The following is a 45,040-nucleotide window of genomic DNA, read 5'->3' on the forward strand; positions in this document are numbered from 1 at the left end:
GGAGCAACTCACAAGAATGCCGTTTGGTGACAACAGCTGCATCGCTATGCGGTTGATATCTTTGTAGCCTCTGCACGCCTTCACTATAGCTGTCTTGCTCTTGCAGAATGCGGGAGGATCGAGGATAATCATATCGAATCGTTCCCCGGCGTCCGCCATCTCGCGCAGTATCTCAAACGCATCGCCGGTCATCACATTCACTTGCTCCGAGCCGCGACGGTTAAGTGCTACATTGATCTCGAACTGCGCAACAGCCGCCTCTGAGATTTCGACCGCAGTCAGCGAATCACACCCGCCATCGAGCGCCGTCAGGAGTCCTTCCTGACGGCTCTATTCATAACGGAAAAGAAGGGATTCCTTCCCGCGCGTTGCGCTGTACAAGATCCCAACAGCCCGAAGAGCTGTCATTCCGATGCAAATCGGAATCCAGTCAGGACATTCTCTGGATACCGACTTTCGTCGGCATGACAACGCCTCCGGCGTTGCAAGTCAAGATGTCAAAACCACAGAGGGGTTGACCACATTTCCTCGCTTAGGCAACAGCGCGTTGCGGTGTGCAAGATCCCAACAGCCCGAAGAGCTGTCATTCCGATGCAAATCGGAATCCAGTCTTGGCACCTTCTTGATACCGACTTTCGGGCCTGTTGAAAAACCCTGAATGACGTCATCATTGCGAGCGAAGCATGGCAATCTCCGCGTTCCACAATAGCCTTGATTGACATAAAGATCGCCACGCCGCTTCGCTCCTCGCGATGACGACGTGCCTCGGTCCGTGACTTTTTCATCAGGCTCTTTCGTCGGCATGACAACGCCTGCGGCGTTGTGAGTGGTGACTGAATATGCAGACGACGTAGGGAAGAATCATCAGGATCGCCGTCGTACGAAAGATGTCAAAACCTCAGGGGTCTTGATCTACATTGCTTTGCGCAACTATGTGAATCGTGCAGGAAGGGATTCCTGCCCGCGCGTCAAAGGGGTTCCGTCCCGCGCACCAACGCAAGATAGGAGATCCTGTCAATGGTACCGTAAACCGCGATCAGAGATCGCGGCCACATATCGAGCTTAATATCAATCTGCTTCGCTACCGACAATCCAGAAATCGCGCGGGTAGAGTCGGTAGACATCGGTCTTACCTTCGGTACCGCTCAAATACTCCTCGAATGACTGGAATTGCGTCTCAGGGCCAATGATGAAGTAGACCGCGTCGGTTGCCGTGCGACCCGGAGGATCGAGACCCGGAACAACTTCACCATAAGTAGCCAACATCCGCGACTGTATCCTGTCATACAAATCGGGTGCCTTGCTGAGTTCGAGGACGCTCTCTCTGAATCTCTTCACAACCTCAGGTGTCAAGCCATCTGCAAGATCGGTCGCCATCGCCGTTCCGCGATCTTCATAATTGGATGCTGCCCGTGAACTTCTAAAGACCTGTGCGACCGCATAATTCGCAAGACTCGGATCGTTCGGCGCATTCTTCAATTCATCGGCGACAAACTGAATTGTCTGTGCGAGGTCGGGACACCGCTCGGCATAGTAGCTCATAAGTCCACTTGCTGAATTTGTTCCGATCCCATTCGAATAGGCAAGTCCGGCTCCCCATGTCTTCATGAACATACTGTGCGCGCCACCGCCGGCATAGAGCTGAGCTGCAAGGAAATCGAGCAGCGACTCATCGTCGAAATCGAGATAACCCGCGCTCCTTGCACTGTTCAGGAATACACCGTTCTGAGTGTTCTCATTGATGAGTCCAACATATACCGGATCCAGAGCTTTGGGATTGCGCTCAGCCAGACGCGACTTCACGAGCGGCTCATCGCTGTAATGCACTACGGCAGACGCTGCATTCGACAGACCCGATACGGTCTCCTCAATTTTCGGCAAGAGAGTTTGAGCAATACTGCTGTTGAGAATCGCATACGAACGGACGTTATCCTGCCTGCGGATGAATTCCATCATGTTCTTTAGGTCGGTCAGCGCCTTCTCCGGAGGAACACTCAAGTCTGCATCGATCTGCCTGCATATATAGTCAAGGTCAGCACCGAGAGTGGCATCCGGCACTTCATGCAAATTCTGCGTCAGATCTTTGACTGCTTCTGATGCTAGTATCCTCGCATCCGGCGTCAAGGCGTCGAACTTCTCACGCAGAGCGTTGTCCGCTTTTGGAGTTTCTGCAGTCACATCCGACAGCAATACTTCAGCGCCCGCACGATCGGAGACGACAAGCACTGCCCCGAGATCAGACAGAAAACCGGAGACTTCGTTATTCACCGATGCACTTCCAGCCTCTTTCAGCATCCAGCGCACTCGCTGCAAAGCGTGATTCTGTGTTAGAAAACACCCTGCACTCATCAGTAGCGGGTTCGATTGCTTGCGATATGCGGCTGCAGGACCGCTGACCCATCTCTCCTCGCTTCCTTTCATGGTATTGCGGGAATTGCTGAGACGAAGGTCTATCGCATCTCTAATGCGTGGCAGATTCTCTATGCGCCAATCCGGATTGAGTAGCACGAGTTTCATCCATTCGATTGCTCTCTCAGATTCCTTCATATCAGATCCGGCAGCAGCGATCACTAGCTCCGCGCGATCAAATGCATATCTTGTAGAATAACTTGCATTGACCCACAGTATCTCCTGACGTATTCTTTCGCTCATTTCGTCGTATGCAATTGGGACACCATTCTCGATCACGCCAACTTCATTTAAGAACGTCGGCAGAGCCGGCACATAGACAAGATACTCTTCCGGAACGACCTCCATCCCAAACACAAGGCCTGCATTAGTGCCGGTCATCGTCTCGAATGTAGATACAACCATCTGACCACCGCCAGGCATTTTGCTGACTGTGTAATTCAACTGCCCGTCCAGCGCCATCGGTGGCTGCTCGACAAATGTAGGCATGTCAATCTTCTTCGCATCTTCTTCGATTTCAGCAGTCTTCGCGTCATAATCGGCTTTGCACAGACTGATTGCCTCCTGATCCGAGCTGACGCCATACTTCGTCTTCAGGCCATCGACATACTCGGCTATGCGTGCTTGCTTCGTCTGCTTGTCCTTCTCGAGAAGCTCAGGATTTGCGACTGCCGCTATAGCATACGGCTCAAACTCCAGCAGCTTGCACTTGTCGATATACTCTTTCCAGAAGTTCCTTCCCGATTTGATGAGATTCTCGGCGAATTCGGTTTCCTGCTTCTGCATCAAGTCCTTCCTGAAGCCGTCGGTGGTCTGAAGACGCTTGAGAAGGTCGGCCCATTCATTGCCGATACTCCGATATCCGAATCTCGGCGGAGTCGAAACGAATTTCCTCGTGTAGCGTTTGCTCTCGGCGATTCTATTGAGCACGCGATCATTGAAGCTCTTCAATTCCTCGGAACCGTCGGCGAAATTCGCAATCTTTTCGAGCTCTGCCCGAACAACCGACCTCACGGAATCTATCGTATTTTCATTTAGCGATTCACGGCTTACATTCGAGAACCAGAGATAAATGGGCAGTCCGAAATCAAACGCAAATCCGACATAGATACCGTTCGTGCCGATATCCATCACGCGCGTCTGTGAATCAATAAACTTCTTGTGCAGATTAGAGGTCTGTCCCGATGCGAGGTTATCGAGAAGGAGGTCAGCAACACGCTTTTCATTGTTGTCGAACTTTTGAGTCGGAGGCCATGCGAATGTGAGTATTCCCGGCTCATTCTCATTGAGATGCGGAAATTCGATGAACTTCGTAGTCCCTGCCGGGGCAGGTTTAGGTGCGGGAAGATTATCCTCGGCTAAGCCTGGGTTTGGTCCCGGCTCTGCATTGGGGTCAAGCTTTTCGAGAATATCCGACGTTTTCCGGAGGAAGTCCTCGAGACCATATTCATCCGGCAGACATACGATCATGCCCATGTTCGAAAGCAAATATGATTCACCGTGGAATTTGCGAAGATCTTCGGGAATCTGACTGCGTATCCCCTCCGGAGTCCCGCCAGATTCGTTGGAGCAGGGATGCCCTTTTCCGTACATAAGAATGGCAAGATCATACCACAATATCGTTCCTGCACGCTCGAATGTGCTGACCATCTCGGTGTAGACAGTGCCCTTCTCCTCGAGGCTGAGGGTACTAGTCTCCGGATCATCTACGACACCCATGTTGCAGACTTCACGCCTGATTTCCTCGTCGGAGAAGTTCGGATACAGCATTGCGTCGAGCTTGGCCTCGAGCAGTTCGTAGAACACATCACCACCGGCAGTCGTGTTGAAATGATAGTCCGTGTGGAGCGTGTATGTCCCGGCGGAACTGCTGCCGAGCGACATGTTCTCCAGCGAGGAAACATAACGTCCCTTGTTGCCCTTGCCGAGAAGGAGATGCTCGCAGGTGTGCGGCTCTCCTTTATCGGAGTCCGGAAAGCTGTTGAACCACATGTATGCCTGCGGGACCGATTGAATCCGCAGGACATCAAGGATCATCCCGGAGGGGACGTGATGGAATCTCGCGCCAATGGCGATAGCGGCGTCGTTGTCATACAGATTATCAACTGCGAAAGCAGCGATTTCCTGATTCGGCTGCAGTGCCTCAAGAGCTTCGTCGGCGAAAACAGCAGTGCAGGTCAGGAGCACGATTGTGATGGCGAGCACCATCGAGATTGTGCGCTTTGTCATTTGTTCACCTCATTGAATTTTGATTATCTCAGAAATGGGTGAGCTCCAAGTCATCCCATATCCTGGATGGTGGCTCATAGGATGCAGAAAGAATCCTCGAATGTTACTTCATCTATACAAGTTGATACGATACACAGAATTGCGTTGTTTCACAACAGGAAAGTGATCCGGGAGTGCAATGAGAGAATCCACACCTGGGCATGATGGATTAAAGAAATTAATGATAATTTGGCATACGAAAACGGTTGCCTGGAGGGCATCCTGATTGTATTTTGGTCATGAACGGTGAGAGAGGCGATCGTTTGAAATTCTAACAATTTTCTGATGAAGGTCGCCCCTAGCAGGTTGAACCAGACGCCGTGACCTCCTTTTGGAGTAGCGTCTCCTAAACACCGCGGAGGCTGTAAAAACCCTTTACCGTGACTGTAAGGTGTTATTCCAAACGGCCACAAGCCTCTCTCCCTTCTGATTATATCTGGCAGGCAATTCTCTCATTTCGCAGGGCGGCTATATTAATGACTCCTTCCGCGGTAGCTATTCCACAACAACTGCCCGCGGGAACTTGAGATTATTGATCGACGCAGAGGCGTTGGCTTCAAGTAAAGCCTCTGCAATCTGAAAACTGTATTGCTAATCAATCACAACGGGCGAGACTTACGGGGTAAAATGTGGAGGTGTAATCATGGGAAAGACCGCAATTGTTATGTCTGGAGGCGGTGCGAAGGGTGCTTTTGAACTGGGCGCTGCACATTATCTCATCAAAGACAAGGAGATCGATCCGGAAGTCATTGTCGGAGTGTCGACCGGCAATCTCAATGCCGCAATGCTGGCGCAGGGCAAAGGATATGTGGGTCTCGTCGGCCAATTGTATGAGCTCGAAAACATCTGGTTCTCTATCGATGAGAATGAAGATGTGTACTATGAACGCTTCGGCGGTATGGTCGGACTCTTGTTAAAAGCCGACAGCATCTACTCGAACAAACCGCTCTGGAAACTCATCAAGGAAAATGTCGACCCGTTCAAGCTCAAAGACTCTGGTCGGATTCTCCGCATCGGTGTCGTAGGGCTGATGGGGGGTGAGTACTATGCGGTGAGTGGCAGGTATGAGAGAATCCTGGACATGATCAGGGCTTCGGCCGCAATCCCGGTCTATTTCAATCCGGTCGATATTGACACGGAGCGCTGGGTGGACGGAGGGGTTAGAAACATAACTCCGTTGGCTTCGGCATTTGCGGCTCTGGCAGAAACGGGTGAGAGCGCAGATTCTACTGTGGATGATCCGGACACGATCTACGTCATTCTCGCCAGCCCCCTCGAGACAAAAAAGATCACTGACGAAAGTAAACTCGACAGCGGAATTGAAATACTATCAAGATCCATTGAATTGCTGACAGACGAGATATACCGCAACGATCTGGAAACTGCGATAAGTATCAACGAAGCGGTGAAGTACTATCACAAGCTGAAGAGCATGCACCAAAACCTCCCGCCTGGTTTCCCGTTCGCCGACCATCGAAACGCCAATATCGTTCTCATAGCGCCCGAAATTCTCCACATGGGATCGCTCGAGTTCGATCGTGTTAAAATCAAGAAGGCGTTCGAGGCAGGCAAGAAGAGGGCTGAGGAGGCATTGACGGCAGCAGAGCAGGCGGACGGATCAAACGTCACCCCGAAAATGTTGCAGAGGACGATTAAGGTCATCAAGTAATCCGAAGTATCTTCATAGTGCGTCGCTGCTTTGATTGGAGTAGAATGGCTCCGGATCGACACGAGCGGAACCATTGTGGCCGGTGAACGACCCAACACACCAGCGAATAGCGATTATTGTCGGAACACATGACCCACCACCGACCCCTGTCATCGAGTTCTGCTGATAGGTGAGTATCGCGGTTCAGGAGAGCGCTCAGCTGCCTTCAGGCACGCCTGGACCCAATTCCTTGGCGAACTGCTCAAGAAAATGCGCATCAAATACGTGCTTATTCTCAAACATCCATTTCAGTACAGGGTAGGTTTCCTCGGCGGCCCGATATACCCGCTGCGTGGTCATCGCATCAAAGACATCGGCAATCGATACGATCTTACTGTACCGATGAATGTATGAGGAACCAATACTGTTCGGATAGCCGGACCCGTCTTCCCGTTCGTGATGCTGGATTATGGGGGCGCATGATTCTTCAGATATAATGTCTGTTTTCTTGATGATATCAAATCCGTACTGGGGGTGTTTTCGGATCATTTCCATCTCAAGAGGCGTCAGTATTCCTCTTTTATTCAGGACTGAATCGGGTATTCTGCTCTTGCCAATATCATGCAGCATAGCACCTGTGCCGAGCTGGTGAAGTTCATCGGCACTTGTAATCCCGACTGCCTGGGCGAGCGCAATCGAGTAAGTGCAGACATTGACACAGTGTGTGTAAGTGCAGTAATCTGTAGACATGACCTTCAGCAGACTGCGAAACGCATCCCGTCTGGAGAGTACGAATGAGACTGTCGATTCCACCATAGCCTGACTGCGCTTGATGTTTTCCCCCCGAGTCGGGTTGTTCAGAACCTCTTCGACCAGGTATTTTGCGCTATCGTAAAAGATTCCTGCCCTGGTCGTTTCCTCAATTGAGGCATCGCTCAAAATCGTTGTCAGGTTGGATTCCACATATTTCTGATAGACGTGACGGTCAGAGTTGGGGACATATAATCTGGGAACGCCATTCTCGATCAGTGTCTTACGAACGTTCTCAGTGAATGGCAATCTTTTCGATCTATACAGCACATAGGTTCCGTCGTGGAGCGTGTACAGATCAAAATCGAGAACGCTGTCAATCCTGAGCGATTCTAGGTAGATTGTCAGATAACCGCCGTGCTGCATCTTCATTCGCTGTGCTCTGGTTGTTCGTTAGACTTAGGATCTTTGCTCTGACTATATACAAGGCGAGAACAATCGTCAATATAAAAAGTAAATGCTCCGACTTCACTACTCTGCTGAGTCGGGGAGGTCGGGGTAATACAGATATTTCTTACACCTGACTCTGATCACGGTAAGCTGACCAAAAGAGCCGACATCAAAGCGCGCAGGGCGTGGGGCCGCTTGAGAATATGTAGGCAATCAGATAGACAGCGTCGTCGATGTCGATCGCACCTGAGCAGTCTGCATCACCCGATTCGAGCGGATCGGGGGCGGGACCGCTGGCGAAAATATACTGTATAAGAAACACAACATCGTCGATATCAACAGCTCCATTACCGTCGGCATCTCCCGCCACATATGTCTGCAGATCGACATAAACCGAATCGATATCTGTCGTCACCGTTGCCGCACCATCAGAGAATTCGAAATAGTAGTCGTACCATCCGCCTGATGTGACCGTGACTTCAGTTTCGAACAGTGTGCCGGATGCGTAATCTTTCACACATGCGCTCATAGGGTGGAGATCAAGTTCGACATGAAAGTCTCTTATGACTGCGAGATGATTGTCGGTGTCAGTGTACGTAACCGATGCTGAGATCAACCTTCCCTCTCCCGCAACGGCTGACGCACCTGACAGTGTCGGAGCGTTATTGGACGAATAGTCGGAGAGATTCGATTGAGGCTGAAAGATAGCGATCTTCCCCCAGTCATTAGTCGCCATACCCGACAGGCTCTGTGTGGCTGTCACCGGTGCAAGGACTATGAGATTCGAAGGAGGCGGCCAGTCGGACCATCCCGGCTGCGCTGTCAGGTCGGAGATATTACACGACATCGAAAGAGCGTTTCCGGAAATATTCGTTGTGATGTTTCCAATTTGAGAGAATGAGCTGTCGGCGGGATCGATCTTATAGAGTCCTGGGCCGATCAACAACGGCACGCTGGCGTAAACAAATGCGTACGCGATAGAATCGGTGGCATCGGGATCGATTATTCCGACGGAGTACACAAAGAAGGTGAATCCGGAGCTGGTCGGGAATCCTCCACCATTGTTCTCGAACCTTACGTAGAGCTTAGTGTCGGAATAACTGCCGTAGCAGTGTGTTATATCGAGATAGCTCGCTGATGTACCCTCGGCGTCACCGGTGGGATCAGCGCCGAGATCGGCGAGCAGATATGACGGCACCGGAAATGTACCACCAATGTTTTTCGGAGACTGTGTCACCACCACCGTATCCAGCTCCGATCTGTTGTACCATTCGAACTGCGAGGTGGTCGTGACATATTCGGCGGTAGCTGAATATGTGTAGACAGAACATACCTGATACAGCTCAGTCATTTCTGCTAGATTCCATGCGTTCACAGCCGGATCGCGATAGATTATCTGGTGCACAATCGAGAACTCATCTGCGAGTGAATCGGCAACATCGAAGTCGAACTGGACATTGTCACCGGCCGCGCTGGAAAATGTCGGCGCGAATGGATCTGAGAAAGTCTGAGAGAAAGCGTTTCCACCCGTGAATATGCAAAGCAGAATAAATGAGAATATCAGAGCTCGTTTCATGGTAATATCTCCTCGGCATTCGAAATAGTGAGACCGTATAGTTTCAATATATCCCGAATCGGTGATCATGCAAGCCGAAGCTCGGTATCATGCAAAAAAAGAGCCAGCTCGGGTTGCACGAATTCCACTTCATTACTTCCTGCTTCGACTTCTAAGGCGCCTCAAGCATCTTACACCAAACCAAACGAAGTTCAATATAACGGCCACAGCTAACGGGAACTTCAAGTCACTAAACTCCAAGTCACCAAGACTATCGACCTTAAGGACACAAGTCACAAAAGCGAGAAACGTCAAGGCTGTTGCCATAAACTCAGGCTGATTAACAAATGCCACTACCAAATCCCAAGGAGTTCGGCCCGTCACCTCCGGCACAGGGCCACCCTGATCCTTTTCTGATGCCCCCTGCTCTCTATAGTCTTCTTGTTGATCCGGTGTACCGGTGCTCGCAACTTCTGCTGTACTATCTTTTTTAGCAATGAGAGAAGCTGGCGGGTCAGTGTGGTCCCTTAGATCTGGCGCATCGTCCAACTCAATTACTAAGCGTTTTATCGCCATGGTTATAGCCCGACTCCGGAAGCAATCTGTTCCGCCTTGCACCATGAGAGCTCAATCGCTTTCTTCAGCAATTGAGGAATGTCGGATGCCGCTAAGCCGTCACTCTTGAAATAGTCGATGTCAAGATACAGACCGCACTGATTGAAGCGATCAGATTCAAATTGGAAGTACCGCCCGGCTTCATCCTTGTGTATCGGTCCCCCTGAAACCCGGACGTCAAAAACATCTTCTCTTAACTCGATTGTAAACTGAAAATCTGTTTCCTCCCCAATCAGCGATCTAGCTTTGTCAGAAAAAAGAGTCTCAAATGAGGCTTTATTGATCGCTTCAAAGGAGTGCTCCGACGGCACGAAGATCTTTGTTCTTGCCCCGAAGCGAGTTGGCGTCGGAATTTTGAATTGATCGTATTCTTGCAGCGATTTCCAGAAGCGTGATGCGCGATCTGCGAAATAGTTGCGTGTTGCCGGATCCAAAGTGACGTAGCCGGCGCTCTTATAGCCGACGAAAGCTCCCTCCCGCTTAACACCTTCTGAATCGTCACGGAAATTGACAACGTTCGAATCGATCTTCCAGTGGGGGAAAAGGTTCCTGCGTCTGACATAGTCGGCGATGCGTCCCCGTACGTCTAAGAAACTGCCTAAGGCGGCATAACGAACCTCCAAGACGTGTTCAGCTAACATCTTTCCGTCTGCTTTGGCTTTTGTCATGATTCATCTCCTTGGAGAGCAGGACCAGTTCTAATCTTGCAGGCGTTTCCCCTGCGCCCTATGCTGCGGCTTCAAGACTCGCATGAACCTCGTGCGAATCGAGACAGCATCAATATTAGCTTGCCGCCCTCACCTTCTAACAAGTCTGACATTTTATATGCTGGGCTAATTCTAATATAGCGTGATGCAACTCTTTTGCAAGGCTAAGCTGGGCTAGCACAATAAAAAAACGACTATGACTTTGGATTTCGGACTGCTGATCTAATCACCGTGCTTAAAGAGCGGATTGAGGCGTTGAAGACTTCTATACTTGATGAAGGCTCGTACGCGATAGCCTGCACCGCAGACATCAACGCCGGATCGCGGCAGCTCACCAAGGAATCAAGAGACGTCATCCGGAATCCTGGACCCAAGATTAGGCAGAATCATCGCAGCAAGTAATCAAGTAGCTTGCCAGCCACAACAGCGACAGCTGCTCCACCGATTGCCCCAACAAAGATCGCCAATGCTTTAAGTATACCATCAGAAGTAGGTTTTGCAAGACCCATTTCTCACCTCCACCATATAATTCGGCAGAGGCTGTTCAAAACATGAACAGTTTCATGAAGCTGCTCAATATCTGAACAATCTTATAATGAAATTGGGAAAAGAAAGTCAACAAAACGGTACATCCCCGATGTGGGATTGTTCTATGCAATAGTTCCCACAAAAAAGGAGCCAGCTCGGGTTGCACGAGCTGACTCCAGATCCAGTCCTAATCGCCCTGGGGATAGGGCATTGGTAAGGCAAGTGCAGAGGAATGTGCACTGTGATTATATTATACTTAATTACTCTTATTTGTCAAGCCAAAACATCCAATTGTCCACATGAATTGAGAATTCTTGTGCAGCCTCAATCGATGACTGCGGCTGGTTGAATTGCCTCTTCAGGAAGAGTCGATTAAGTCCACATGAACCGCGCTGTCAGGAACCCTCCCTGACAGCTAAGTGAATCGTGCAGGAAGGGATTCCTGCCCGCGCGGAAATCCTTGTGAAGCCTCAAATTCCAGTGGTTGGTGTACGTCCGCGTGAACCAACTTCTGAACGAAAGAAATAGGCAGGATCACTCCGTCACGCACTGCGTGACTACGGATCGCTGCCCTACAAAAGACCGGAGGGATATCAGCTTCTTAGTTGTTGAGACAGATGATGGAGGAAAAGGCCGACATCGGTGACGACACCGACTGCCTGTGATGAGCCTCTATCGCTCAGCTTCGTGACAACCGAGGGGTTAATGTCTACGATGATGGTTTTCGCCTTCGATGGCAGCATGTTGCCGACGGCTATCGAATGCAGCATGGTTGAGAGCATCAGTACAACATCGATGTCCTGCAGCGCCTCGGCGTACTTCTCCTGTGCCAGGTTCATGTCAGTGATTACTTCAGGCAGCGGACCATCATCGCGAATCGATCCGGCCAGAACAAATGGGACATTATGCTTGACGCATGAGTACATGATCCCCGATTTGAGCACCCCCGATTCCACAGCCGCTGCAATCGATCCGGCGCGATAGATTGTGTTGATGGCTCTAATGTGATTTCTGTGGCCGTCGCTGACCGGAAGGCCGTTGTCGAGGTGGATTCCGAGCGATGTGCCGTAGAGCGACTGTTCGATGTCATGAACCGCTAGCGCATTGCCCGACAATACGAGATCGATATGACCATTTTCTATCAAGCTGCAGAGAGCATGTGACGAGCCGGTGTGAACGACGACCGGGCCGGCAACTATGGCGGTCTTGACATCGGGCGGTGATATGATCTGCGCTACACGCCTGACAGCCAGCTCGACCCGCCTTTCGGATGATATCTCGCTGGTCATGAATGCGAAATCGGATCTGTCTCTATCGCGAAATTGCGGGAGAACGCGGACTCCTTCGACACCACAGACGATCATGTCTCCCCGCTTCACATCGCGAAGTTTGCGGCAGACCGGGCCATTATCGCTGATGACAATCACAGCATCCATTCTCTGATTCCGGACATTAACCCAGGCATCATTGGAGAATACCTTCGTTACATGGTTTGTGGTCGAGTAGAAGTCATTAGGAACGACACTGTCCGCCTCAGCCGGCAGTACGCTGATTTCGTGTGGTGAGTCGAGGAAACAGCCGAGAGAGCTTAGCCGCGGGAGCAGCGAGCCGATTTTCTCAGCTTCTCCGGTTATCTCGATTTTTGCCAGCGATGGGTCGAGATTCGTCTTACCCATGTCAAAGGAGACAATCTTGAACTGAGCCTCAGATTTTATGACCGTATCGAGGATTTCGGACATGATGCCGGAATCAATTATATGCCCTTCAACGACAACAACTTCTCGACGCATGCATCTCTCCCATGGTGACTATGTATCTATCGGATGCCCTTCCTATAGTGTATCGGCAAATTAACCGCATGTATGAGAGGATGCAGGGTAGTCACTTGCGACCACTGCGCCACCGCATTTGCACCCTTCATTGGTCGAAGATACTTCTTGACAGAACTTGAATCAGGCCATAATATTAAAGTAGTAACTGACGTTACCCCCTCTTTACTCGCCGTCGAGCAGACAGCATTAAACGAGTTATGTCCAGATGCGTCTTATTATTCGGTTAGATAATAGTGTGCTTTTCCATATCAAGGAGTGTGTGTTATGAAAGCCAGCAAAGTGATGGTTCTGGTTGTGTGTCTGGCGTTCCTTCTTGGAGCAGTCCCGTCGTCGATTGCCTGGGATGGACGCGTAGTTCCTCTGATCTCGACTCCTGATGTCGATGATCCGGAGCCGATCACCGAGGGTGATCCGTGGGATGACAACGATGACGGCGGTCCTGATGGTGCAAACATCGGACCGAATATCATCATCGTCAATCAGCTCGGGCTGCCATGGTGGTTCACGAAGTATCATGTCGTGATTTCCAAGGTCAAACCGGCAAACGTTGACGCGACCGACCGAAAGGTAATTAGGAAAAAAACCACCACAAGCAAGTAGTTAGGTATATGTCCACACCAGATAGCCCAAAATTCAGAGCGGAGCTTCTGCAGTTAGAGCTGTATAGCTCCAATCGTGATCTGAAAAAGGCTGCGGCTAAAGTCGTGGATCTCGAATCGGCGTATCCGAATCTGTCGCACAATTCACCGCGCTTCTTGCTTTTGAAGGCCACTCTGTTCAATCAGACAGGCGACTATATGGAGGCAATTTCGACAGCTTCTAAAGCATACGATCTTGTCAGGGATACCTCAGATCACGAACTCCTTGCTCTTGTCCAGACTGAGCTCGCGAGAGCCAGTCAGTACTTAGGAGATACAGATCGCAGCGAACGCGAGTATAGGGATGTTGCGGCTACTTACCGACGCTGCGGAAATACTTTAGGAATCATAGACACGCTCAACAAGATAGCAGGCATCCGCTATCTCAGGGCCGACTATGACGAAGCCTGCAGCCTGCTCGGTGAAGCGGGCAGATGTGCTGAAGAGCTCGGCGATGAGTTACGCCTGGCCAGAATCAGCGGTAACCTTGGACGAATTGCGATCCGTCAGGGAAAATTCCACGATGCTGTCGATAAGCTGTCTGTTTCCATCGAGAAGCATGGCAAGCTCGGCAATCATGTAAGTCTTGCGCGATCATTCCTATCCCTCGCGCTTGTTGAGATTCGCCTGGCGAATTTCGACTCTGCGAGGCGCAATCTCAAGAAGGCTCTGTTGATTATCCGCGAGCAGACGCTGCGGCGCGAACTTGCGATCTATTTCGAGTACAAGGGAGAACTGCTTCTGGCGCAGGGAAATCTCGACAAAGCGCTGAGTGCGGCAAACAACGCAATCGAGGCGGGTTCCGCAGTGGCTGCCGAAGGCGACCTCCTCAGTCAATCGGAGCGGTTGAAAGGTCAGATTCTCTTCAAGCTGCGCCGTATTGATGAGGCAGAGGAATCAGCGAACAAGGCTCTGCATGTTGCGGAGAGAATCGACGAAAAGCTCGAAATCGCCGAGAGCGTCAAGCTTCTCGCTGAGATTTCTGACGCAAAACGTTGTGAGACCGACAGTAAACAGCAGTTGGAGTATTCAGTTGCATTGCTGCGCAGTCTCGGCACAATCTATGAGCTTGCCGATTGTTTTCGGCGAGCATGCGAATTGAGTTGGGTGGATGTGTCCGCCAAGGCTCATTATCAGCAGACTGCAATCGAGCTGTACAGTACGATTGGACTCGACTTGGATATGTTCAGGAAACCTGAGGCGATTGAGGCGGCTCCTCAGAACAGACATATATATATTGTCACAGGAGCTACTGGCGAATCGGTGCGGATTGCGACGGCGAACCGCCAGATGCGCTCGATATTGAGGGTCGTCAATCACTGCAAGGATTCCGACATTCCGATTCTGATTACCGGCGAGACAGGGACCGGCAAGGACCTCCTTGCGAAATATATCCACCATTCGTCGATAAGATCGGGGGAACCGTTTATCCCGGTCAACTGCTCCGCGATACCGAAAGATCTCGCGGAGAGCGAATTGTTCGGGCATGTCAAGGGATCATTCACTAATGCTGTCGAGGATAAGCAGGGACTTGTGTCAGCTGCCGATGGTGGCACCCTGTTCCTGAATGAAATCGGTGAGCTTCAGAAATCGCTCCAGGCGAAACTGCTTGGCTGTCTGGAAGAAAAACGAGTGGCAAGAATCGGTGACACAGTCGCCCACCCAGTCAATTTCAGATTGATCACCGCGACCAACCGCGATTTGGAGGAAGATGTCTCCGAAGGCGCGTTCCGTCAGGATCTTTACTTCAGGATAGCGGTGATGACTCTCGAACTTCCCCCCCTCCGACAGAGAGGCGAGGATCTGGTGGAACTGATCAAGTTCTTCCTCTGCGAAAATGGAATCCGTCTCGGTGATGTGAATGGGATTTTCGATCATCAGAGTATCCCGAATATTCTCGGGTATGGCTGGCCCGGCAACATACGCGAACTGAGGAACGAGATTCAGCTCTGCGCGCTGGAGTATCCCGGAGATCCTGTCGGCGTTGTGACATCGCTCGAAGCCAGACTCTCCAAGCCGATCGATTCGAAAGGCATCGAATCGGCAAGTGGCCTTTCCCGGCAACTCGCTGAATTCGAACGGAACCGTATAAGAGAGGCGCTAAAGTTGACAGATGGCGTCATCCGCAGAGCCGCGCAGATCCTGCAGATTCCGGAGGCGACACTGCGCTCCAAGATGAGAAGACACGATATGTGATGCGTATAATCGAATAACTACCCCCACGTCTTGCGCGTGCATTTAAACGCAAGTGATACAGCCGGTTATCATAGGATACCGGCTGTATTCGTTTGTTGTGGAGCATATTCTGCGCTTCGGACTTTTGCGGTACATGCGACGGCAATAGCCGCCGAACATCCACATTGTGTGTAATCAGTTTATAGACAGCGAGTTACAGCCATTGAATCCGAGTGAAAGCCCGACAGCCTCTTTGGCACAACTGTTGCGTAAGAGAAGGTCGGCATATACATAGAAGTAAGTCTCTGGTTGGCTCGGTTTGGGCAAGCTGAACTGGATCTTGCTATCAAGCTATGGTTTTGGGCGGTCCCTATCTACTGCGGCAGGTAGATAGGGACTTTTGTATGCCCGGTTATAATGACTCGAAATCTTGAGTTTTGTGCAATCAGGTAAATGTCTTTCTTAGAGAATCGTGAAGATTCACTCTCCGGAATTAATATTTGCATTTAGCTCCAAAATGCTTATCTTCGCCGCAATTAACCAAGCACCAAATAGCAATGGAGGAAAATCGAATGAGGACACTAATTTCTATTCTTGCTATCCTGCTCCTGATATTCGCGGCAGGATGTGGCGGCGATGCTGAAGAGACTCCCGAATCCAAAATGGAAGAGGCGGTTCAGCCGAAAACCACACCCCCACCGGCATCACAACCTGCAGCAGCCGGTATTACGATGGCAATCGGTGATACTGTCACGACCGCGAGTGGTCTGAAGTATGTCGACATAACAGTTGGCGATGGACCATCACCGACCAACGGCCAGATGTGCGAGATGCACTACACCGGCTGGCTGACAAACGGCACCAAGTTTGACTCCTCGCGCGACAGAGGCCAGACATTCCAGTTCCCGATCGGTAAAGGTAGTGTAATTAAGGGATGGGATGAAGGCATAGCGTCGATGAAAGTTGGCGGCCAGAGAATGCTGATTATCCCATCCGACCTCGCCTATGGTCCCGGCGGCCGACCGCCTGTAATTCCGCCGAAATCGACACTAATTTTCGATGTCGCGCTGATCGGCGTTAAGTAGAATATCTGTTCTCGAATATTGAGCGGGCCACGATTGCGCTTTAGCGCAGTCTGGCCTGCCTTTCTTTGGCATGTGTATCAATCCCGTTGAAGTCGAGTCTTGTAGGGTGGAACATGTTCCACCGATTCTTCTGGCACACTTCTGCCTTAGCGTTCACCGCAATTCTCCGAAGCTCGGGCTTGTAGGCGAATGAACGATGAGGATCAACAAGGTGGTGGAACACGTTCCACCGACTCTTTTAGCACACTTCTGCCACAGCGTTCACCGCAATTCTCCGATGCCCGGACTTGTAGGCGGATGAACGATGAGGATCAACAAGATGGTGGAACGCGTTCCACCCTGCAAGACCCCCTGCCGCTGAAATCTCCCTTGACTGATCGGTTCAAACACCTTTATTGCTCTCTTTCAGGAGGTGGTATGGCTGAGCCGAAAGTCGATCTCGAACTCGCAATAGAACACGGACTATCCGAAGACGAATACGATTGGATTCTCAGGATTCTCGGGCGGACGCCTACCTACACCGAACTCGGTATATTCTCAGTCATGTGGTCGGAGCATTGCTCGTATAAGAACTCAATCGCGCTCCTGAAGACTCTCCCCCGCGAAGGCTCTGCGCTCCTGACCAAGGCAGGCGAAGAAAACGCCGGAGCTATCGACATCGGGGACGGCCTCGCGGTTGTATTTAAGATCGAATCGCACAATCACCCCACAGCAGTCGAGCCATACCAGGCCGCAGCCACCGGTGTCGGCGGGATTTTGCGCGACATATTCACAATGGGTGCACGCCCGATCGCGTGTCTTAACTCGCTTCGTTTCGGGCATCTCGATCAGCCGAGGGCGCGGTATCTATTTAACGGAGCGGTCAAAGGTATCGGCGACTACGGAAATTCGTTCGGTGTGCCGACAGTCGGCGGTGAGGTCTATTTCGAGGACTGCTACGCTGGAAATCCACTCGTCAACGCAATGGCTGTCGGGATTGTCAAGACCGATGGTCTTATCAGCGCAACTGCCAAGGGCGCCGGCAATCCTGTGTATATCGTCGGTTCATCGACAGGCCGCGACGGCGTCCACGGAGCGACATATGCATCTGAAGGAATATCTGAGGCAACGGAATCAAAGAGACCGTCGGTGCAAATCGGCGATCCATTTATGGAGAAGCTCCTTCTCGAAGCGACACTCGAAATAATCAGAGAGGACCTGATCGTAGGGGTGCAGGATATGGGCGCGGCGGGGATCACCTGCTGCACGACCGAAATGTCTGCGCGCGGAAAGTCGGGCATGGATATCGATCTGACCAAAGTGCCGGTGCGCGAAGACAATATGACACCGTACGAGATAATGCTCTCCGAATCTCAGGAGCGGATGCTGGTATGCGTGAAGAAGGGGAACGAGAATAGCGTGCAGGAAATTTTCAAGAAGTGGGGACTGCATGCAGTGCAGATCGGTACTGTCATTGATGAGGATAGGCTTATCGTTCGCAATAATGGACAGGTCGTCGCTGACATGCCGGCAGATATTCTCGTGCTTGGCGGAGGAGCTCCGATATACAAGCGCGAGACGAAATGTCCGTCGTACCTCGATGAACTCAATAAACTTGACATACAAGATATTGCCGTTCCGAACGATCTCGATGATTCGATGATTAAGCTGATCGGATCTCCGTGTATTGCCGACCGTAGCTGGATATATCACCAGTACGATCAGACAGTCAGAACGAACACCGCTGTCGCTCCGGGGTCCGATGCTGCTGTGATGAGAATTCGAAAGACAAAGAAGGCTCTTGCATTGACGACCGACTGCAATGGACGGTACTGCTATCTCAATCCGAGGCGCGGCGCTGAGATCGCTGTATCCGAGGCTGCGCGCAATATCACCGCATCTGGCGGACGGCCTGTTGCGATCACCAACTGCCTCAATTTCGGGAATCCGTACAAGCCGGAAATGTACTGGAATTTCACGGAGGCTGTCGGTGGAATGGGTGAGGCATGCAGAGTCTTCGAAACACCGGTGACTGGCGGCAATGTCTCATTCTACAACGAAGACCAGATCACCAATCGTGCAGTATTCCCGACACCGGTAATCGGAATGCTCGGGATCATCGACGACATCGCGCATATCACGACACAGCATTTCAAGGATGATGGTGATATCATATTGCTGATTGGCGAGACACACGAAGAACTCGGCGGATCGGAGTATCTGAAAATCGTCCACGGCAAAATCTGCGGCGACTGCCCGCAGCTCGACCTGCAGCATGAAAAGCTCGTACAGGATGCAGTCAGGAACTTGATTACATCCGGGCTATTGAAATCATGTCATGATCTATCCGAAGGCGGGCTTGCGGTAGGACTTGCAGAATGCTGCATCACTGATCGCGAGAATCAGATCGGCTGCAACGTGAAACTCGAATCTGATCTTCGCCACGACATTCTGCTCTTTGCGGAGTCGCAATCGAGGTTCATCGTGACGGTGACCGCGAAGGATGTTGGCAGGGCATCGAAGCAGTTGCGCGATGCAGGAATAACGTTCGCACAAATCGGAAGTGTCGGCGGAGACAGGCTGAAGATCAATTCAATGATTGATTGTTCGCTAACTGATCTGTCAGCGGCATATTTCGCCACGCTCCACGACTTTATGGATCGCCCAATCGAAGTGTAGAGGTCATTCTTCGTTTGTAAGTGCGACCACCTCACAAGAAGTCAGTTCTCTAACTTCATTGATTTCGGAGCCCTTCCGAACGATGATCTTTGCCTTGTCTGCAGGCAACTCGCTCAGATCAATATCGCCGTGGAATCTCCATTCCTGTTCCGGCTCCCAGTTGCCCGATTTCTCACCTTTATTCTGGAAGTATGGCTTGTCGCAATCTCGCATGTTCTGAAAGATATTTGGAGTGGCATAGATTACGGGTCTGATTCCAATCGATTCGGCGAAATTCCTCTCAATTGCAATTCCATACGGTTCGAAATTCCAGCGAACAAACCGCGCGCGCCATTTCATGAGGGTTACGGCGTCTGCCGGATGGCGCTCTGTCAGCGAGACGACTTCGTAGCCCCCCTGAATGCGTTCTCCTGTGCCGAAGATTTTGCTGGTTTGCAGGATATTCTTGAGAGAGTTCAGTGCGCGATGAGAATAACTGCCTGCAGATGCTATCATTTCATCATAGTAGTCGAACGACTTCTGATTTGGCCAGGGACCATCGAAACTTCGAGTCCAGTGTGTTAGATAGTCCCACGATTCATGCTTCGAGATAACGATGCTGGATTTGTCTGGCGGATTGTAGAGTCGGCGCGAGGATTTCGTGTACGGAGTCGAGAATGTGTGATCTGTGACCGCATCACACCTTGCGTGACCAGCAATCATCATCGCAAGGTTGCCTTCGGGATTCACAGATACCGGCAAAACCAGATCAGCGTTCCCGATTGCAGTACGATCTCTGTCGAGCCACCAGTCTTTCGATGATTTTCCGGATGATTCGACGGCACTGATCCGGGTTATCGAGTTGTTGAGGTCAAAAGATTCAAGTAGCTCATTAGGCGAGCCGCTCATCGACGATGGCACGATCAGATCGAGCGGGACTTCCAGTTTGCTAGCCAGATATGTCACCAGTTCGTATGTGTTCATACCGACGCTTGATATCAGTCCGAATCCCTCGCACGCGGCATAATTGGCGGCGGCGATGGTATTCACCACCCACGCATCTGATCCGGTCGGTTGTTTGGATTGACGGGAGTTAAGAATAAGCGCCACCTTCTGACAGCGCTCATCCTGTATGCTCGAAGTATTCAGTTGTGCACCCCTCTTTGTGTGCTTGTCAAGTTACAAGATGAAGGGCCATCGAAAACGAGCATGGCAGATGGCTAATGACACTGACCCTCACAAATATCTATGAACTTAATTGCCCTCTGATAATAGTCATAGATCCGGGCATACGTAATACTCACGTCCTCACCATGAGATATTCTATTCCTATTGGCAACGATGCTATCAACCGCATCCTTTAGTTCTCCCTCTGTTTGCCTTTCAATTGCAGCTTCCCATTCGCGGCTGAACAGCCCAATCAGCTTAAGTATCTTCCCCATCTTTGGATTTCGGAACTCCCGCAGTTTGCCATCTATAAAATTCGCTACAGTTGGAGAGGACTGCTCGTGTGCGTGCTTTATCAATATTTCTCTGATGCCAATCTCTAGAAAGCCGGACACAAGAACACAAAGGTACCGAGCCCAGTGCGACTGCAGCTCAATTTGCTCAGATAGCAGTCCAATTTGTCCGAATAGATGGTCTAGCCTTTTTTGATAGAGAACAATTTTAATGTTGTTCATCTTACGTTCTCAAATGCAGTAGTAGCCAGAGAAATCCTCTTATAGACGATGGTTTCATCAGCAGTACCAGTGTGAGTAGCACCGAGAAAATCTCGGTCATTCAACAAGGCTTCATAACTTTCTCTTACAGCATCCATGTCTTCGATATTACCGGCTTCGAGTCTTCTTGCTATTCCCGTCATGATTGCATCAAAGACAGCCGCATTGAGCGCTCTAAGAGGCTTAAAGGCCCTGTCACCGATCGATTCGTTAACTAGCTGAACAGTATTGGAAAAGACTTCTGTTAGTTTTTCCGCTGACTGCAACTTCAGACTCTTATTCTTAGCCATGTATGAGTTGAGGAAATCTTTCATCGGTCTAGAATAGTTCTCGATATCAAACAACATCGCAAAAAAGCGCAGTATCAATTCCTGATCTCTCATGCGGCTGCTTACATTGCCATAGACTAAACGCCAGAACTTATTCTGATTGAGTTCATCCAATAATCGATTAAACTCCCCGTGGTACATGCATGCTCTGATTTCTTGAGGATGCAGGTGTGTTCCTCCCGTGTTCAAGCGTTCAAAAATATGATAGATACTGCTGTCGTCTTCGGAAGGTTCGTCCTGCTTTACGATAGTTGCATGTAGAATAGAGTCGTCCAATCGACGTCGGTCTTCATCTTTCAACTTCTTGTATGTCATGCCTCGAAGCTGTTTTTGAACATTCGTGAGTTCGAATTCTCGCCCAGTATGTGCAAAAATGCCTTCGTAGAAATATTGGAGGGTGCGAAGTCTCTGCTGTCCATCAATGACCAAAAGGTGCTGGGTCTCTTTTTCCTTAGACAAGAAAATACCCGGTACCGGTAGACCAAGTAGAAGAGATTCAACGAATCGTGATGCCTGATTAATGTTCCAAACGAATCCACGTTGGAAGGTGGGTACCAAGATGCTTTCGTTAGCAATCCGTTTTACCAATCCGTCTATTGGATAGTCCGCCCCATAACTGGTGATCGCATACTTGAAGAGCAGGACTTCAGACTCATCACCTAGCTCGTCCTCAATCTCTTCGTCTTCGAGTTCGAAATCATTCTTCATCTCTGCTCCCCTGAAATCACATTACTCATACTGAGACTACAAGCTCACCGCTACAAATATAGTAAATTGACATCGCAATTCCAATACATGAAAATGAACTCAAGCGTCGAATCCGCAAGGGATTCGACCTACATTTTCAATGCAGCGATCCTCATTTCAGCTTGCCGACTGCAGATTCAGCGGCTTCGAGGATCTTACCGGTTCGCACCAACTCGGCCATCTTGTTGATATCGTCATACAGCGGCCGGTCTTCTTTCATATACTTCACATGCTCACGGATCAGTTCATAAACAGCGTTAGAGCCTCTGCTCAGCTTGAGCGGTTTTCTGAAATCCGCCGCCTGCGCTCCGCAGAGCAATTCAATGCCGACCACTCCGCAGGCATTGTCGATAATCTGGCGCGTCTTGATCGCGCTGGTCATGCCCATCGACACGAAATCTTCCTGATCCGCGGCGGCTGGAATCGACCCGGTCGCGGCCGGGTGCGAAAGGACGCGATTCTCGCATATAAGAGCGCCCTGTGTATACTGAGTCAGCATCATGCCGGAGAACATACCGGCACCTTCGGTGAGGAATGCAGGTAATCCGACTGACAGATTCTTGTTGAGCAGTCTATTCGTGCGCCTTTCCGATATGACGGCAATCGTTGTCACCGACATCCCGATAAATTCGAGTGGGAATGCTATCGGTGTGCCCTGGAAATTCGCGCCGGTCAAGACAACGCCGTCGCCCTCATCCGGGAAGAAGATCGGATTGTCACCGACGCCGTTGAGCTCGGTTTCGATCATTTCGCGGCAGAATCGATATGTATCCTTGGCGGTGCCGAGGACCTGCGGGGTCGAGCGCATGGAATAGGCATCCTGGACTTTCTTATCTTTCTGAGCGAGAATTTCGCTGTCGGCGGAAAGTCTCCGGATGTTTTCGGCACACTCGATCGCGCCTCTATATCCCCTGATTTTGTGCAGCCGCTCGTCGTACGCAAGCATATTAGCTTTCAACCCTTCGAGAGTCATAACCGCGGCGATTTCGGCTGTCTTTGTGAATGTGTCCGCATCGAGAAGCTGCAACGATGCCATGCCGGTAATCACATTGGAACCGTTGATCGACGCGAGACCATCGCGAGCCTCGAACACGACCGGCTCGATACCGGCCTTCTGCAGCGCAATCTTGCTCGGCAGCCGCTCGCCCTTGTAGAACGCTTCTCCTTCGCCGATCAGTACCAGTGCCATCTGCGACATGGGCGAAAGATCGCCGCAGGCCCCAACAGAGCCTTTCTGACACATGACTGGAGTGACACCTTTGTTCAGGAGATCACGCATTGTTTCGACGATTACAGGGCGGCATCCGGAATGCCCCTGAGAAAGAACATTTATCCGCGATAGGATTGCTGCACGCACAATCTCCTCAGCCATCGGTTCGCCGTAACCGGCGGCATGGCTGTATACGATATATTTCTGGAATGCCTTGATTTGCTCCGGCGGCAGAAAGACCTCGGATAGCTCGCCGATACCGGTCGTGATGCCATACATGACAGCATGTTCGGCAATTTTCTTGTCGACGAATGAGCGGCAGTGTCGGATTCTGTCAAATGCGGCGTCGGATACAGTGACTTGCTCTCTCTGTCTCGCAACCCGCAGTACACCCTCTATCGCTAATCTGCCATTACCTATAGTAAGCGCCATTGATACCTCCTGAAATTCAGTTGCCAAAGATAACAAGAAGCGGCAGAAATCCAAGCTGATTTTGCCGTTTGGGGCGCCAGATCGAGGATCAGAAAACGGTTTACAAACCGGTGTGTGTGTGTTATACTCCTGCCGATTTGTCATGAATGAAAAACAACGGACCATAAAGAATCCGGTTTCCCTGGAGGGAATCGGCCTGCACACCGGTTGCAGGTCTAGAATCACCTTCAAACCGGCCCCAATTGACCACGGCATAAAGTTCGTGCGGGCGGATATAGACACCCGTCCGGAGATTCCCGCGCTCGTTGACCACGTCGTCGAATTGAATCGTGGGACTACGCTCGCGATCAACGGTGTCAGGGTCTACACTGTGGAACATGTACTTGCGGCGATTTCCGGTCTCGAGATCGACAATATCATCTGCGAACTGGACAATGTCGAACCGCCGGTGTTTGATGGCTCAATCGAACCGTATGTCGACAAGCTGCAGGCCGCTGGACTGGTCGATCAGGAGGCCGAACGGCGGATTTTCATTATGGATGAGTTGATGGCGCATTCCGAGCCGGATCGCAAAGTCGATATTGTTGTGACACCCTCGGATGATGTCAGAATCACATTCATGATTGACTATGCAAACCCTGCCCTCGGGACGCAGTACACGTCGCTGGTATCGCTCAAGGATGAGTTCGTGGATGAATTCGCGCCTGCGCGCACTTTCTGCTTCCTGTCGGAAGTTGAGGATATGAAGTCGCAGGGAATTATCAAGGGAGGGGGGCTGGACACGGCGATTGTGATTGTAGACAAAGAGCTGACCCCGGATGTGGTTAGACGATTCAAGGATGAGTTCAACATTTCTGAGGATATCACAGTCGGTGAGAGCGGCATTCTTAACGATAAGAAGCTGAGATTCCCCAACGAACCGGTTCGTCATAAAGCTATCGATCTGCTTGGAGATATGACCCTGGTCGGCGTGCCGGTAAGGGCGCATTTCCTGGCGGCTCGTTCCGGTCATGCTGCGAATGTCGCCGTCGCTAAGAAGATCAGGGCACTCTATCAAAAGCGGCTGCTATCAGAAAAGTATGGCAAGAACGGTATAAAGAAGGGCTACCTGCTCGATATCAATGCTGTCATGGAGCTTCTTCCGCACCGATATCCATTTCTACTGATAGACAGGATCATCGACCTGGAGCCGGAAAAGCGTGTGATTGCGATCAAAAATGTTACAATCAATGAGCCATTCTTCCAGGGGCATTTCCCGGGACATCCCATCATGCCGGGGGTGCTGATAGTCGAGGCCATGGCGCAGGCTGGCGGTTTCATGCTGCTTAATGCGGTCGGGAAGCCGGGTGAAAAAGTGGTTCTCTTCATGGGAATGGACGGCGTACGGTTCAGAAAGCCGGTCACTCCGGGGGATCAGCTCCGATTCGAAGTAGATTTCCTGACTTTCAAGCGGAACATGTGCAAAATGTCGGGGAAGGCTTTTGTAGAGGGAAAACTGGTGGCCGAGGCGACCATGATGGCCGCGGTTGTAGACAAATAGATGTCAGAGACAATAATCCATTCCACAGCGATAGTTGATCCGAAGGCCGAATTAGGGGCGGGTGTTTCTATCGGAGCGCATTCAATCATTGAGTCCAACGTCAGCATCGGTGACGGAACTCAGATTGCGTCGAATGCACTGATCGCATGGGGCGCGCATATCGGCAAGAATGTGAGAGTCCATCATGGCGCTGTCATTGGGACTGTTCCGCAGGATCTGAAATTTGGCGGCGAGGAAACCACCGCTGAGATCGGTGACAATACCGTTATCCGCGAGTACGTTACCGTCAATCGCGGTACTCACGACAAATGGAAAACAGTTGTCGGTTCAGATTGCCTATTAATGGCATATTCCCATGTCGCGCATGACTGTCAGGTTGGCGACAAGGTGATTATGGCGAATTCGGTCAATCTCGGAGGACATGTGCAGATTGGCGAGCAGGTTATTGTCGGAGGGATTGTGCCGGTGCACCAGTTCACAAGAATCGGCAAACATGCAATCATCGGTGGCGGATTCAGGGTAGTGCAGGATGTCTGCCCGTACGCTCTCGCTGCCGGCAATCCCCTAAGAATAGTCGGTCTCAATCATGTAGGACTCAGCAGGCGCAACTTCCCGAAAGAAACACTTAAAGTCCTCAAGAATGTCTACAAGATCATATTCTTCTCAAAACTAAATACTTCGCAGGCGCTCAAGCGCATCGAAGACGAAATCGAAATGATCCCCGAAGTCATAGACATCATCGATTTCATCAAATCCTCCAAGCGTGGGATTGTGAAGGCGTAGGTAATTCAGTCGATCAGGCAAGGCAGGGGTAATTCACTCTAACGACACCCGCTAATTTTCTTAATCCTTTGTATATCAGTCAATTAACGTCCTTTCAACACCTTCGACAGGTGCTTCTTTGTCAGCTCAAAGCCCATACCGAACATGTATACAATATGTAAAGTATATGTAAACACTTTACATGTTGTGGATTCTATAGTATATAGTGTATTGATTGTTGACATATACGCACAGCATTGGACATGTATACTATATGCATACTAAATGTAAACACTTTACATATTAGAATCTCGCCCGATCTACCCACAATAAGTGAAAGTAAGATCGCAAGGAGGCAGAGTGCAGGGCAAGAAAAGGAGCCAATCCAAATGGATATATTCGAACTGAAGAAACCAGACATAACCGGAAAAATGGATAAAGCGATCGGCCTGCTCGATCCCAAAGAGAACATCGCGGAGTACATTGAGAACATCAGCACCCCGGAGTACCTATATTGGGACAAAGTCCGCCACAAGCCCCGCCCAAAGGGCATATCGCCTGAGGAATTCTGGGCTTTGATAAAATTCCTAAGACAAATGTCACCTAATAGAGTCAGCACAGCAGTGGCAGATGAAAAGGGGAGTCACTTCTCCTGGCAACAGACACCTGGCCTAGACTATTTCCTGCATGAAATCGACATGCAACTGGGTGGTTTCATCGAATCGAGCATAGTAGATGATCAGACGGCTCGCCAAAGATACATTTCAAGGGGAATTATGGAGGAAGCTATAGCATCGTCTCAACTCGAAGGTGCAAACACTACTCGGAAAGCCGCCAAGCAAATGCTCTTAGAGAAAAAGAAGCCAAGAAACAAATCAGAGCAGATGATCTTAAACAACTACAATGGAATGGTCGCCGTCGAAGAATCATTTCAATATCAACCGCTGAGTATGGAGCGACTATTCGATCTGCATGTGATACTTGCCAAAGACACAATGAACATCAGCGAAATTGGCAGGCTCCGAAAGGACAATGACGAAGTTGTTGTGGTCGACCGCACCACCGACGTGATCTATCACATACCACCATCGGAAGCATTTCTGAGGGACGAATTAAAGAAACTCATTTCCTATGCAAACGATGAGTTGGCCAAAGACAAATTTGTCCACCCTGTCATCAAAGCAATCATCCTTCACTTCTGGGTAGCGTATCTACACCCATTCACGGATGGGAACGGCAGACTGGCCAGGCTGATCTTCTACTGGTATCTCCTCAAGAAACAGTATTGGGCGTTTTCTTACTTGAATCTCTCACGAGTTATCAAGAAATCACCGGCCCAGTACCGGGACGCGTATATCTATACCGAGCAGGATGACAACGACCTCACGTACTTCATTGACTATGTGATCCGGAAAATCCAGCAGGCAAAGCGCGAGTTTGAGCGGTATGTCGAACGTAAAACGGATGAGAACAGAGGAATGGCTGAAACGGCTCGATTGAAATACAAACTGAATGACCGTCAGATTCAGCTCATGCGCCATCTGCACAAGAATCCGGGAAGTGTAACCACAATCAAAGTCCATTCTCACATTTACAAGATTACGAGACTGACTGCGCGCAAAGATCTTGAGGCTCTCCAGGAGATGAGGTTCCTGGTATCTCATAAGAGCGGAAGAGAGCGACCCTTTACCGCAACCGCAAAATCATTGGAGCTCTTCAAATAGGAGCATCCATCAGTCGTAGACCGCGTGGATCGCACCTTGAGCTGATATTACATGAGCCATAATTTGCTGCATTCAGAGGCAGCAGACCGCTTGAATGCGCGACATCCCTTGTAAAATCGAGCAAAACTGTTTATATTAACGCACTTTATCGCGAATGCGGCGTACTATCTATGATGAAAGCTTCGTTACATACTCTCGGGTGCCGACTCAATCAGTCGGAGACCGCCATTATCGCCAAGACTCTCGCCGACCGGGGATTCGAGATTGTCGATTGGGGCGAACCGGCTGATCTGACTGTCATCAACACATGCACAGTCACCGAGCAGGCAGATTCCAAATGTCGACAGGCTGTCCGGCAGGCGATTCGCAAGAATCCTGACGCGTTTGTCGCTGTCGTCGGATGCTATTCACAGATGGCTGCTGATATCATCAGTCATATCGAAGGTGTCGATCTCATCGTAGGCAATGAGCAGAAACTCCGAGTCACGGATTACATAAACGGTCTCAAGAAAAACGAGACGCCCATCGTGATTCATTCGACCAAGATGTCCACTGATGATTTCACAATAGAGTCTGTCGGTATTTATGAGAATCACACTCGCGCGAATCTCAAACTGCAGGATGGCTGCGATTTTGTCTGCTCGTTCTGTATCATCCCGCGCGCACGCGGAAGATCGCGGAGCCGGAAATATTCTGATGTTATTGCTGAGGCTGAGAAGCTCGCATCAATGGGATTCCGGGAGATTGTGCTGACCGGTGTGAACATTGGGACATATCAGAGTGATGACCACAGCTTTCTTGATGTCATCAGAAATCTTGAAGGTATTGATGGCATTGACCGAATACGTATCAGTTCGATCGAGTTGACGACTATCAAAAAAGACCTTGTGGAATACATGGCGACATCGAAAAAGCTCTGCAGCCATCTGCATATACCGCTGCAGAGTGGTGATGATAGTATTCTCGACGCTATGCGGCGCAAGCATGCTGCGAAGGACTTTGCCGACTTTGTCGAATGGAGTGTGAACAGTGTGCCCGGTATCGGAATCGGGACCGACATCATGGTAGGATTCCCGGGCGAGACAGATGACCAGTTCAAGAACACAAAGAAATTCCTCGCCGATTTGCCGATAGAGTATTTCCATGTTTTTGTCTACTCTGATCGTGCCGATACACCAGCATCACGCTTGCCGAATAAGGTCGATCACCAAATCAAGAAGCTGCGCAGCAGGATCCTGATCGAAATGGGCGATAGAAAGAAACATGCTTTCTGCGAGAGGTACATTGGGAAACAGGTAGATGTACTATTCGAGACAGCAGCCGAAAATGTTTGGACCGGACATGCAGACAACTATATGCGAGTGCATGCGACGAGTGATTCGAACCTAAGGAATGAGATTCGGACGGTGGTGCCTGATAGAATCGAAGGGGGCACGTTGATCGGGGAAATCGTATGAAGTCCGTGTACATCGAGACATACGGCTGCCAGATGAACGAGTACGACACTGAGATCGTGAAGTCGATCCTGCAGGAGAATGATTACTCCATTGCGGAAGCTCCGGAGTCGGCGTCGATCATTTTGCTGAACACCTGCTCGGTGCGCGAAAACGCTCACCAAAGAGTTCTCAACCGTATCGAAACGCTCAAACATCTCAAGAAAAAGAACAATGGCTTAGTGCTCGGCGTAATCGGGTGCATGGCGCAGAATCTCAAGAGTGAACTTCTGGAAGAAGGAATCGGAGTCGATATTATTGCCGGACCTGATACATACAGACGGCTCCCCGATCTGATCTCCCGATTCGAAGAGACCGGGCATAAGGACTTCGAGCTGAAGCATTCGCGAGAAGAAACCTACAGCGATGTCTTTCCCGTTCATGACGAGGGCGCAAATGCATGGATAGCGGTTATGCGGGGGTGTGACAATGTCTGTACGTTTTGTGTCGTCCCCGCAACGCGCGGCCGAGAACGGAGCCGCGACCCAAAGAGTGTCGTGGATGAAGCGAGAAGGCTGGCCGACGAGGGGTTCAAGCAGGTGACGCTGCTCGGCCAGAATGTGAACTCCTACAAGTATGATGGATGCGACTTCGCGGACTTGATCGAAATGGTAAGCGAGGTTGACGGCATCAGGCGAATCCGATTCACCTCGCCGCATCCGAAAGACTTCCCTCCCAAGTTGATTCAGGTAGTAAGCGATAATCCGAAAGCATGCAAGCATATTCATCTGCCCCTTCAGGCGGGGAGTGATCGAATTCTCGAAATGATGAATCGCACATATACACGTCAGCATTTTCTCGACCTGGTGGATATTATCAGGAGAATAATCCCTGATGTTGCGCTGACAACGGATATTATCGTTGGTTTCCCCACCGAGACCGAAGAGGAGTTTCTGGAGACACTTGAAGTCGTCGAGGAAGTCGGTTTCGATTCTGCGTTTATGTTCAAGTATTCGGAGCGGAAGGATACTGTCGCGGAGCGCAAATTCCCGGATGATGTTTCTGAAGAGGACAAGACATCGAGAATCACGCGACTTGTAGACATACAGAGGCGAATATCGTTTGCGAAGAACGCTGTCGAGCTTGGCAAGACATTGGAGGTTCTTGTTGAGGGACGCGCCAAGAAGCCGAATCAGCTTCTTGGACGGAACGATAGCAACAAAATCGTTGTTTTCCCCGACAACGGCGCTAAACCGGGCGATTTTGTCAATGTCAGGGTCTATGAGGCTACGCCGAACACGCTAATCGGAGAGGTTGTCCAATAGCATGGCACTTCAATTCCAGCAGCCAGCAATCGGATCGGATGAGTCTGCCAATTATCGCGTGGCGCGCCCAGTGACAGACTATGTGCAGCTCACCAAGCCGCGCGTGATGTTGTTAGTTGTATTCACCGGTGCAACATCGTTGTTCATCGAGGGAAGTCTTCTGGCTGATCCGGTCAGATTCGCACTTGTGCTGCTCGGGCTCTATTTGACCGGTGGTGCTGCGAACGCGTTCAATCAATATTTCGAGAGAGACATCGACGGTCGCATGGCCAGAACAAAGCACCGTCGTCCGTTGCCGTCTGGTCGGCTCAGACCGCTTGATGCACTCATGTTTGCCTTTCTGATAGGCATAGCGGGAGTGCTGGTTCTTGGATTTGTTTTCAACTGGCTGTCGGCGCTTATTTCGCTCGGTACGATCCTGTTTTACAGCCTATTCTATACGCTGCTGCTGAAACCGAACACACCGTACAACATCGTGATCGGCGGTGCAGCGGGATCGATGGCGCCGGTGATCGCGTGGGCTGCCGCGGCGGGATCGCTTTCCATGACACCGTGGATGCTCTTCCTGATCGTTTTCCTCTGGACTCCGCCACATTTCTGGGCGCTTGCGGTCAGCTTCAAGGATGATTACGAAACGGTTGACCTTCCGATGTTGCCGGTAGTCAAGGGAGTCGACCGAACAATGCTGCAGATTGTCTGGTACAGTCTTGCTCTTGTAGCTGCGAGTATTCTTCCGGCACTCACCGAACTCGGGTTGCTATATATTGCTGCGGCAATTGTTCTGGGCGCTCTGTTCATCCGCAAGGCGATTGCTGCAAAGGCGGTCCAATCACGAGATGTAGTGTGGGGACTTTTTGGTTATTCGATCATCTATCTCTTCGGACTATTCTCGGCGATGATGGTTGATCTATTTCTTTCGCCCAAACTATCGTCGCTGATAGCCACAATTCTCAGCTTCAATTAATAGCAACTCTCCGCGATAAGCCGAATCGCCGATCAACATCCTCCCGGTGGCGGCCCATCCCCAAAGAGATACTTGATCAGATATACTACATCATCTATGTCCACCACATCATCGCAATCGGCGTCAACGAATTCGGCGGGTGATGGCAAAGCTCCGTTCGCAAATATGTAATTCAGCATGTCTACGACAAAGAATATGCTGACATCAGTTCCCGGAATTGAGATTGAAACGTCGAACGAAGAGTTCTCATAATCAGCTGTGTATGCAAATTGCAGCACGCCCGACGCACCGAAAGTAAGTATGGGACCGTTTCCAATTGTCGTCTCTGCATCCACAGGCGGGATGACTACCCTCGTTTCGTTCGACACTGAATCGTAGTTGTAGGCAATCTCGAAATCGGGCACAAGAACTGTCGGAACTATGCTGTCGCTGAAAATGAGATACGCGCCGGCAAGGGGAACATCGGAAAACAGTACGCTCACGCTATCAGGATCGTGCTGCACGAACATGACAGGATACTTGGCGACTTGATCACTTTTCGGATATGGTAACGCATCGCCGATGATAATCCGCCACAAGTAGACAAAATCGCGGTAACTGAGCACAATTCCATCGTTGTTGATATCAGATGTGGCTATTTGAGCGTCGACATTTATAGTGAATGCCGAAAGTCCGAAAAGTAAGTAGTTCTCATATATAACGAAGTCTGCAATTTCGTTGGGGATACCGTTCAGGTTGAGGTCACCTTTGCGGTCAATAGAATCGCTGCAAATGATATCGATGCCGCCGCCATAGAAGTCCGCAAGGCGCGTGACATCACTGCCGACCGGATATTCACTCAGGCATGAATCAGGTGTACCGGCGTATGAAGGGAGGGTGTCGACCATCGGTAGCCCCATATAGCCGTTAGCCCAGTCCCACACAAAAACGTAATCAGAGACGATATACTCCGATACGTCCTTCAATGTCAGATAGTTATCCTGGCATTCCTGCCAGTAGAATTGTAACGGGAAAGACGTACAGTCATTCTCCGGATTAACGATCACTGCGAAGCTTAGATTGGCCAGCCTTCCGGAGAAGCCCTCCAAATAGCAATTGGGCTCACCCGGAATGCCTGCCGCATCTGCAGTTGCCGTTAGCAAGATCAGGTTGCTCCCCGGTTCGCTGAACGTGAACGACTCCCACGCGCAATCTTCAAGCAGATCACTGGGTGAAGCACCGTTGAATATCAGAGCATCTTCTGGGTATTGGATCAGAAGGCTGATATGATCAAGCTCTCTCACTGAGTCGGGATTGTTAAGATTCACATGGACGATGATCGTGTCACCCAGCAAGATTCCATAAGCAAGATCGATGGATACTTCGATTGGATCAATCGCCTGAGCTGGCGATACCCCAGGTTTGCAGAACAGAATCATCAGAATGACGATACTCAGCTTGACGATTCCCGGCAGATGGAAAGACTCTCTGGGATCGGCTGAGAACATAACTACCTCCCGCGTTAAGCGATATTCTAGAGTGGCCAATGGCCGAATAGTCACTACTGATTATAAGGCGATGTGAAAGAATGGACACAAGCCGCTATAACAATTATAGCTCTTTTCTGATATCTGTCAAGGGGGATAGTGCATTGTCAATTTGGGTTTCTTGTGCCAGCCATACCCTTGTCTGACCTGCAACTCACAATCTCTATTGCATTACTGACGAATCCTGCTATCTTTAATGGTGAATAGGCCCCCACCGCAAAACCGAACGAAACATATCGAGATGCGTCATTTCTGATATGAGGCATTTGTGATGAGATTCCGGATCAAGCAAGCAGTCCTTATAGGCGTGGTCACCCTTGTGGTTATCTGGGGATGTTCGGAGAAAGTATCTGAGCCCCCGGAGGACACAAGCAATAGAGAGGTGACCCTTCAACGAATTCTCGATTTCCAGACCGAAATGGGAAGCTTGCTGCACTCTCTGCTTGACCAGATGGATACGGTTCTGGCTAAACAGTTGGTGCTCACCGCAATTCTAAAGGAGCCGTCACTTGTCGCGAAGGCTGTTATCAATAGCCAGGGGATCGCCATCGAGTATACATCGGGTCACATTGGCGGAATCATGATAGACGCCGAAGACATGGCGAATGCGCATGAACAGTCGGGAGCTCGGAAAGAATCAATCTCTACAATATCATTGGAAACCCGCGACATGCCCCTCTCTCGAAAATCCGCATTCCTATGCCCGATATATTCCGATCGAAAAGATTTTGCCGATGCGGTCATTTCGGCAGCCAACGAAAATCTCTGGAAAGCTGGATTCGATGAATTCGAGCTGTATCTCGACGACAACTGCGGACTCGATCGCTTCGCCGATATTGAAGGTTATGGCGTTGTGCACATCTATTCACACAGCTTCGCCTGGCCCGCAAAAGACAGGATTGAAAATATCTTCCTGATGACTGGTGACACAGCGAGTTTGGAACTGGATCAGATATATGCAGATGAACTATCCTCGGCGAAGATATGTCTCATCTACATACCGGGAAAGGGAAACACAATCTTTGTCTCTCCCCGGTTTATTTCGAGTCACAACGACTTCAGCAATGACCTTTCGATAATCTATCTCGGTTTCGGTTACGGTTTCCTCGGCAAGTGGCCGCTGGAGATGAGATACAATGCCAAGGCAGGTGCAATCATCAGTTATGACTGGAGAGTGTTTGCAGAAAGGAACAGAGACTGGGCATGCGGATTTTATGAGGTAATGACGGACACAAGCCGGTTCAAGGACATGTCCATCAAGGACTGGTATGAATCTATTGAGACTCGCTATTTAGATTCACTCGAAACGCTGCCCCCTCTCCCCCGCTGGACAGCAATCAGATACCACGGCATTTCAGATTTGTCCTTCTGGAAAGCCCTGCGGCTGATATCGGTCTCCCCGCTACTGGGCAAAATCGGAGCCGAAGTCGAGCTTCGCGGCATAGGCTTCGGTAATATCCAGGGAGAGAGTTCCGCATCATTTGCCGGGGTCGATGCGCAGGCTATTTCATGGTCGGATACACTCATCAAGACAACAGTACCTGTTGGGGGAAGAACGGGCGGAGTGACTGTCGGTGTGGGCGGCACAGAGACCAATCCCGTCACTTTCGTTGTCAACGAGATCACTGATATAGTGCCGGGCAGTGGTGCATATGGCGACACTGTGAAGATATCCGGGTATGGTTTCGGGACTCATCAGAATGGCAATAGCGTATTGCTGGGGCAGGATATAGTTGACATTGTCGACTGGACCGATTCGGATGTTTTTTTCAGGATACCGGACGGTTCTGTGACGGGGCAGGTCTTTGCGCGGCTGTATGACCAGATCACAAGGAAGATTTTACTGGAAGTATATGGAATTACAGCGGTTTCTCCGGCGCATGCAACATTTGGAAGTTATTTCACGATTCAGGGAAGCGAACTCGATCATCATTATTATGAACATGGAATAACCTTCAATGGCGTGCCAGTGGTGCAGATATACAATTGGGGTGATAACGAAATCCGTGGACTTATACCGGTAGGGTCGTCATCGGGAGGTGTAGTCGTCACTATAGATGGAGAGAGCACGAAAGGGTATCCGATTGCTATCACCGGCATCAACGACATCCAGCCGAGATGGGGCGGTGAACAGTGCATGAGGACGATTCATGGTACAGGGTTCGGTGAAATGGCGGAGACGATTCTGTTCGGTGATCTAATGGCAACAGATATTCTATCATGGAATGACAGTCTTATCGAGCTGAGATCACCACTCACCGCTAAGTCTGGATCTGTAAGAGTTGGGCTTCCCGAAATAGTCTCCAACGGAATAGCTGTGAGTATCATGAATATCGATAAGCTGGTTCCCGCGTGGGGATTTCCGGGCGATACCATATCAATCTATGGCGAGAGTTTCCGCGAATACAAGATTACCGATAGCGTTATGTTCGGCGAGGATCCCGGAGCAATAATATATTGGTCCGACACTATGGTGAATGCGATCGCACCACCACAAGTCACCACAGGAGATGTTCGATTGCATGTACTTGGACAGGTCAGCAACGGTGTCTTGTTTACTGTTGCCAGACCGCCGGCTATGGGCTATCTCCGAGACGAATCGCTCGATAAAGTCTGCATTTTGCCTGCGAAATTAGTCTGGACATATTGAGGAGTCTTCGTGAATTGTACATACAAGCATGCGTTCGTAAAGGGGTAGAATATGAAGCGTATAGCCTTCCTCACCGCACTGATCGCAATTGTAATCTGGGCATGTTCCGACAAGGGATCAGAGCCTAATGTACCACCGCCAGCCGACATCCCTCCCGGCGCGCCGGTGATCGACAGCCTCAGCACTGACCGCGGCTATGTCAATGACACTCTCGAAGTCTACGGAAAGAGCTTCGGAGAGACTCAGGACTCATCGAGATCGGTCGCATTTCGCGGCGCGGATGGTGATGTCATCTCCTGGACAGACACGGAGATCAGTGTTCGCATACCCGAGGGCGCGAAGACCGGTGATGTATCGGTCAAAGTCGATACGTTGACAAGCAATAGTGTCGCATTCATAGTCTACGGCATCAATCATATTGAGCTGAACTCGGGTGGAATAGGAACTGAGGTCCGGATTTACGGAATCCGCTTCGGCTATCATCAGTATGGCAAGGGGGTGACATTCAACGGCGTACAGGCGGATGAGTCGTACTGGTCCGATACGCTCATAATAACCACCGTACCTTCGCAAGCAAGGACCGGTCAAGTGAAGATAGAGATGTTGAATCGTGATTACGATGGTGGCCTGTTCCGCGTCATCGGTGAGCTGCGGATAGAGGAGCTGCGACCATCGACCGGCACGTTCGGCACGCAGCTCGAGATCATCGGGGATTTCTTCGGCGAAACGCAGGGGTCCAGCAGAGTCAGTCTTAACGGGGTGAATCCGGACATACTGTCATGGTCGGATGGACGAATCGTGACCACATACCCGTTAGGCTGCACCTCCGGAGAACTGACCGTCACGGTAGATGGTGAAGTCAGCAATGCGATGCCATACTCTGTGTTCGGCATAACGTCAATTAGCCCGAACTGGGGTGCTCCGGGTGACACGATAACGGTCTCCGGAACCGGCTTCGGCGACATGCAGGGCTCAAACTCCGTGGAGATTGACGGAGTCGAGGTTCCTGTCATTGAATGGACGCCCGAGCAGATCGTATGCGAACTTTCGACGGAGTCCATGAGGGGGACGCTGGCGGTCTCTATTGGCGGTATGTTGAGCAATGGCGTTCAAATCTATGTTTTCTACGTCGATCGCATGGAACCGGTCGAGGGTCCTGTTGAGACGGAAGTCAGCATTTACGGGCGCGGTTTTGGCGATAGTCAAGGGTATCATAATTACGTCTCGTTTGCCGGAACCAGAGCGAATACGCTGCAATGGTCAGACTCTCAGATAGTTGTTCAAGTTCCTTACTGGAGCACAACCGGCGATGTGCTGGTCAAGCTGTTTGGTCACCCAATCAGCGCCGGTACTTTCACTGTCGATTGTCTATTTGCGGTCACTGGAGTGGAGCCGGACTGGGGTCCTCCGGGAACGATGGTCACCATCACGGGCAGTGGTTTCGGGATAAACCAGGGAAGTAGTAGAGTCCGATTCGGTAATACGCCCGCCTCGGTGATCTCGTGGGATGATACGGAGATAGTGGTCAGTGTACCGAATATTGATAAATCCGGGGTAGTCAGCGTATCCGCAGCGAATTGCACAAGCAGTGGGATCCTATTCAATGTCTATCGTGCTCTCGATCTTGTCCCCGATGTCGGCCTTCCCGGCGACACATTGGCAATTCTCGGCAGTGGATTCGGGGAATCAGAAGCGGGAAGCGAAGTCCTCTTCGGTGAACTGACGCCTGAGATTGCCGAGTGGACTGATTCGCTCATAAGGATCATTGTGCCGGCGGAGGCGTCTGACTGCAATGTGACTGTGTTAGTCAACGGCATCTCATCACCCAGTTTCGACTTCTGGCTCTCTACAACATCAGATGTGACCGGATTCATAAAGGCATGCAACGTCATGGATGTATCGTTTTCGTTTTACGGCCGAATCTACTCAACATGGAGATATGCGCTAATCCACCTGCCTGTCAACGAACCGGGTACGATAACATGGGAAGAAGAACGAGTCATTGCACATGAGACTGGTCCAGGCAATGGGACTGAGGGATATTCTTACATTGACTTTGATGGATCATTAAGCTTCTCGGAAAATCGCATCGACAGCCTGTTCTGCAAGTACTTCTATCATGAGCTATGGTATGGACCGATAATGGGAGGTTACGAGAGAGACTATTCATTCATGCTGCGCGATATCCCACTCAGTCTCAACTCCATTGCGGATTCTCAGCTGGTCAGGTTTTCGCTAGAGGGGTCTGCGGCTGAGGAGCACGTGGAAAATGTCCGAATGTATTATCGCGGTTTCATCGACAACAGCCATGACGAATTTGGAGACGGCTACTTCGGGTGGGGTGATTGGTACTCGATCCTGAGGGACATCGACTGGGATAACGAGACATATCCACCGAGAATTTCAGTGACTTTTCGGAAGGAATAAGGGGATGGGGATATGAGACGCGCATTCGTAACAATCGCTTTGATCGCTGTTGCGGTCTGGGCGTGCTCCGATAAAGGCTCGGAGCCGATAGACAAACCGCCGACCGCCAATCCTCCCGGATGCTACGTGTGACTCGCAGCGCTAGGCAGATGTGATGTCAACGCAATACACCGAGCAGCTTATCGACACTGACTGGCAAAACGAGCAATATCCGCCCGAAATCAAGATAACTCTGGAGTATCGACCATAGGCCTGCAGATCGCACGACAGGCGGAAGTTGCTTCTCGTAACTCCCATAAGGTCAAGAGATTCAACTTTTTTGTTGATTTTTGTGGAGCTTCATGTTAAGTTCCAGTCCAAATTTTGCGACATGTGCGCAGATGCAAGTGCATTTGTGCCGGAAATAGAAAATAAGAATAAGGAACATTTCGGGGAGAAGAGAGCGTCTGCCATTAGTTGACGGCTGCTTCTGTCTCCCGCCGCACACTGAAACAGGAGGTTAGTTTTGCAGAAAAGGTTTACCACAGCATTAGTTCTTCTGCTGGTCCTGCTGCTGGCGGTTCCCGCATTCGCCGCAGTGACGACCGGCAAGGTCGGACTCGCACCCCGTGCGGGGTTTTTCCTGACCGGAGGAGAGTGGAAAATTGGTCCTATGTTTGGTGCCGATATCAAATTCGGACTACACCAGCACTGGGCTGTCGGAGTTAGCGGCATGTATGGCCCGACCAAAGGCGGGATGTTTGACATGACCGGGGACCTGCCGACAATAGTTGCGGCAGACGAAGATGACAATAAGCTCAGAATCAGGCACCATATCGTCGAGCTCGCAGGCTTCTACAACATCAATCCGGTGAAAGAAGCAGTCTTCTATCTGACTGCGGGAATCGGTGTTGATACGTGGCGTGTTCGCGACAACAATGGCGACAAGGTCTATGTCTCCGATCTGAATGGCGAGAGCTTTGAATTCCGCGATCAGCAGTTGACACTCATGTTCGGTGCCGGGATTGAATACTTCCCTATCGAGGAGTTCTCGTTTGGCGGTACTCTCCGTTATCATGTGCTGACCGGTGCGTTCTCTCAATTCAAGGATGACCGCGACGTCGGCGGATCTGACGGCCTCGACAACCCATCGGGTGTATTGGAGCTGGGAGTAATGCTCACGGCATATCTCGGATCATGCAAGGATGGCGACAGGGACGGCGTCTGTGACGATGACGACTTATGCCCCGAAACGCCATATGGCTGTATCGTAGACTCGACCGGTTGCGAGATCGATTCCGATGGCGATGGAGTCTGCGACGGCATTGATACATGTGCCGCCACTCCGCCCGGCTGCACTGTCGATGCCTACGGCTGCCAGAAGGATGGCGACGGTGACGGTGTCTGCGACGGCGTAGACAAGTGTCCGAATACTCCGAAGGAAGCAAAGGTTGATGCAGATGGCTGCCCGGTGGATACAGACAGAGATGGTATCCCGGATTATCTGGACACCTGCCCCGGTACTCTGTCGGGATGTGTTGTTGATCAGAACGGCTGCCCGGTTGACTCGGATCGCGACGGTGTCTGCGATGGTATCGATGAGTGCCCCGGAGATCCGAATAACGTTCTGGAAGTCGATTCGAGAGGCTGTCCAACTGCTTTCCACATCGAGCCGGAACTGATTCTGGTCGGTGTTGTATTCCCGGTGAACGCTGCGAATCTGGATGACCAGGCGAAAGCCTATCTCGACGGCGTTGTGAAGTCGCTTCAGGCGCTGCCCCATGTTAAGGTTGAAGTCCAGGGACATACTGATATCAGCGGCAGTCGTGACAAGAACATGACTCTGTCGACAAAGCGCGCTCAGTCGGTTGCTGACTACTTCATATCGAAAGGTATCGACAAAACTCGCTTAGTCGTAAAGGGTTATGGTCCTGACAAACCGAAATTCGACAATGGCGCCGCAGATGGTCGCAAGAAGAACAGACGCGTAGAATTGAAACGTCTAAATTAGAAGAGATGCATCTTGATAATAGAGGCGCCGGTATTCCGGCGCCTTTTCTATTTGCAGGAGCCCCCACCCCAAGGCGTATAGTAGCCGTGATCTCTGATCGCGGCCTGTCTGCCCCATCAGGCTGGAAGGAAAGGGTTCCTTCCAGCGCGTTTAAGGAGAGTGTTCCTTCCGCCGCGTTTCTTCCTGTGATGATTGACACTCCGTCATCGCGGGGAGCGAGACTTCGAATGACCTGGCGATCTCAATTCGGGCATTCGATGGCTATGCTGCGAGATTGCCACGCTCCCGCTGGTCGCTCGCAATGACGCGATTTGGCGGCACATGACCAGCCACGCGATCAAATTCCCACACTTACTGGAAAGATGGGCTAGTAAAGTAGATTTTTGACTTGACTTTTTCGGAACCAATCGAATTAAACGTAGGTTACGTTTATCTGAGTTTAGATTATTCCAGCAAGTCGGGGAATTGATGACAGAAACTGCAGCTCTAAACATCGCTAAATCGGACATAATGGGTCTACACAGGACCTTTGTTTCTGGACAGGGTCGGACTGTCAGCGACCATCGACGCGACAATCTTCATAGGGGCTGAATGCGAATACAGCAGAATTTAGTATGATATCGTGCGAACGGGAGGCAATCAGATTTCATGACAAATGATGCAAAACCACTTTCTGTCGGAGTACCGAAGGAGACATTCCCTGACGAGCGCCGTGTGGCAGTCGTCCCCGATATTGTCCCGCAGTTCGTCAAATCCGGTATGAAAGTGATACTCGAATCGGGGGCAGGTATAGAATCCGGCATCACAGATGCCGCATTCAGAGACAGGGGAGCTGTGATCGAATCCGATCGATCGGAGGTGTTCGAACATAGCGATATCATCCTCCAGGTGCGTGGATATGGAGCAAATCCTGATAGAGGCAGGTCTGATCTCGAATTTATGCGCAAGGGACAATCGATTATCGGACTGTTTGAACCACTGACATCAATCCACCAAATCAAGGATATCGCTGATCTCGGAGTCAACCTTTTCGCAGTCGAAATGATGCCTCGCATCACTCGCGCTCAGAGCATGGACACACTCTCATCGATGGCCACAATCGCGGGTTACAAAGCCGTGCTTATGGCTGCGAATGCGCTGCCTAAGATGTTCCCGATGCTGATGACAGCGGCAGGTACGATCGCGCCGGCTCGCGTGTTCATTGTCGGTGCCGGAGTCGCCGGTTTAATGGCAATTGCTTCCGCGAAGAGACTCGGCGCCGTTGTCAGCGCGTACGACGTCCGCCCGGCGGTAAAAGAGCAGGTGCAGAGCCTGGGTGCAGAATTCCTCGAAATCGAGCTTGCGGCTGCAGATTCGGAAGACAAGGGAGGCTACGCTAAAGAAATGGATGAAGAGTTCTATCGCAAGCAACGTGAAATGATGACGAAGGTGGTTGCCGCAAGCGATGTAGTGATCACGACGGCTGCTGTTCCCGGAAAGAAAGCACCGGTACTCATCACGTCGGATATGGTTAAGGGCATGTCACCCGGATCGGTGATTGTCGATCTCGCTGCCGAACGCGGAGGCAACTGCGAGCTGACCAAACAGGGTGAGCAGGTTGTGGTGGATGGAGTGCTGATCCTGGGACCTGCCAATGTGCCATCAACAGTGCCGTTTCACGCCAGTCAGATGTACTCCAAGAATCTTCTGACGTTTCTGAAACATCTCGTTAAGGATGGCCAATTACAGTTTGATATGGAAGATGAAATCACTCGGGGAACACTCATGACCCGTGGCGGTGATGTAGTTCATCCCGGCATACGCGAAATGCTCGGTCTCGAGCCGATCACGCAAGGGAGGGAAGGCTGATGGATACGTTTGTTATGATTCTAACCGTTTTCATCTTGGCGATATTCATCGGCTTTGAGGTGATCACCAAGGTTCCTCCGACACTGCACACACCGTTGATGTCGGGATCGAATGCAATATCGGGCATTACGATCATCGGTGCGTTGGTGCTCGCTGGACAGATCGGCATCAGCCCGCTCGCCAAAGGTCTTGCTTTTGTCGCCGTGATTTTCGCTGCCATCAACGTTGTCGGCGGTTTTCTCGTGACTGACCGCATGCTGAAGATGTTCAAGAAGAAGGATTTATCATGCTGAATCAGAATATTGTGAATTTAGTGTATCTTCTTGCTGCGGTTTTGATGATAGTCGGCCTCAAAGGTCTCGCACATCCGCGGAGCGCGGTCAGGGGAAATCGTATGGCCGCCGTTGGAATGCTGGCTGCAATAGCAGCTACACTCCTGAGCGGCAAGCTGGAGTGGCACTATATTGTGCTCGGAATTATCATCGGAAGCATTATCGGTGCGATTGCCGCAATTAAGGTCAAAATGACTGCTATGCCGGAGATGGTCGGTCTTTTCAACGGTTTCGGTGGCGGAGCTTCGGTCTTAGTAGCCGGTTCAGCACTGGTTGCCGCGATGCACTATGCTGCGGGGCAAGATGCCTCAACTCAAATGAAAGTCGCAACTGCGGCATCGGGTATAATCGGATCAGTGACCTTCTTCGGAAGCTACGTTGCATTCGGAAAGCTGGCGGAATTCCTCGCAGTCAAATGGAAGCTTCATGCCTGGCAGAAACTCGTCAAATACGGTTTCTCATTGGTAGTTATTGGCGGCACTGTCTGGTTTGGTGTGATTTCGATTGATATAGCCGGTCTGCCGCTGTCGGCAGGAGTAATGCTGTCGGGAATCCTTATAGGCGGATTGCTGCTCAATAAGAAAGACCGTTTCCCGGGAATGAATGCACTCAAGTGGCTGGTAGCTGTAGCCTCCCTGGTATTCGGGATTCTCGCCGTACTGAATCCTGAGAATCTTATGTTTTTCTGGGTCATGGTCGGAGTAGCCGGAGTCCTCGGTGTGTTGCTGACAATCTCTATCGGTGGCGCTGACATGCCGGTTGTGATTGCACTGCTGAATTCATATTCCGGATTAGCTGCAGCGGCTACCGGTTTTGTGATCGACAACAATGTGCTGATTATCGCTGGATCTCTCGTAGGGGCGTCGGGAATAATTCTGACCAACATTATGTGCAAGGCTATGAATCGCTCGCTGGCGAATGTTCTCTTCGGGGTGATGGGTCCGACGAGTGAAACGCCGGATGCAGACGACGTCTATGGTGGCAAGATCAAGGCAACGTCCGCTGAGGAAATCGCGATGCTCTTCGATGGAGCTCGCAGGGTAGCAATCGTACCGGGATATGGTATGGCTGTCGCGCAGGCTCAGCACACCGTGCGCGATCTCGCTGATTTGCTTGAGAAGAAAGGCATTCAGGTCGATTACGCGATACATCCGGTGGCAGGGCGCATGCCGGGGCATATGAATGTGCTTCTGGCGGAAGCTGATGTCGATTATGACAAACTAAAAGAGATGGATGAAATAAATCCGACGATGGCTCAAGTTGATGTTGCGATCGTAATCGGCGCAAACGACGTCGTCAATCCGGTGGCGCGCACCGATCCGAAATCCCCGATCGCGGGAATGCCGATAATCGATGTCGACAAGGCGCGGACGGTTGTGGTTATCAAGAGAAGCCTAAGCCCCGGATTCGCAGGAATTCCGAACCCGTTGTTTGCAAACGACAACACGCTAATGTTCTTCAATGACGGCAAGAAAGCTATACTCGAAATCATTGCAGCAGTCAAAGAATCGTAGGTGAGTACATAACATGTCAGAGCACAGAACAGAAAAGGATTCGCTGGGAGAGGTCAAGGTCCCGAAGGACGCATACTGGGGAGCGCAGACGCAACGAGCGATCGGCAATTTCCCGGTAAGCGGACACAAACCGCATCCCGGATTCGTTTGGGCAGGCGCAGCGATCAAACGCGCCGCCGCAATGGTGCATAAAGACTTGGGACTTCTTCCAAAAGAAAACGCCGACGCTATCATTCAGGCTGCAACGGAGATAATGAATGGCGAGATGACGAACCAGTTCGTGGTCGATGTCTATCAGGCGGGCGCAGGGACAAGCCACCACATGAATCTCAATGAAGTGATAGCCAACCGCGCACTCGAAATTTTCGGCAAGCAGCGCACGGACTACTCGGTCATTAATCCTAATGATCATGTCAACATGGCACAGTCGACCAACGATGTCATCCCGACATCGATCCGGATATTCATCCTCAAAGACAGTGTCGCGCTGCTTGATATACTCGACAGAGTCGAGAGGGGATTTCGTGACAAGGCGAAAGAATTCGACAAGATACTGAAATCCGGCAGGACGCATCTTCAGGATGCTGTGCCGGTACGACTTGGGCAGGAGTTCGGTGGCTATGCGGAGACGATCAAGCGTGGCCGCGAGAAAATCTCCGCCGCGCGCGACGCGCTCTGCGAAATCGGACTTGGCGGGAGCGCTGCGGGTACCGGACTGAATGTGCATCCGGAATATAGAACACGTGTTGCGAAAGCCCTTGCGGAAATCACGGGCTTTCCGATCAAACCGACAAACGATTACTTCTGGGCGATGCAATCGATGGCGCAGGTTGCCGACTATTCCGCGTCGCTCCGGAATTTTGCGATTGAATTGTCTCGAATAATGAACGATCTGCGGCTGCTGTCATCGGGGCCGACAACGGGCATCGCAGAAATTATCCTTCCACCGGTTCAGCCGGGATCGTCCATTATGCCGGGCAAAGTCAACCCAGTGATGGCTGAAATGATGAACATGATCTGTTTCAGTGTGATTGGGTTTCATGAATCGGTAGCATGGGCGGCGGGCGCCGGTCAGCTCGAACTCAATGTCATGATGCCGCTGATGGCGTATGCCGTCGGCGAGCAGATGAAGATTCTCACAGGCGGACTCGATGCATTTTTGACAAGATGCCTTACGGGTATCAAACCGAACGAGGCTGCTTGTCGTGTGTTTCTAGGGAAGAGCCTCGGTCTCGTGACAGCGCTCAATCCGATTATCGGATATATGAA

30 protein-coding genes are annotated in these 45,040 nt (G+C 50.8%); 18 read left to right on the forward strand and 12 right to left on the reverse strand.

The window, feature by feature from the left end; genetic code table 11:
* A partial coding sequence (locus KKH67_04750; GenBank protein ID MBU1318489.1) for a class I SAM-dependent methyltransferase occupies nt 1-312 on the reverse strand: 312 nt, incomplete at its 3' end.
* A gap of 756 nt (nt 313-1,068) precedes the next feature.
* Nucleotides 1,069-4,638 (reverse strand): hypothetical protein, encoded by a 3,570-nt coding sequence (locus tag KKH67_04755; protein ID MBU1318490.1) that lies wholly within the window; start codon nt 4,636-4,638, stop codon nt 1,069-1,071.
* A 682-nt stretch (nt 4,639-5,320) separates the two neighbouring features.
* On the opposite strand from KKH67_04755, the gene KKH67_04760 reads away from it, so the two are divergent.
* Nucleotides 5,321-6,346 carry a patatin-like phospholipase family protein gene (locus tag KKH67_04760; protein ID MBU1318491.1) on the forward strand — a complete coding sequence of 342 codons (1,026 nt, stop codon included), beginning with the start codon at nt 5,321-5,323 and terminating at the stop codon, nt 6,344-6,346.
* 12 nt (nt 6,347-6,358) lie between these two features.
* On the opposite strand, the gene KKH67_04765 is transcribed toward KKH67_04760, so the two are convergent.
* The 5 genes from KKH67_04765 to KKH67_04785 all read right to left on the reverse strand — a co-directional run bounded on the left by KKH67_04765 (nt 6,359) and on the right by KKH67_04785 (nt 12,720).
* Entirely contained in the window at nt 6,359-6,499 is a 141-nt protein-coding gene (locus tag KKH67_04765; protein ID MBU1318492.1) for a hypothetical protein, read from the reverse strand.
* 42 nt (nt 6,500-6,541) lie between these two features.
* Nucleotides 6,542-7,507: an HD domain-containing protein gene (locus tag KKH67_04770; GenBank protein MBU1318493.1), complete on the reverse strand. Its 966-nt coding sequence runs from the start codon at nt 7,505-7,507 to the stop codon at nt 6,542-6,544.
* 187 nt (nt 7,508-7,694) lie between these two features.
* The gene (locus tag KKH67_04775; protein MBU1318494.1) at nt 7,695-9,101 is read right to left on the reverse strand and encodes a dockerin type I repeat-containing protein; all 1,407 of its coding nucleotides are present in this window, start codon (nt 9,099-9,101) and stop codon (nt 7,695-7,697) included.
* Between the two features lie 557 nt (nt 9,102-9,658).
* On the reverse strand, nt 9,659-10,363 hold the full coding sequence (locus tag KKH67_04780) for a hypothetical protein (protein ID MBU1318495.1): 705 nt from the start codon (nt 10,361-10,363) through the stop codon (nt 9,659-9,661).
* A gap of 1,160 nt (nt 10,364-11,523) precedes the next feature.
* On the reverse strand, nt 11,524-12,720 hold the full coding sequence (locus KKH67_04785) for a TIGR00300 family protein (GenBank protein ID MBU1318496.1): 1,197 nt from the start codon (nt 12,718-12,720) through the stop codon (nt 11,524-11,526).
* Nucleotides 12,721-13,026: 306 nt separating this feature from the next.
* Here KKH67_04785 and KKH67_04790 point away from each other — a divergent pair, with 306 nt between their 5' ends.
* The 4 genes from KKH67_04790 (at nt 13,027) to purL (ending at nt 19,318) form a co-directional block, all read left to right on the forward strand.
* Nucleotides 13,027-13,362, forward strand: coding sequence for a hypothetical protein (locus KKH67_04790; GenBank protein MBU1318497.1), 336 nt, complete (start codon nt 13,027-13,029; stop codon nt 13,360-13,362).
* Between the two features lie 8 nt (nt 13,363-13,370).
* The gene (locus tag KKH67_04795; protein MBU1318498.1) at nt 13,371-15,596 is read left to right on the forward strand and encodes a sigma 54-interacting transcriptional regulator; all 2,226 of its coding nucleotides are present in this window, start codon (nt 13,371-13,373) and stop codon (nt 15,594-15,596) included.
* Nucleotides 15,597-16,147: 551 nt separating this feature from the next.
* Nucleotides 16,148-16,660, forward strand: coding sequence for an FKBP-type peptidyl-prolyl cis-trans isomerase (locus KKH67_04800; GenBank protein MBU1318499.1), 513 nt, complete (start codon nt 16,148-16,150; stop codon nt 16,658-16,660).
* Between the two features lie 417 nt (nt 16,661-17,077).
* Nucleotides 17,078-19,318 carry a phosphoribosylformylglycinamidine synthase subunit PurL gene (gene purL, locus KKH67_04805; protein MBU1318500.1) on the forward strand — a complete coding sequence of 747 codons (2,241 nt, stop codon included), beginning with the start codon at nt 17,078-17,080 and terminating at the stop codon, nt 19,316-19,318.
* A gap of 3 nt (nt 19,319-19,321) precedes the next feature.
* Here purL and KKH67_04810 read toward each other — a convergent pair whose 3' ends face one another.
* The 4 genes from KKH67_04810 to hutH all read right to left on the reverse strand — a co-directional run bounded on the left by KKH67_04810 (nt 19,322) and on the right by hutH (nt 23,736).
* Complete coding sequence (locus tag KKH67_04810) at nt 19,322-20,407, reverse strand: hypothetical protein (GenBank protein ID MBU1318501.1); 1,086 nt, start codon at nt 20,405-20,407, stop codon at nt 19,322-19,324.
* A gap of 110 nt (nt 20,408-20,517) precedes the next feature.
* Nucleotides 20,518-20,979: a hypothetical protein gene (locus KKH67_04815; protein ID MBU1318502.1), complete on the reverse strand. Its 462-nt coding sequence runs from the start codon at nt 20,977-20,979 to the stop codon at nt 20,518-20,520.
* Nucleotides 20,976-22,055, reverse strand: a complete 1,080-nt coding sequence (locus tag KKH67_04820) for a DUF262 domain-containing protein (protein ID MBU1318503.1) — start codon at nt 22,053-22,055, stop codon at nt 20,976-20,978. The genes KKH67_04815 and KKH67_04820 overlap by 4 nt, the downstream gene beginning before the upstream one ends.
* A 151-nt stretch (nt 22,056-22,206) precedes the next feature.
* Entirely contained in the window at nt 22,207-23,736 is a 1,530-nt protein-coding gene (gene hutH / locus KKH67_04825) for a histidine ammonia-lyase (protein MBU1318504.1), read from the reverse strand.
* Between the two features lie 142 nt (nt 23,737-23,878).
* On the opposite strand from hutH, the gene KKH67_04830 reads away from it, so the two are divergent.
* From KKH67_04830 to KKH67_04855, 6 genes are all read left to right on the forward strand, one after another.
* Nucleotides 23,879-25,276 (forward strand): bifunctional UDP-3-O-[3-hydroxymyristoyl] N-acetylglucosamine deacetylase/3-hydroxyacyl-ACP dehydratase, encoded by a 1,398-nt coding sequence (locus KKH67_04830; protein MBU1318505.1) that lies wholly within the window; start codon nt 23,879-23,881, stop codon nt 25,274-25,276.
* The gene (gene lpxA / locus KKH67_04835; protein ID MBU1318506.1) at nt 25,277-26,059 is read left to right on the forward strand and encodes an acyl-ACP--UDP-N-acetylglucosamine O-acyltransferase; all 783 of its coding nucleotides are present in this window, start codon (nt 25,277-25,279) and stop codon (nt 26,057-26,059) included.
* 368 nt (nt 26,060-26,427) lie between these two features.
* A complete protein-coding gene (locus KKH67_04840) occupies nt 26,428-27,762 on the forward strand; it encodes a Fic family protein (GenBank protein MBU1318507.1) in 1,335 nt (444 codons plus the stop codon).
* A 170-nt stretch (nt 27,763-27,932) separates the two neighbouring features.
* Complete coding sequence (gene mtaB / locus KKH67_04845; protein MBU1318508.1) at nt 27,933-29,219, forward strand: tRNA (N(6)-L-threonylcarbamoyladenosine(37)-C(2))-methylthiotransferase MtaB; 1,287 nt, start codon at nt 27,933-27,935, stop codon at nt 29,217-29,219.
* A complete protein-coding gene (gene miaB, locus KKH67_04850) occupies nt 29,216-30,520 on the forward strand; it encodes a tRNA (N6-isopentenyl adenosine(37)-C2)-methylthiotransferase MiaB (GenBank protein MBU1318509.1) in 1,305 nt (434 codons plus the stop codon). Before mtaB ends, miaB begins: the two co-directional genes overlap by 4 nt.
* Nucleotide 30,521: 1 nt before the next feature.
* On the forward strand, nt 30,522-31,484 hold the full coding sequence (locus KKH67_04855) for a heme o synthase (protein ID MBU1318510.1): 963 nt from the start codon (nt 30,522-30,524) through the stop codon (nt 31,482-31,484).
* A 32-nt stretch (nt 31,485-31,516) separates the two neighbouring features.
* Here the strand turns inward: KKH67_04855 and KKH67_04860 are convergent, their stop codons facing one another.
* Entirely contained in the window at nt 31,517-32,971 is a 1,455-nt protein-coding gene (locus KKH67_04860) for a hypothetical protein (GenBank protein ID MBU1318511.1), read from the reverse strand.
* A 310-nt stretch (nt 32,972-33,281) separates the two neighbouring features.
* Here KKH67_04860 and KKH67_04865 point away from each other — a divergent pair, with 310 nt between their 5' ends.
* From KKH67_04865 to KKH67_04895, 7 genes are all read left to right on the forward strand, one after another.
* A complete protein-coding gene (locus tag KKH67_04865; protein MBU1318512.1) occupies nt 33,282-35,660 on the forward strand; it encodes an IPT/TIG domain-containing protein in 2,379 nt (792 codons plus the stop codon).
* Between the two features lie 51 nt (nt 35,661-35,711).
* A complete protein-coding gene (locus KKH67_04870; protein MBU1318513.1) occupies nt 35,712-38,087 on the forward strand; it encodes an IPT/TIG domain-containing protein in 2,376 nt (791 codons plus the stop codon).
* Nucleotides 38,088-38,592: 505 nt separating this feature from the next.
* Nucleotides 38,593-40,077, forward strand: coding sequence for an OmpA family protein (locus KKH67_04875; GenBank protein MBU1318514.1), 1,485 nt, complete (start codon nt 38,593-38,595; stop codon nt 40,075-40,077).
* Nucleotides 40,078-40,725: 648 nt separating this feature from the next.
* Nucleotides 40,726-41,925, forward strand: a complete 1,200-nt coding sequence (locus KKH67_04880; GenBank protein MBU1318515.1) for a Re/Si-specific NAD(P)(+) transhydrogenase subunit alpha — start codon at nt 40,726-40,728, stop codon at nt 41,923-41,925.
* Nucleotides 41,925-42,218, forward strand: a complete 294-nt coding sequence (locus KKH67_04885) for an NAD(P) transhydrogenase subunit alpha (GenBank protein ID MBU1318516.1) — start codon at nt 41,925-41,927, stop codon at nt 42,216-42,218. Before KKH67_04880 ends, KKH67_04885 begins: the two co-directional genes overlap by 1 nt.
* A complete protein-coding gene (locus KKH67_04890; GenBank protein MBU1318517.1) occupies nt 42,212-43,771 on the forward strand; it encodes an NAD(P)(+) transhydrogenase (Re/Si-specific) subunit beta in 1,560 nt (519 codons plus the stop codon). The genes KKH67_04885 and KKH67_04890 overlap by 7 nt, the downstream gene beginning before the upstream one ends.
* Nucleotides 43,772-43,784: 13 nt before the next feature.
* Nucleotides 43,785-45,040: aspartate ammonia-lyase (locus KKH67_04895; protein ID MBU1318518.1), on the forward strand; the 1,256-nt coding region annotated here is incomplete at its 3' end.

It is taken from the genome of Candidatus Zixiibacteriota bacterium (assembly GCA_018820315.1).
Taxonomy (GTDB): Bacteria; Zixibacteria; MSB-5A5; order JAABVY01; family JAHJOQ01; genus JAHJOQ01.

Coding starts and splice junctions, on each gene's coding strand:
- KKH67_04865 (MBU1318512.1), top strand. CDS start 33,282: ATGAGATTCCGGATCAAGCAAGCAGTCCTTATAGGCGTGGTCACCCTT.
- KKH67_04830 (MBU1318505.1), top strand. CDS start 23,879: ATGAATGAAAAACAACGGACCATAAAGAATCCGGTTTCCCTGGAGGGA.
- KKH67_04820 (MBU1318503.1), bottom strand. CDS start 22,055: ATGAAGAATGATTTCGAACTCGAAGACGAAGAGATTGAGGACGAGCTA.
- KKH67_04890 (MBU1318517.1), top strand. CDS start 42,212: ATGCTGAATCAGAATATTGTGAATTTAGTGTATCTTCTTGCTGCGGTT.
- KKH67_04840 (MBU1318507.1), top strand. CDS start 26,428: ATGGATATATTCGAACTGAAGAAACCAGACATAACCGGAAAAATGGAT.
- KKH67_04870 (MBU1318513.1), top strand. CDS start 35,712: ATGAAGCGTATAGCCTTCCTCACCGCACTGATCGCAATTGTAATCTGG.
- KKH67_04780 (MBU1318495.1), bottom strand. CDS start 10,363: ATGACAAAAGCCAAAGCAGACGGAAAGATGTTAGCTGAACACGTCTTG.
- KKH67_04800 (MBU1318499.1), top strand. CDS start 16,148: ATGAGGACACTAATTTCTATTCTTGCTATCCTGCTCCTGATATTCGCG.
- KKH67_04795 (MBU1318498.1), top strand. CDS start 13,371: ATGTCCACACCAGATAGCCCAAAATTCAGAGCGGAGCTTCTGCAGTTA.
- purL (MBU1318500.1), top strand. CDS start 17,078: ATGGCTGAGCCGAAAGTCGATCTCGAACTCGCAATAGAACACGGACTA.
- KKH67_04755 (MBU1318490.1), bottom strand. CDS start 4,638: ATGACAAAGCGCACAATCTCGATGGTGCTCGCCATCACAATCGTGCTC.
- KKH67_04775 (MBU1318494.1), bottom strand. CDS start 9,101: ATGAAACGAGCTCTGATATTCTCATTTATTCTGCTTTGCATATTCACG.
- lpxA (MBU1318506.1), top strand. CDS start 25,277: ATGTCAGAGACAATAATCCATTCCACAGCGATAGTTGATCCGAAGGCC.
- KKH67_04760 (MBU1318491.1), top strand. CDS start 5,321: ATGGGAAAGACCGCAATTGTTATGTCTGGAGGCGGTGCGAAGGGTGCT.
- mtaB (MBU1318508.1), top strand. CDS start 27,933: ATGATGAAAGCTTCGTTACATACTCTCGGGTGCCGACTCAATCAGTCG.
- KKH67_04770 (MBU1318493.1), bottom strand. CDS start 7,507: ATGAAGATGCAGCACGGCGGTTATCTGACAATCTACCTAGAATCGCTC.
- KKH67_04815 (MBU1318502.1), bottom strand. CDS start 20,979: ATGAACAACATTAAAATTGTTCTCTATCAAAAAAGGCTAGACCATCTA.
- KKH67_04855 (MBU1318510.1), top strand. CDS start 30,522: ATGGCACTTCAATTCCAGCAGCCAGCAATCGGATCGGATGAGTCTGCC.
- KKH67_04885 (MBU1318516.1), top strand. CDS start 41,925: ATGGATACGTTTGTTATGATTCTAACCGTTTTCATCTTGGCGATATTC.
- miaB (MBU1318509.1), top strand. CDS start 29,216: ATGAAGTCCGTGTACATCGAGACATACGGCTGCCAGATGAACGAGTAC.
- KKH67_04785 (MBU1318496.1), bottom strand. CDS start 12,720: ATGCGTCGAGAAGTTGTTGTCGTTGAAGGGCATATAATTGATTCCGGC.
- hutH (MBU1318504.1), bottom strand. CDS start 23,736: ATGGCGCTTACTATAGGTAATGGCAGATTAGCGATAGAGGGTGTACTG.
- KKH67_04790 (MBU1318497.1), top strand. CDS start 13,027: ATGAAAGCCAGCAAAGTGATGGTTCTGGTTGTGTGTCTGGCGTTCCTT.
- KKH67_04860 (MBU1318511.1), bottom strand. CDS start 32,971: ATGTTCTCAGCCGATCCCAGAGAGTCTTTCCATCTGCCGGGAATCGTC.
- KKH67_04880 (MBU1318515.1), top strand. CDS start 40,726: ATGACAAATGATGCAAAACCACTTTCTGTCGGAGTACCGAAGGAGACA.
- KKH67_04765 (MBU1318492.1), bottom strand. CDS start 6,499: ATGACAGGGGTCGGTGGTGGGTCATGTGTTCCGACAATAATCGCTATT.